The organism is Pseudomonas sp. EMN2 (assembly GCF_009650555.1).
GTDB classification, from domain to species: Bacteria; Pseudomonadota; Gammaproteobacteria; order Pseudomonadales; family Pseudomonadaceae; genus Aquipseudomonas; species Aquipseudomonas sichuanensis.
Map to the genome: position 1 here is coordinate 108,023 of NZ_VZZR01000009.1, position 52,122 is coordinate 160,144.

The window sequence follows — 52,122 nt, forward strand, 5'->3', positions numbered from 1 at the left end:
ATTGCATTGCACGAGAACAGGCGCCACTAGCGAGAAGTGTCCGCCCTTGACCTGAGCGCAGATGGTCGGGATCGACGCATCAGCTGGCATGACGCGCTGCCGAGACCCGTTGGCGTGCTCGGTGAGGAATGGCGCCAGCACCGGGCTGGCCATCATCAACTCGCCGCGCTGGGCCGCAGTAATCGTCGGGAACTGGCCGTCAACGCTGTAGATGCGGGTATCGCCGGCATGAGTAGCAGGCACCATGAACGGCTGGGCTTTCTCAACCACCTCGCGCACAACGCCTTTTGCCAGACGCTGCAGGGTTTTTCGTACCAGGGGTTTCTTGCGCTCGAATATCGAGGTGCCCAGGTCGCTGAAGTCCAGGCACTCGGCCGCGGTGCGGTGTGGCTTCTGGCCTTTTGCCGGTTTGGCCGCGTGGGTTTTCTCCGGTAGCACTGGTTCCATGCCGTCGGCGGTGGCCACCATGTACAGACGTTCGCGGGTCGTTGGATCGCCGTAGTCGCAGTTGCGCTCCACCCAGTAGTTGACGTTGTAACCGAGGTGACGCAGCGCGGACACGAAGTGGAGCCAAGTGCGGCCCTTTCGCTTGGGGTCGGGTACAAGGAACTGATCCTGGCGCGGCACGCGTTCGCCTACGGCCGCCACGGTACCATCCAGTTTGATCACCCGCCCGCTGATCTTGTCGCGCTTGGCGATCAGCGGGCCCCATTGCTGGATCTGCTTCACGTTCTCCAAGCTCACTACCCATGGCCCCTGGTTAAGCTTTCGCAGCTTGCCAGCGTATTTGATCACCACCCAGCTGAGGTCGCGAATCTCCTCCTTTCGAGCTTGCCCACCCTTGGCCTGGCTGAAGTGACGGCAATCGGGGGATGCGTGAAGCCAGCCGACTACACGCCCAGCTGCTGCCTCTAGTGGGCATACACCCCATACATCGGTCGTGTAGTGCTTAGCATGCGGGTGATTGACCGTGTGCATGCTGATTGCTTTGGGGTTGTGATTGATGGCCACGGCCACCTTGCGCCCAAGGCCGATCTCCAGGCCCGTGCTGGCCCCGCCACCGCCGGCGAACAGATCGATGATGATGGCGTCGTCGTCCTCGTTCAGGGACAAGGCGAACTGAGTGTTGAAGTCGAGCGGTTGTTTTTTCTGGAACGCGGTCATAGCTGGGCCTCGCCAGGGCGGCGTTGATCACTGAAAGCGGGGGATGCGCCCGGCGAACCGGGCGAGAGTTAAGCGGTGAGAAGCGCGGGCACTTCGCGAATAGCGACCTTGACCAGATCGCCGAAATAGCGGGCGGTGTTCCCCTCAGGATCGGCCAGGACAACATCGAGGATGTCCTTGGGTTGAACGCCAGCTTTCTTGGCCATCAAGGACAGAGCCTCCGCGGCTGCGAGGGCGGCGATATGGAGTCGAAGTTCAATGCTCATTGACGGAAAGCCTTGTTTTGTTGGGTTATGCCGCCATTCTAGTTCCGTTAAACGGAACGGTCAACGATATTTCAAATGCATCTTCAATCTACTGCCTTGGAAATCTAAAGCCCTGCTGATATTCTCCCCATCGAAGTCGATAGGGCTGCCCTAGCGGTGCGTGGAAGTACTCTTCCGTTGGCTTCCCCTACATGAAAAAGTCGAGCAGCTGCTCGACTTTTTTTTGCCCTAATTTCAGCTGGATTGCTGATCCATCAACTGCGCAATCGATGGCCCAGGAACGCCCAGATGCAAATCCGCAAACTGTTGCCGCAGGCCGGCGACCTTTGCAGACCACGGGCGGATGAAGTCGCGGCCAGGGTTGAGGCACGAGCCATTGGCCTCAAGTTGAAAGGCCGCCAGCACCTCGTCTATCAGGCCGCCCATGGCCGCCAAGCCGTTGTGCATCTGCTCGGTGTAATCCAGCGCAGCGGCAGCGCCTCCCATCGACAGGGCGTATTCACCTCGTGTGCAGGCATCTGCCAGTTCAGGCTCGGCATTGGGGTTCTCGGGCTTGGCCAACTCAACGACGCGCTTCAGAGAGGCGGCAATCTGCTTGGAGCCAGCATGGGCGACGCCAAGCGACAGCTTCAGGTCCTGCACCTGGGCTCTCGTCGCCTCGAGCTCAGCAAAGATCGCATCTGCCTGGTGCTGGGTGGCCACCGCCTTTTCACATGCCGCGATGAGCGCTTGGGCACCCTCGGTCTTCTGGCAAATGCCCATCATCGAGATGGCACTTCGAAGGTCTTCGTGAAACGCAGGTGCCATCGCCAACTCGCCATGACTGGCGCGCAGAGACATGATGGTTGCCACGCCGGCATCAGTGATTGCAAAGCGATTGGGGCCGCACGCGCGGACTACACCGACACCTGCGAGCGAGGCCAGGCGCTCGTTGGGTACATCGTAGGCCTCCCCATCGTCGCAGGTTTCACAGAAGCGGAGCAGGTCCGCCTGCTGCTGGTCGCTGAGCTGGATGAGGACGTTCACTCGGTTGCTGTTCATGCTGACCGCTCCATGGCGTGCTTTTGGTTGGCGAGATTCCAGTTTGAGCTCAGTGCATCACGGCTGAAGGCCTGCACTGACTTCCCACACTGCTTGCAGGTCAGGCTGAATGCCATGGAATCCCCCCCGCACCGACCGACTTGGAAGTTGTTGACCGCCCCGCAGTTGCAAGGGTTGAGTAGCTGCGGCCCTGGTACGGGCGCCAGCAAGGAAGCCAGCTGATTGCAGACCTTGCCGCGCTCATCAGGGGGCAGAAGTGCTGTTAGCGCCGTGTCGATTAGTTGCCAGGTCACCATGCGGGTGCTCGGCAGCGAGCGCCGGGATTTCCCGTCTCGGTTCGCCGGCGTTGCAACTTCTGGCAGCGCTTCAGCGAACCAGGTGGGGCAGCTCAGGGGGCGTTCACCCTGGGCCATGCGGCGCATGTCGTTTGCGTAGTTGAGGTGCTCGACCACCTTGCTCTCGGCGTGAAGGCGAGCTTCCGTTTCGTCGCTGCCGCGCTCGGCCAGGTCGACCTTCCACGAATCGGAGACCGCATCGTGGTAGCCGGCTGCGGTTGTCAGGCCGTGCCGGTCGGGAACCATGATCGCGAGCAATGCGCGCAGCGCCTGGGCAGCTTTGGTGGGGATGAGCAGCGCCTGAGCCCCGGCTGCCTCCTCGATCTGGGCGGCGAGGTTCTGCACCTCACCGCGAAGCGCGTCCTTGTCGATGTTGTGTTCGTCCACTCTAGTCTTCCTCGGTATGGGTGAGCGGGCCGGCAACGCCAGCGCCGGCCAGTTGATCAGTTGCAGTCGAATGAGATCTCGTCGAGGCTCATGCTGGCGGGGTTGAAAAGGTCGTGCTGGGTCCGCGAGTGATGCACCAGCGCTGCGTCCAGCCGGTCGATGGTTTTCGCAAAGCGCGTCACGCTGGTGCCGTCGAACGAGTTCACACCAGCTGCTGCGCAGATACCGATGCGCTTGGCGCTGTTCACTCGGCCGACATGCAGGTAGCAGTTGCGCCGCCTGGCGAGCTTCGACCAGGCGTCAAGTGAGGACAGCTTGAACACTGTGTCGCCACCAATGAAGAGGCCCGTAGTGGGGGAGAGCAGCTCTCGGACATCATCGGGAATCATGCCGTTCTGCACCGCGACCAACAGGCGAGTCGGGATGCCCTTGAGCCGCTCCAGCCATTTGAGCGAGTACTCCAAGGACTCCATGCCGCCGCAAACGATGTCCGGCACGACGATCCAGTCTGCGCCTTCGCCCAGTTTCTCCACCACGCGGCCGAAGGCCACCTCGTCGAAACGCTCTCCTTGTTGGAAGGCAGTCCATGCCCCATTGTCGATGGCGTACCGCATCCCCTCGGTACGCAGCACGCCCTTGGCTGAAACCAACAGCCGCCACCCAGCTGCACGCATGGCGTCCAGATTTCGCCGGGTGCCGGTTCGGCTGGCGTAGGAGATCATCGGCGGCGGGAGGAGCGGCAGCCGCTCCTCGACGACAGGGTCGAGGTCCGCCGCTCCGTCGACTCCGTAGTAGTCGGCGTAGGCCGCCATTCCCTGCGCGAAGCCAATCTTCTGCCCATCGGTGTAGGGTTTCGCCCAGGCGGGCAGGGTGTAAGTGTCCATTGATGGCGCCTTGAGTTGAGTGGCGTTACCAGCCAAGTTGCAGCTGCTCGAGCTGGGGCTGGCCTGGAAGCTGGATGACTTGTGCAGGGGTCTTTTCCAGCTTGGCCGCCAGCAACTCGTCGTAGCGCTCCAGCACGCTCGCAGCGCTGGTGTAGTTGATCGAGCCCAAGTGAACCGCGTCGGCCACCTCAAGGCGGACCTCGGCGATGATCTGGGCTTCGCTGTAGGTTGGCCGGCGAGTTGGCCATCCTTTCTGGTACTCGAGGCCGGACGGGATTCGCGCCTCGGCGATCTCCCGACGGCGCGCAGCCTCCTTGGCAGCCGCATGGCGCGCCAGCAGCTCGTCACCCAGCACGTGGGGGGCTACATCGCCAAGCCAGTTGTTCGACTGGAAAGCGAATGTGGAGTCGGCCTCCAGCGAGACCATACGGCGGTACACGTCATGGTTCTCTGGGCAGGCCGCGGAGGCGCGCAGGTCGGCAGCCGAGGACATCACGCACATGACGCAACTCACTCGCGAAACACCCCAGCGGGTATATGCCTCATGCAGCTCCAACCCACGACGGGCGATGGATGCTTTCACCTCGTCGATAGTCCACTCGATCACCGAGTTCCAGGTAATCCCGTTCACGCCTTTCCAGCTGAGGCGGGGGTCGAGCTTGGAGACATCAGCTTTGCGTCGGCTGGCGCTCTCCTGGCGGCGAATGCCGGTGACGTTGATGATCTCCTGCCCCTTGAAGCGCTTTTTCAGGTAGCTGGCAATCACGGCGCTTTTGAGTTCGCTGGTGCAGAAGCGAAGGCTTGGGGTGCTCCAGGGCAAGATCAGCTTGACGCACTCCATATCGCTGTAGCGGCGCACGTTTGAGGCCCAACGGCTTTCCCAGCGCTCCATGAGACCACCAGCTGCGCGGCGCACGATAACCAACTCCCAGCCGAGCGCTTTTGCGAGCTCGTCACACTTAGCCTCGCTCTGCCGCCACTCCACCATGCCCAGGTCGCTATGCACGAGAAGGCGAGGGCCGGTATGACCGATGGAATCCAGGTACTCACTGGTGGCGATGGCGCAGGCATCACTGTCCTTGCCGCCGCTCACTCCAATGGCGACTACAGCGTTGCGCGCAAGCATTTCCGAGACTTGGTCGGTGAGCGCGACGCCTGGGGAGGAGGGCGGCAGGGACATGTTGTGTGCTCCGATTCTGCGGCTAGCGCTGTTGAATGTGTATATACAGTATCAAGGGAAATCATCCGACGCAAATATATTCGCACTGCGCGAAAGTATTTGATTGGTATGTAGATATCTGTATACTGAGGCCACACCCAAGGAGTTCGACACATGACCACTAGCACCCCAGACCAAGCAGAGCAGAACCCGAACAACAATGGCGCCGATCAGGCCGGCAGCCTGTCCGTGCTGCACAATCCTGCGATCGCCATCCGCTTCGCCTGCTTCGCTGATGCCGTTCAGGCTCTGCGCTACCGGCTCGCCGCGAAGCCAGGGATGGCCCTAATGCTGGGGCAGGGTGAGGTTGCGCTACTGGTCGAGGGCGAGCTCAAGACTTCGTTCTATGACGAAGGGATCGACCTGGATGCCATGGAGGACTTCGATCTCATCCCATGGGCGCGGTCTGACCTGGATTACACCGAGGTTGAGTGCATCCAGTCGCTCGAATGCGCGATGACCAATGACGAGTGGGTGGGGTTCGACCCCGCTGCCGCAGAAAATTGCCCAGTACTGATCGGGCCAACCATCATGGGGGTGGCACTACCTGACGAAGTGCATGGCCTGGTACTCAACATGCTGAATGACCTGCTGCAGGCCAGCACGGAGGCGAAGGTTCGGGAAAGGCGTGGCCGCCTGTACGGCGTGATGCGAACCCTTGAACGCATGCGTCACCCGTTCAAACCAGGCGAGGTGGAGATGGTCGAGATGTACTTCGACCATGAGACCAACAACCGGCTCGAGCGCATCCGCGGCTGGAGCCAGGTTTAGCCCTGGCGGCCACCACCAGCCCTTCCCCTAATCCGGCAAGCCCAGCTTGCCGGCCTGTACACAATGGCGTTTATAAGATGGCAATCGAACTGGTAACTCCATCCTCCGCGATCGACATGATCGGCCCGTATCTCACCGCGAAGGTGACGTGCCCGTTCTGCAAGCTGGAGAACGTCCTGCTCTATCTGGAGAGTTACAGCAGCGCAGTCAAGCCGCACGAAATCTGCCAGCACCTAGCCGCTCGAGATGTGTTGGATGGCGAAACAGTGTTCGAATTCGACTCCGAGCGCGTCGTTACCACTGGCGCCGCTGGCGAAGGTTAGAATGCGCCGCCTGGCGAGCAGAGCCCGCCAACACGAACGCAAATCGCAACCCCAAGCACACGACCGAGCTCAAGGAAAGATCATGTCCACGCCGATAGAGATGCACTGCCCGCACGCCCAGGCAACGGTCGACTTTCTCCAGACTGCCGGCTTGAAGGTCGAAGCGAAGCCCGGCGCCAGCGGTTTCAGTGACGGCGTTGAGATCGCCAGTGGCGGCCTGCTTGTCGACCCATCCGCGCAAGCCTCGAACATCCTTCACGAGGCAGGCCACTGCGCCATCGTGCCCGAGCAATTCCGCCATCTACTCAATGGCGACCTGATGGAAGGGATGCAACAGATCCACCAGGAGATGGCGGCCTTAGCGCTGCACCCTGATCACCCGCTGGAGCGGGCAGTGGTCCAGGCGAGCGACCCTGAAGCCACCGCGTGGGCATTCGCCGCCGGCAGAGCCATTGGGCTTGCAGATGAGGTCACCATCCGTGATATCGATTATGACGGTGAAGGCGAGTTTATCCGGCAAGGTCTGTCCCTGGGCGCCTACATTGGGATCAACGGTTTGTCTCACGGAGGCTTCTGTCAGCTGCGGCCGCTACCCAACCGCGGGCTCCCCATTTACCCAAATCTGGCATTTTGGCTACAACCACGGATTTCCGTTTAGGGTAATATGCCGCCCATGGACAGTAAGGGAGTGCGGAATTTGACCAGCACCAAAAAAAAACCAGCGCTTGAGCAGGCTGGACCAGGTAAGGCACTTAAGCCGAAGCCGGTGAACACCAGCGCCCAGGCCTCGAGTACCGCGTACTCAGCTTTGGAGCCTGGCCGTGTAGCGCCGGCTCACTTCGACCTGCTGATGAGCTTCACCAACATTCGCCCAGGAAAGCTCGTGGAGGCACTGCGCGGGTTCTTTGTTGACCAGATCCAGCAGAAGGACCTGGTGACAACTCTAGAGGTCAACCAGAGCATGCTTTCGCGCAAGACGAAAGAGGTTCTCGAGCTTGACGGGCGGATCCGCCTGCACCTCTCAACCAGGAAGATCTCCGCCCTGGAGCCGGGCAAAGTCGACGCGACCCACTTCGACTTCCTGGTGAGCTGCACGAATTTCCGTGGGGAAAAGTTGTTGGAGGCTCTGCGCGAGCATTTTGTCGATGGCGCCAAGCAAAAGAACTTGGTGGCAACCCTGGGGGTGCACCAGAGCCTGCTTTCGCGCAAGACGGCAGAGATTCACGAGGTGAACGAGCGGCTCGCTCAGATATCGAAATATTGCCGATAAAGGAAATATTATATTGCTTGGAATTTCCGTAGACGGTAATATTTATCTCATTCCACCCGAGTGAGATTCTTCAGATGTCCCAGCCAGAAACCTACGTTGCCACCCTACACCTCACCGTCAACGATTCGCGCGCTGATCTCGTCGAGCACATGGTCACCGAGTCGCTGGCGCACCTGGTCGAGACGAAGAACAGCTGCGACGAGTGCGTTATCGCGGAGGCGCGGGTTGTTGCTGTCGCGCCAGCGGTGCCAGGCCTCGAGACCAGCGTCATGCCCGTCATCTCGACTGCTCACCTCACGGCAGAGGTCGCGGAACGCCTTGCGCAGGGCGGCACCCACTGGTGTCCGTGCGCCAGCTGGCCGAATGGGTTCTTCTTGTTCCTCGACCTACTCGAGGACGGTGACGAAACAGTACCTCAGTGCCTGTTGGACATTCGTAACTGGCTGCGCGCCCACGAGAACTCGAAGGTGATTGACGAAAGCCGCTGGGTACGCCTTGATGCGGATGGTGCGTATGCTGACGGCCTGCCGATCTACGACTGGTAACCGTTCCATCCCAGTGGCTTTTCAATGGTGTTTCATTGCCACAGGAAAGCCACGTGTTCGACAGCCCGCTTTAGGCGGGACTTTGCGCGGACAGACACAATCACTGCCCAGGGCAACCGGCCCTACAGCGAGGACGCATGACATTCACCGAGCAACTGAAACGCGCAGGCCTGAAACTCTTGGATGGAGAGCGCCGCTTTATCGCGAGGCTGACCATGGGCCAGCCAGTTGAGGCGCGCGATGTCGAAGGCAACCGGTATCAGATCTCGCTCGATCAGGACCGAGTGGTGGTGACGGAGTTACCGCCGGCGCCAGCAGCGATTGACCCAATCGGGGCCGTGCAGCTGGGATCGTTTCTGGTCTCCACCAAAGGCGGTAAGCTCGAGGTAGGGAAAGCACCGGAAGGCCCGCCGCCGGTGCAGGTCGCCCGGATCTTCGACGGGCCCACCCCGTACCGTGGCCAGAGTGTGTTCGACAAGATGTCGACCTTCTCGCTGCGCGCAGGCAGTAAAACCGAGCTGGTCCGGAGCCTGGGGGATGTGCTTCCTGATGCGCGCCAGCTTCGCATGTCCAAGCGCTTGCCCGGCGAGGTGTATGCGGTCGAGTTTGTGAGTGATCTGAAGCTGAACGAACTCAAGGATATCCTGGCGAAGCGATCAACTGACGGCTACTCAGCCGTAACGGTTTTGTCACTGCGTGAGGGCCGCATAGCAGACAACGAAGAAATTCGATAAGGGGCGCATATGCTCAAGCAAAACCAGAAAGACGCCATCAAGAAGCTGGAGCAGGCATTGCTGAGCTGCAAACGCGCCGGAATGGCTATCGTCGGGTGCGATGACAGCCTGCTGATAACCGTTGCTGACGACGACTTGGTTGAGTCGAGTGCGCGGGACTCGACCGTCGAAGCAATTCTTCGCCGAGCTAACTACGAGGACACTGCGTGGAAAGTCAAGAGCTACGGCGTTTACCGTGACAGCGGTGCGACATGAGTGCCGCAAATACGCGACCTCGAGGCAAGCGCAAAGACAAAGGCCTCGCCGATGGCGCCTACGTCGCGACTGCCAAAGAGAAGACCGAGTTGAGAGCGCTGCTAAACGGCCACGGCCAGGTTTGGCCGCAGGCGAAAATGGTGGTGTCCGGCCAGACCGCCCGGTTTTTCAAGAACGGCAAGCAGGTGTGGGAATGCAATGCGGCATATGCCCAGCTCCACTTCGTGACTGCTGCCGCCGAACCTGATCACTGACCAGTGCCAGCCACATCACCCAGCCTACTGATCTATGGAAGGAAGCCGACCCGTGAGTACAACGCCAAATACCCCCCTGCGGAAAAATGAGTTTTATGCGACGCGCATCGACCTGGCACACCGGAAGGGGGATCCGCGGATCTGGCCGCCTGGCGAACTGGTCGTGCTGGCATCCGTCTACAGCGAACTTCTCGAGAAGTACGAGGCGCTGAAGGCCTCCCTGGGCGGTAACACAGCGGCCGGCGGTGAAATCGACAAACCCGGCGCCGCGGCCCCTGAGGCAAGCGTTTCGCCGCAGGGCCAATACGTCCAGCACCTTCACAGAATCGAAGCCTTGCAACGCGAGGCCGCGAAGTGGCGCGCTGATCACCCTGACGCCCAGGAAGGTCTGGTCCGGATCTACGACGGGACAGCCAGGGGCGTGATGAAAAATCTCATCGACCCAATAAGAGTTCGTCCTGGTACGCACGCAGTGGAGCCAGGCGGCCGGGTCCTGCTCGCCCATGGTTTGGATGACTACTCAGGTGCTGAGCGGTGGTCCGAAGTAGTCCCGCCGGCAATCGAGTGGAGCGCGACGATGCCCACTTGGAAGGATGAGGGGCGCCGCATTCTGCTGATGAGCAACGACGGCTCCCAGGTCACTGGCGAGCTGGTCCTGGGGGACGTGATCTCCGATGATGAACTCGATCAACCCGTTTGGGAGGTCCGGTTAGAAAGCGGCGCCACGGTGAGCCTGTTTGAGTACTCGACCTGGGCCCTGAGGTAAGTCGATCGCATCACCATGCCATAAACCCCAGCCCGCTCCCGCGGGCTTTTCCGGTGTAGGGGTGTGCTTTTCACGCTCCATCCAACGCGACGAGGTTCACATGCTCTTGGCCACCAAAGGCGGCACCATCTCGGCTGCAAAGCTGATCAGCGAAACGGCGACTGACTGGAATCTGGAGGTCGAGAGGCGGCCCCTGACGATCAGCAAGACAGACAAGATCGCGCGCGCGTTCGTGAAAATGTCAGACGCCCTCAAGTGGACTGGCGCAGATCGCAAAGGCGAACTGATCGACCACTTCCTGGAAAAGGAAGCCGCCGAAGCTGCTCAAAACGAGGCAGCAGCGCCTGCTTGATCTTTTCGCCGGCGGCGATTGCTCCCCATGGTGCTTGCCAGCCTCTGCGCCGCTGTATGAGCGACGCAAGTGGCAAAGCAAGGACGAGGGCGGAGCGGTCGCCATCGTTGCCAAACGGCTGCGCAGAGAGCTGTTGGCGCGGCATTTACCGGCTAGAGGTTGAGGGTAGGGTCAGCAGGTTGACGAGTTTCTCCCCGCTGATGATCGTCAGGTAGGGATGCTGCTTGTGGAAGTCGCGTGAGAACTCGCCAGTGCGGCCCGTGTGACAGAACAGCCCATGAACCTGCCGGCGATCCAGAATGGCCGCAAAAGCGAGCACATGCTGCTTGCTGATGTGTTTGGAGTAGCGCTTGCACTGCACCAGGTAGGGTCGCCCGCGAACGCTTACCCGGCCGTCGACTCCTCCGTCGCCACTGTAGCTGGCGCTCCTGAAAACCTCGTGCCCACGGCGCTCGAAGGCCTCCAGCACCAGCTCCTCAAATACCAGCGGATCGATCTGGCGCAGGTACACCAGCTTCTGGCCTGGGTGCGGGATGGTGGCCAGCTTTTCGAAAACTCGGCGCGCTGTCATTTGCTTGCGGCGGTGTCGACGCCTTTTCCAGTTCGGGCGCAACAACACGCCAACCCAGCAGGCGATGAGGAAGACGACCGTCAAAGCGCCAGCCCAACCCAGTGCGACTAGTCCCACATTGCTCATCGACGGCCTACTGGTGTTAGGGGTTGGTGGTATTGGTGTCCAAGGGCGCTGCAGCGACGCGGGCCGCTGCCAGCGTATCCGCCGAGATCAGCGATCGGCTTTTCAGCAGATCCAGGCTGTCACTAGGCAGAGCGCTCAGATCGACAACAGGGATGCCAGTAGGAACGACGGGGCGTTCAGGTATCGCTGGCGCCGGCGCCAGCAGGGCGTACAGCATCGAGCCAGCCAGGCTAAGCGCGCACCCGCACAGTGCGAAGTCTCGGGCGATTTCAACTCGTTTCGCGAACTCTTTCAACGTTGGCAAACTCATCTCCTGTCGGTGTCAGGTTTATGCGGCTTCTCGATATGCAGTTCGACGCCACCATCCCACTCTGCCGGCGCAACGCGGCCGCATGCTGAGCAGGTTGCCGTAACCTCTGGTGCTGTCTCCGGCAAGCGCACCTCACCAGCGTGGCCGCAGCCAGAACAGCGGTATGTATAAAGGGCGAGCAGGGGTGTGTTCGTCTGCGTGACCATCGCTCTAATCCTCTGCAGAGTGCTGGGCGTATAGGGTTGCTAGCTGATCGGTCACTGCAGACACGTCCATGCCGCGCACGTCGACGCCATCGAGGTTGACTGCCACGGAATAGGTCGCATCACCCAACTCTGAGCGCGTCTGCGCCTCCGCGGCAAGGAGGTCAGCCAGGCCCTGTGCGACAGCAGGTATGCAGCCATTCAGAGCCCCCAGCGGATAACAAGCAACGCCATACCTAGGCCAGACCTCAATAGCGCTGCGGCTGGCGCGTATCGTATCGCCTGTGATGGAAAGCTCACCGATCACGACGGGGATATGCAGGGGCATGGGATCTACTACCTACCAGAGCTGGTGAGAATGTCGCCGCCCTGCATCATTTCTTCTAAAGCGTCGCGCAGGGTCGAGCCCTTAAAAACCGGCGACATAGGTTCATCGTCCCATGTCACTACGGCCTCATAGCCATCGACCACGTAAAGGAAATCGACCTTCTTGTGCAGGGTGTGATGCCGCTGCAAGTAGTCCAGCATTTCGGCGTCGGTGAATTTTTTCTTTACCATCAACTCACCTTCTTTCAAGGTGGATGACTGGAGGCTCCTAGCCGCATGATGTTCGCTGGAGTTCACGCTATACCTCCTAGATGAATTGGGTCTCTCATGGTGTCTCTTGTGAGTTGGGCGACCCGATCCCGGCGGCTGAGCCTGGTCATTCTCAGCCTTTGCTGACGGGCGACGCTCGATGTCTGGGTGCGCCAACAGCTTCTGCGGTGAGTCGGAGGAGATGAACCAGTTTTTCTGCGTCGACCAGCGCCAGTAGGCTTCCCGTGCGCTCGCGATCTTCACCCACGAGACTCGCTCGCGCCCTGGGCGACGGATGACATGCGTTGCATCTGCTGGCGCCGAGGACCAGTCAGCGGCAGGCTTGGCTGGGGGGCTCACATCGATGGCGAAGACCTCAACGGGATCAGGCCCGAAATGCGGATGGGTGATGGTGGCTAGCTGGAACCCCCGCCAGGGCAGGCGCAGGCGCTTGGATTCGTCGTCACTTCGCGGATATCCGCGCGTTAGCTCGACAACCTGGTACGAGCGACCTTCGAGCCGCTTTTGCCAGTAGGGCGTGATCAGGCGGTACTCCTCGAGCTTCCGGCCGGCCTTGATCTCGTCGAAATATTCGCCTTTGAGGGCCAGGGTCAGTGTGCTCATCGTTGGTTCCCTGCGGCGCCCCTGAATGAGCCCGCTGCGATCCGCCGTACTGGAGGTGAGGGCGGCTAACAAAGAGTTCGATTTTAGTTCTGTTTACCGGAACAAACAAGGTTGCCGGCTACCTGGCCAGCTTGCCGTGGTGCAAGGGATGATGCACCGTATCCCTACCAACTACTTTGTCAGGATGACCCATGCCAAAACTTCCTCGCCCGTTCTACGCCGCCTCTGGTAGCCGCGTCATGATCGGTGGCAAGAGCGCTGAAATGATCGATGCGGATCTCGCAGCGGGCGTAGCCAGGGTGGGTGGCTTCTGGCGCGAGCCAAGCTACGTCGAAAGCTATCTCCATGGCGCCCAGGCCCTGATCGACAAAGGCATTGCCGACACCAACCTGGACGATGTTGGTCTTCCAGTGTTCTACCTTCAGCGCCATGCACTTGAGTTGTTACTCAAGTCAGTGCTGGGCTGGCTGCATGCCATAGAGGACCTGCAACAGCTTGCCAAGGACTTGGAGTTCAAGCCAGATCTCGAGAAACGCGATAGGCAGATTCGAAGGCATAGCCACCGTGTTCTGCTCGACATGTTGGTGGTCGTCGCAAGGGCGGTTGGAGTGCCAGCACCGCCGGCCGATATAGCGCGCCTGGTCAGAAAATTCAGCGTGCTCGAGAAAACGGAGACCTGGGCAAGATACGGCTCGTCGCTTAGCAAAACAGGGGATGGGGTGCGACATATGCAGGATGAAGTCGTTATCCCGCTTGTGGAGTTGCAGCTGGAGCTGGTGGCACTCGCCGAGACAGTTCTCTATCGTGATCTTCACGGAGCGAGTTACGAGAACACGCTTGCTGACCAATGGAGTGAACTCTCAAGCGCCATCGATCACTTGAAAGGTTTGCATGTGCACGGCGAAGATCACTCCTCGGGCATTTTTTAAACCGGTGAACTCGACAAAGGCAGCGGTGTAAACCGCTACGTCTCAACGATATGCTCGCAGAGAGGAGTCCGTTCAGGGCCAGCCCCCTCAATGGTCTCGACCCCGCAATTGCAGGGCCTGGGTAGCGGGCGGGTAATTCACCCTGTTTCTAAGGCCCCAAACCAGGGTATGGCTGGGCCTACAGCATCATTTCCGGGATATGCTGGCTGATCTTGACGGCGGGTCAAACGACCTAGCCTGAACGCAAAGATCGAAGCCCTTGACGAGCGGGGCGCGGACCTTCAGTTGTGAGTCCGGATCACGATCATTGTCGTGCGCGGCCATCGCCTCTCCTATCAGGTCTTGCAGCTCGCTCACGACCCTCAGAAGGTCATTGCGGGAAGGCTTACGTGCTAAGTCCATGGGAGGCTTTCCGGAACTCATTGGCGTTCAGCTAAAGCAGAAGAGAATCCGGACATCCGCCGGGCTTCCCAACTTTGCAAGCTGCTCAAGATGCTCAAAAAACCTTCTCCCCAGGGCGTCCCTGAGAGGCATTGTCTCGGTGGGATCATCCATCGGGGTAATGAGAGCGTCATAGTCAACCGCCAGTAACTCTGCTGCGCCGATCCATGAGAAACCAAAAGAATCGGCGTCATTCCGGTTCGCAACTTTTTGACCAACCGTCTTGAAGTCCTCTTCAGAATGAAGCCAGCTAAAACCAGCACGGTCACCCCAGCCGCCCAAAATATGGTGCAGTGCATCGTCTGAGGCATCATCTGGAAGGCCACGATTCGGAGCGATCGGGTCTATTCCGTGATCTCGTGTACGCACGCCAGCGAACAGCGAAAACATGGTGTAGCTCTGCCAAAAGAACGCGTACTGGGTGAGCTCTGTCGAGTCATGCCCCGGCCAAGTAGGATCGTTCGTAAAGACGGCCGTTGTGCTCTCACGCCAGCCATTCTGGCCTCGTGTCTCTACAACCGTTCTTATGTAGTCGCCCATTTGTCCTTCCTTCTCTAATCCAGAGGGCAGAAACGCCCTGTTCCTACGTACTTAGCCCAGCGCATGGCTGGGCTTGATACTGCAACAATTTCGGTTGTGACGCTGCATCCTATGCGGGGCATCAGGTGGTATTAAGCGGCGGCGTCTTCACACACATCGCTAATCGCCTCGATCTCGTATTGGCTCAGCGCGCCGACCAGGGCAATGCCCAGGCCGGTACACGCGGCCTGAACATCGGTGGCGTCGATCCGGTGGGGCAGCATACCGCGCTCGGCGCACCACTCTCCAACGGCGTGAATCTGCGGGGTGGTCAGGTTGGCCATGCTTCATTTCTCCTTGGGGGAGGTCGACGCATGCCAATACAACGGCGGGTGACCTCGGGATTGATCGATGGGGGCCGGTGGTATCAGTTTCCGGCGCCACCAGCAGCAGTGATGACCTGCTGCCACACCTGCGCTGTGACACATACCAGCGGCTCCTCACGCGACTCGTGGTAGACCCCGATCCAGCTGTCTTCCCAGTCCTCCAGGTCAGGAACATCGCTGCCATCGTGCGATGTGAGCAGCATGTGATAGGTGCCATAATCGCGGCGCATGGCCATGCAACCGCCACCCGTGTGCACCAACTGGAATCCCTCGGTGACTGAGTCTTTGGGAGATCCATCGGCGGACAGAAGTGGGTGACTTGTTGGTATGTTGAAGCCGGCGGCCTGCAGCTCAGCCAGAATCCCAGCCAAATCGTCCTCTGGTTGCGACATCCTGATTCGGTGGAGAACACCATCCACGGTTTTCGCGTCGACGGAGCCATCCTTGGCCAAGGTAACCGACTGCTCTTCGAAGCGGTGGAAGTCAGTCCGCGTTTCGAGGCGGAAGGTGGCGGGATTTGAACCGCATTCGTGAAACCAGTTCTGCACTTTGACGCCGCTCAGAAACAGGTCATTGGCATGGTAGAGGATGTCGAACAAGCTGGAGGGCTGCATTGGGCACTGTCCTATCAGGAGTGGTTAACCTTTCGATAGAGCAATAATAGTTCCGTTAAACGGAACTGTCAAAGTCTTTGTGGCCTTGTTCTCTCAAGTCGATTTTCCGAAATGATGCTCCCCCAGTCTTGAGGATAGGGGAATCACCCAGCGCTCGACCCAGGGCGATCGGGTCACTGATGCCAAACACGATGGACGCAGGCCGTAGCGCTTTGGGGCGACGCCTGATGAGGCGCGCAAGGGATAGAAAATGATTCACGTTGTTCTCCTAGGGGCGCGCGACGCCATTGCGGCGTAAGTGCCGTGGAGTCGGAGGGGTGGCCAATGCTTCATGGATCGAAAGGCCGCCTTCGCTCATGCGGCGCCTAACGGTGCTGGCGCTCACGCCAAAATGTTGGGCGAGCTCTTTGATGTTCCCCCGTAGGGGGCTGCCGCTTGGGCCGAGGACTTCATACTTTGCCTTTTCCCGGCGCTTCGCGATTGCGACTTGAAGGGAGGCCTTCAAAGCAGGCGTGAATACACCGCGTCTTTGTTCAACGCTGCGTTTCCTCGAAAGCGATTGATTGCCAGGGACCCACTCGAGCGGGCCGATCACCTCAAGCATGTCCTTCAGCGTTGACCAACTGATCATCAACACCTCGCATACTTCGGTTCGGGACCACCCTAGCTCTGCGGCTTCCCTTATGAATATCTCGGTTTCACACGCCACGACTTGTACCTCGCAACGACGGGAAAAGCGGCTGTCGGGCAGCCGCTCGGGTCAGCAGGCTTGATTAAGCAATGGAGCCTGGAACGTTGGTACCGCCGAAGGCTGCGAACAGGTTGTCCAGCATTTCCTTGAGGCTCTTGGCTGTGAGGATGACAGAGGCCTCCCACGTCTGCAGCTTGTCCTGGTCATCGCCGGCGTTGTGCTTGATGTCAGCCATCAGGGTGTCGCTCAAGCGGATCTTGTCGATCAGCAGGCGATCGTTGACGCGGAACACCATCTTGTCCGACCAGGCCAGCAGGATGCTGCGTACGAGCAGGCCAGAAGCGAGGTGCATTTGAACTTCGTCGCCGGTCAGGTCCACATCGCTCAGGTTGGCCTTGCCTTCCTCGACGCCGCGCAGGCTTGCTTCGCCCAGTGGGAAGAACGGGGCAGGGAAGGTCTTCTTCTTGAGCCAGTCGGTCATGACCGCCGTAGGCGACTGCTGGACCGTAACGGGGCGGACTGGCAGGCTGCCCAGGACTTCGCGAACAGTGCTCAGCAGGTTCTCTGCATCAGCCGGCCGTGAGGCGCTCACCAGGATCAGGTTGTCAGCCGGCAGGATGAACGCCGTGAGCTGGATCTTCTTCGGGATGACGCGGCCGATCAGCGACATCACCACTTGGTCCTTCATAACCTTGCGTTCAGCCCGACTGACTTTTGTGTCGGTGGTCTGCTCCAGGGCGCTCACGCGCTTATTCAGTTCGGCATCGATCGCCTGTGCTGGTACTTTGCGCAGGCTTTGCTCTGCCTTGATGACCAACACGTCCGAAACCTTGTGGGCGAGGACGGTAGAAACCTGGCCATCAACGACTGGCAGAGGCGTGATGAAGCCGAATGTGCTCAACTCTGTATCAGAGGGATCTCGCGCAGGTTTCTTCTCCAGCGCCGCCTGCAGGGTCGACTGGCTCAGGTCAATACTTGCGTCCGTGAGATGGTAGGCAATGAGTTTCGGGAACAGATTCATGAGGCGTTTGTACTCGTTTCGTCAGGATTGGCTGTCCAGGCCCAGCTGGCCGGAGGTGGAATCTTAACCGAGAAAACACAATTTGCTATGTATAATGATATTGCACGTTGGTATTTCGAAGGTAGAATCCATATAGCCCCCTCCTTTGGGACCACCAGACAAAGTAGACCTCGCATGATTCTCTCCAAATACATCGAACTTCACGCTCCTGACAACGCTTCAGCCCGCAGTTACTTCAAGCGGGTGATTTTGGCGGTGCATGAGCGCAACAGTGCCGGTGGTGAGTTGGTTGTGGACTGGCCGAAGTGGGCCTCATCGGCCAACTACTTTGGCAGCGTGATGCGCATGTTCGGCTCCGTTGAACAGTTGGAGTTATTGCGAGCTCGCTTGAAGGCGGCGGCGTGGCCAAAGAAGAGATCGCCGCACATAACTGCCGTCCTTGACGTGCCCAAGGATGCGAAGATCACCTGGATGTTCAAGCGGCACCGGACACCCTGCCGAAACCGGAATGGGGCCGTGATCGCGCGACTCCAGCGGCGCGCCATCGCCCGCGGCGAAGAGCCCAAGGAATACACTCCTCAAACGATTGAGACGCACACCCTGATGATCGTCTCGCTGAGCACCAATGCAAGGTTCCCATTCGACATCTGCCGTGTCAGGCCGACCCACCTCGACGTCCTGGACAACAAGCCCAGCTCATACGGGCTTGGTGTGCCGGTGCCACGGTTCTGATGGCGCATTTCTGACGCCAACAATTCGGCATCATAGCACTATGCCATTTGCTGGCAGACTGCTAAGATCGTTGCGGCTCATGGCCAGCACGTCCTTGACGCGATTTCCATTAGCCAAAAGTAAGCCGTTTAGTCTCTGCTGAAGGATGGATCTAAGGCTTAGACGCCGCAGAATATGCGGGCGTGACCTACTTTGAATTGATCGCTGAACAAGCGCTCCTGTGAAGCCAGCGGTCCCCGCCAAGCTGGTTTCCAATCTCCACTGAATAAGTGGCTTCACCTCCGGCAGCTATCCATCAGCTGCCGACCTCTCCCGGCACGCTTTGCCCAGCCATCACTGGCGACCTGTAGGCCTGGACGATCATCCCCACAAGCTCTGCACGCATTTCCGGATCCAGGCACTGCTTGGTGAATGCTCGGAAAACCCGGTATCCGTGGAGCACAAACAAATTGGAGCGCAGCCGATCGGCCTTGAAGGCGTCGCGGCTGGAGTGGAAGGTCAATCCGTCCATCTCGACGGTGATGTCTGGCGCAAGAAAAATGTCGGCGCGGTACCTGCGCCCAGGTATTAGGCCGGTACGCTCCCACTCTGGTATTCCGGGCAGTTCCTTGCACAAGGCCTCGTAAAGCAGGCGCTGGGGGATCTCATTGTTCTCGCGCTCCGCAGCTGCCAAGGCTTTGGCAGCCGGGGTGGAGATCTCTGTTCTTTCCGCCTTTGGTGCAGTCGGCAACGCTGGCACCTTCTTGGCTGCAGCAATGCCAGGGTAATGGCCTCGTCCTGCCCGAGTGGCAGCTTGCATGGTTTCCGCGTCGGCGCGGGTGATCAGGTTGCGGCTGAGCGCATCCTCAACAGACATTCGTAGGCTCACGTTCCGGTATCCTGCCGGCAATGGGAAAACTGCTTATCCAGCAGAAGCGCAGAGCACCGTGAAAAGCTCGCGTGAGTCAACCGCCGCTTATGCGGCGGTGACTGGCTGCCTATTCGGCAGAAAGGTATGTCGAAAACTACCAACCCTAAGGCTGATGTTGCGACCCGCCTATACGGCGTAGTGTGCCCACCGATGACGCCGGCGGACCTTAAAGGAGCAGCCCCTTATTCAGGGGCACATCCAGGGGTAACACTAGGAGCTAAGCCCTGCAGCGATTATAGCACCGTTTCGCTTGCGGCAGCTTCAAGCCTTAGACTGGAAAGTTCTCAAAGCATGAATGAAGCAAGCATGTTGTAAACACGCTTGCTTAGAGGCATCTTTGTTGTTCGCGCACAAAAGATCAATTTCTGCAAGACACTCTTTTGTAATGCGCACGTTGATCTTTTTCTTATCTTTTCGATCTCGAACCCAAGTTGTGATCAGGTTCTCGATTTCGTCTTCAGGCTCCTTCTTGAAGTGATCGATGGCGTCGGAAATCCAGTCCGGCCACGCCTTAGACGATAACACCTGAGCTTGCTGGATCACTTCAACCTGGTCATTGGGAAGCCAAAGGGGGTACGAGGTGGTTGGTGCAACGACCTTCTTTTCAGTCGGGGCAGGTTTTCGCATGTCAGTCTGCTTCGTCCAGAGGGTCTAGGGCCGCGGCCAGGGCATCAAATACTTCTTCCATGCACTTGCGGCGGTACTTTTCGGGAGCTCCGCGCCAGCCAGCAATGGCAGTTTCGATGGCGCTGCGAGCCTGGTCGCTTACGCCCTCAATCGTCTTCAGTGCCTGGAAAATACGGATACCGCCTTCGGTACCAGGGAGCCGAGCTTTGGCGGCTGGCGCGGGAGGGGAGGAGGGCGGCGACTTTGGTGAGGGCGCACCGGCCGGTGGCTGGGCTTGGGTCTTCTGCTCCTCATCGCCTCCAGCTGCTCCAGGGGTATCTGGTAGCTCGTACTGCTCTGGATTTTTGTTGCCCTTGCGGGCGCGATGGTATGCGCGAACATGCTCGTCGATGTTTCGGATCCCCGAAATCTCGCCCGAGCAAATCCGAGCCAGTAGGAGCGAGTCATCTGGGAGCTGGCAAACACCGCGCCAGCGGTGGCACCAACTCTTGGAGCGGCCGCCGAACTCGTTCTGGAAGGCTGCCAGGTTGAGTTCTGGATTGTCGGGGCCGCAAGGTTGGCCGGTAAGTTCGGACATGTAGCGGCGAAGCGCGAGTACCCAGCCTTCCCGATCAACGTCAAGACGGTCAAGGTTTTCATGAAGCATCTGGCTGAGGGCCACCAGGTCACTCGCTACAGCGCCGGCATAGGGAATGTTGTCCATCCCAGTGAGACGGCATGCCCAGTAGCGACGTTCGCCAGCGACGATCTCGAAATAGCCGCCGCCACAGGGTCGAACGCGAATGGGCTGAATGAGCCCATCCTTGTGAATGCTGCTCGCCAGCGCCAGCAGGTGACTCCACTGTGACAGGAGCGCTTCAATGCGCTTGAGCTTGCCTCGATACTCCTGAACCTGCTCAGAAGTGGCCTCACCTTGGGCCTCCAAACGCTTGATTTCGGCCGCGTCTGGGGTGCAACGCATGAGCATACGCTCAACCCGCTCGTACCAGCGGCGAGTGTATGCACGCCAAATGGCGTCCAGGTCCTTGTCGGCTGGATCTTCGAAGTTCAGCTTGTGACCGGCGCGGACTTCATTGGCGAGCCAGGCTTTACCAGAATCCGACAGAAGCCAGGTCTTCTTGACCTTCTGCGCCCAGAGGATCGCGCTCGTGCGTGTCAGTTTGTTGATGTGGGTGGAGCTCGCCTTCCGTGCCGATCCCGATTTCGTGACGTGGTTCGGCTGCAGCACGCGGGCTGCGACCAATGCCCGGTAGCGTGGGTTGGTCGGCGTTGTCTTGAACTGTGATGCCCTCAGCTTTGCGGTGGGCTGCATCGCAGTTTCGGGGGTAGCGATCTGCTTTTCGCCGGTCAACAAAGCGTCTGTCGATGCGGAACTGGAAATTACTTTTTTTCGAGTGCTCATGCGAAGCGCTCCCAGGAGTCGCGGTCTTCCATGACCTGCTGCGCGACGGCCTTAACGAACCGGGTAGCCTGAATAGCGGGCGTAGTGCCCTTGGTGGCAAAAACTTGGTCAGGCGTGTTACGCCAGTTATCCGTCTCTGGATACGCAACAGCTTTATCCAGCGGGGTCCTCATCAGATACTTGCTGAGCACTGGCGAGTCTTCGATACGGTTGAGCTGCTGCTGGTGGATCAGTGTTTTCTTCTGCACGATGTTCGGGAGCATGCCGAGGAAGTTGAGATCAAGGTCCTCGGATTCGCGCCGGGCGGCGACCTTGGTCTGGAAGTAGCTGATCATCGACAGCACGCCGTCCACGCTCTGTGGCTCCGGCTGGAACGGAATGTAGATGTGGGTCGCCGCGTGGATAACGATATCCATGATTGCAGTCTTGGTCGGCGGAGTGTCGATAACGACAAAGCTGTACTGTTCCGCGAGTTCTGGTGATCGCAACCACTGGCGCAGAATCTCGGCTGCTTGCTTTGCCTGCTCTGAACCACGCTTAAGGCTTTGGATGTCGACCAGGAGAGCCTCGTCGTTGGGAACGACGTGGATGAAGTCATTCCCGATAGGCTGCATCTCTTCCTTCGGAATCAGATTCATGTCCTCGAGCCTTTGAGCCGAGTCGCTTGGGTATGGGACAGGCTCGAGACTCGAACCACCTTCCAGCAACTCCAGCCAAAGGTCGCAGATCGAGGTGCGTGGGTTCTCTTCTCCGTCCAGTACCAGCTGGGGATGTGGGCGAGGTGACTTGGTGCCGGCTTCGTCGATCACCTCAAGCAGGTTCCAGCGCTTGCTGGTGTTCCCCTGCGGATCGAGGTCGATGTACAGGATCGGCTTGCCGTGGTGATACTCGGGAAAATGCGCGAAGCCCTGTACCAACACTCGGCTGGTGGTGGTCTTGCCAACGCCGCCCTTGTAATTGGCGGCGACGATCACCGCCAATGGCTTCCTGTCAAAATCGAATTTTTTCTTCGGCGCCATCGCGGAGCTCCTGCCTGGAAGAATGGATGTGTGCGGGCGATGATACATGCACGTGGTACATTCTGTGTAGTACAAATCCAGGCGCATGGGTGGAACGACTTCAGGAAGGAAGTGGAACAGTCGCGCTTGAGTATGCGAGCTGTGAACGCGAGGTGGTTATTTCGCGGGGATCGTCCCAGTGAGACAGGAACAGTGAAAGCTCGCCATCTCTGCGGCAGACGGCAAAGGTGCCAGAGCCAACGGGGCGATTTTGCTGATACCCCTAAGGGGTCAGATCATATGAGGTAGCGCTTGCGCTGAGTCGGGATTGGCCTAATTGGAGGAGCCGATCGGAGGCATCACGCTGTAGATGAATGCCGCGCCCTTCAGCGCATCGCTCCAGATCCGAATTGTTTCAACTGAAGCGGGCTTGGCGAGAATCTCGGCGCGACGTTCTTCCAAGCTGCGCTGGACTTCTTCCAGTTGCTGGGCAGGCAACTTTTTCAGATCCCAACTCAGGTAGTACCGAAGAGCGGACTGGCAATCTCCCAGCAAGCTGGTTACCTCGCTGCGGCGCCATTGCGCAACCGTGACGTTGGACCACTGTGGAGGCACTTCTTGCATCTTTCTGCGCAGCTGTAGGTGGTCCGCCATATAGGTTGTTTGCCCCAGCACCACCTGGGCGACGAGGTGCAATTCCAGTATCCGCAATTGCTCGGCTACCGTTTCGGCCGGCAAGGTAAAGTGAGCTTTCACCAGCTGCATGGCCTCTTGCTCCCACTGCTTGCGCTTTTTGGCCGTTGCTTTCTCTGTGCGCTCCTTTCGCTCCTTGGCATGCTCGACGTTGTACTTGATCGAATCCAAAAGCGCCGCTGCGTTGGTCAGCAACTCGCGCTGCTCGAGGGAGAGCATCTCGCCAAGGCGCCCGCGCAGCGTGTTGCGCTGAGTGAAGGCGCGTAGCTCACGGGCGGCGCTGGTAAGCCCCGTCTGCAAGCTGCGCATGTCTTTGGCACTGGAATAAGTGCCAGCCTCCATCACCACGTCAGCGGTAATGCCTGTCGCCTTGGTCAGATCGTCGTGGTCATGGGCCATGGTGTTTCACCTTGCTGTCAGTCCTGCTTAGGGTATCAGAAGCCTGGAGGTGCTCTGACATCAACGTTGGCCCTTGCGCGCAGCATCGAACTCGGGCCATTCGCTCACCTTCACGCCGGCCATCAAGTCCAAGACGGGTTCAGGGAGGGGGGAGAGCATTCCTCGCCGTTCAGTACGATACTCGAAGCGCGCGCTGGGTATGAAGACGCCGTGCTGGGCATCCGGCCCCAGCCACATCCTGGCTCGAAAATCTACAACGTAGCTTGACCCGAGCTCGATCCACCAATGGGTTACACCACAGAGCGGCCCGCAGCTGGCTGCAGGATCGTCGATGCGCTGCAGATCAACCAGGACGCCGCTGGCGACAAAGTGCTCAATGCCATTTGAGCTCAGAAGATGAGACACAAGCCGCGTCATGCCATCGCACTCAACCCGAGCGACATCGGACAAGGGCTCAAGCCAGGCCTGCAGCTTTTGGAAATCGTGCAAGAGGGGCTTCGGGCAATCCTGAGCAAGTGAGTGGTCTTCCATGACTACCTTCCGGCTTAGTAGAACAGGGGCTAAATTGACTGTGGTGGCGATCACGCGGACTGAGTTGGAGCGGGCACGCACTCCAACTCTCGAGGTCCGGCGAGTCGTGCACGATACACAGGCTTAGCGATGCGAGTGAAGTCGTTGTCTTCGGCGCAGTTTTCTGCACCTTCCTTGGTTTTGGCTCGCACGTACATAGTGTGCTGAATCCGCCGGTCATTGGTTGCCCGGCTACGGATCTCGACTGCGAACACCTTTACCTCCTTGTCCTTCCAGTAGGCCTCGGCATCCGCAATGTCCTGGGTGGTTTGTATATAAAATCTGCTCACTGGGTATTCTCCTGTCTGGTGCGCAGGCTCAGTTTTTTCATTCGGCCAAAGCGCCTTTGCAGCGCTTCGATTAGACGATGAGTCAAGGCCAGCTCTGCAACGAACTCGGCCTTGGATTCCTCGCTTTCTGCGTGTGCGATGTCGGCTTCGTAGTGCTCTACCATGTCGCGCCAATTCGCTAGCTCCCACGCCAAGGCGGCGCGCTGGGTGGTGTATATGCCCAGCGGGAGAGGCCGGCCCACGCGGAACGTTTCACGGAAGTCAGCAGAAATGGACGTTTTCCATCCCGCATCCCCCTTCTTCGGCGAAAGCTTCCCCCAGGTCACACAGTTCTTCAGCACCAACTCGACGTACTTGGTCGGCTCCACGCCAGGTGGCAGTGGGCGGTGGCGTGGACGCCGCTCGGCACGGATTGAACGGACAACCCATTCACGGAATCCGGTCTTGATGGATTTGCCATCTTCCTCGGCAAATGCCGAGTACAGGACCGCTCCCACAAATACTTTTGTGGCAGGGTAAGGCTGCGATTTTGGGGTCTTCACCTGGTCAAACCTCTTTGGTGACAGGTTGGTGCTGAGCTGATGAGCCAAAAGGGAATGTGGGCGTACGAATGGGTATTGTATTATTGCATGGTAATACTTCGTCAAGCCTATCTACCACGCGAGTAACGAGAACGGCGAACCTTGACCGTATTATCGCAAGGTAATACAGTGCGCAAGCATAGGTGCTGGGCACCCACAAAAACGGAGTTGAGGCGTGAACGGATCGGATAAGCACCACATGCAGGTCGTGGACACAAACGACGGCGGCTGGCATACCTGTTTGGGCTGCAAAGCGGGCTCGGCGCTCGATCAACGCCCCGAAGGCGAATGCCCATCTCCGTGGCTGGATCGCGAACAGCTGCTGGCCAAGCTGGCGCAGCAAGCAGAGCTGCTTGATGACTGGCTGCAGCTGCACAATGTGAGCGACGATCGCCTGAGCGATCTTGTGAAGGCGACCGCCGAACTGCTTTCATCCGGTGAGCTCACAGCTGAGCGTCGTGCTGAGCTCAGCCTGCAGGCGTTTGAACGCGCCTTTGTCGTGCAGTCGGGCGTCTTTTACTCGCCCCGAGATGGTGAGTACCGATCGGCTAATGGCCGACCTGTCGAGCGGTCTGATGCGATGGACCTGAACCTGCGCCTGCAGGGGTGGAGGGCGAAAGTGTGTGAGCCCCAAGCCAGCACGGACTAGCCCTCTAGGCAGAACCCTACAACGCCCCAGTCGCACCCCGCCCACGCCGCGGGGTTGAGGTCGTGAGAGAGCATGGAGGGCCATGCTCGGCCTCGGGGAGCGAACACTATGCCCACAGATACTTTGCCAGCCACTGGCGCCCAAACGGCCGCTGAAGCATCTGCGCTGGTCGCCCAGCTGCAGGGCAATCATGTCACCGCGATGAAGCTCGTCGAGGGATTGAGCGAGCAGCAGCAGGCTCAGCTGGCGCTGGCATGCCGCAGCATCCTGGCGTACGTTGCGGCCCCCCAGCCATTTTGACTGCAGACCGATTTCTGCCTTTCAGCTTGCTGCTTGATAGCGGCACCACGGAGCTCGTTTATGCCCATTCGCCATTGCATTGTTCACCTGATCGACAAGAAGCCCGACGGCAGCCCCGCTGTGCTGCATGCTCGTGACAACGAACTGGCCGCCTCCGAAGCCATCGAGAACCTGCTGGCCGACCTCAACGATAGCTACAACGCCAAACAGGGCAAGGCCTGGGGCCTCTTCCACGGCGAATCCGGCGCCTATCCGCTCAGCGGCTGGCTCAAACAGTACCTGGACGCCAAGCAGGATTTCACCGCCTTCAGCCGCACCGCCGTCGAGCACCTCCAAAAATTGCTCGAGGAATCCAACCTCTCCACCGGCGGCCACGTCCTATTCGCCCACTACCAGCAAGGCATGACCGAATACCTGGCCATTGCACTGCTGCATCACCGTGAAGGCGTAACGGTGAACGACGATCTGGACGTGAGGCCGTCGCGCCACCTCGACCTCAGCCAGTTGCACCAGGCGGCACGGATCAACCTGTCCGAGTGGAAGAACAACGAAGCCTCTAAGCAGTACATCTCGTTCATCAAGGGAAGAAACGGCAAGAAGATCTCGGACTACTTCCGCGACTTCATCGGCTGCCAAGAAGGCGTCGACGGCCCAAGCGAGACCCGCACCCTGCTCAAGGCCTTCAGTGACTTCGTCGAAAAAGAAGACCTGCCGGAAGAGGCGGCCCGTGAGAAGACCCAGACACTGGTCGACTACGCCGTCACCCAGACCAAGCTGGGCGAGCCAGTAACCCTGGAAGAGCTCTCCAGCCTGATCGACGAGGACCGCCCTCAGGCGTTCTACGACCACATTCGCAACAGCGATTACGGCCTGTCGCCAGAGATCCCTGCCGACAAGCGAGTCATCAATCAATTCTGCCGCTTCACCGGGCGCGCCGAAGGCCTGTCGATCAGCTTCGAGGCGCATCTCCTGGGTGACAAGGTGCAATATGACGAAGCCGCCGGCACTCTTGTCATCAAGGGATTGCCCACGCAACTCGTTCAACAAATGAAGCGCGCTAGCGCACAGCAGTCGAAGTGATGGCAGTCTGGCTCCAATCTATCAGGAGCCCCTATCATTGGGCGCCGTGAACGAGCTTGAGCTGAGGCCCCGCCACGATCACGCCGATCAGGCGCCGACTCTCTGGATTGATCGCCCGCCATGTGCGGGCTTTCTTTTGTCCGCCGCTACCACTGACAGCAACACACAGGAAATGGAAATGCAGCTGAAGGCCAACTTCGAGCAGGACTGGGTCGCCGCAGTGCGCCAGATCATGGAGAGCACCTGGGGGATGAACCTGGCAGATGTCGATCCCAAAGAGATTCCCACGCTGTTTTTTCACGCCGGGCTCAGGCGGATCGAGCCGCGCCCTCGCAAGGTCAGCGAGTCGTCCAGCTTCATGTGCCCCCCAGAGCACGCCGCTGGCTGGGCAAGCCTGAAGGCCAAAATTGAAGCTGGTGACGACCTGTCGCCCCACCTGAGCCTGCTCACGCAGAAACCCACGGCTACCGACTCCCTGCTGTTCGACTGGGGCGTGTACCACCTGCATCTTGGCTTGGCGACTCATGCGAGGAATGCCGACTTTGTGGAGCGCACAGGCCCTGTGCTTTTTGGCCACCCCACAGAGGACACGTTCTACGCCATCGGGATCTATGGCCATGGGGCGTGGAGCGATAGTTCAGTCATCGAAACCATGAGAGCCGAATGGCCAGGGCTGACCAATCCCCTGGTTGTTTCAGGCGTCCACGGGCTGGCCCACCAGCTGAGCGACGCTCAGCGTGCCCAGCTGCGTAAGGCCAACCTCAATACCTTCACCACCACGGCAGACGGTGCTGTGCTGCACTCCCTTGGTGGTGGGTTTGCGTCGAACGGTATCTCAATCAGGGCAGTGATGGCGCGCGACAGGCACCTGGCCGTCGTGAATGAGCTGCAAGCCCGTCTTCCCCAGATAGCGGCGCAGGCAGAAGCTGGCCTGCTGGCGGAGGGGCACGACGGCCAGACCGTGGTAACGGCCAAGCTGGTGATTGGGCAAACTTGGGTGGTTGCTTTTGATGGCTACCAGTATCAGATACCAGTTCGACTGCCGGAGTAGGTGAGGGCGGATGAGATATAGGCGCTGCAAAAATAACTGTAAATCTCGTAAATAAATTGTTGACGGCGTTTACGTGCAGGCTTAATATTCATCTCAAGCAGCAAGTAGCTGCAACTCAAACCAAAACAGGAGCTTCACCATGAAAAACGTTACCCTCAAAGCCGTCTTCGCACTGGTCACCGTCGCTGCAATGGCCGCCTCCACCGGCTGCTCCACCGTCTCCGACATGCACGCCCAGGCCGAAGCCAAGCGCGCCAACCCGACCGAGTCCTTCACTCGCGCCCACGAGTTCGAGAACAAGCTGGACCCGATGGGCTGGGGCGAGAGCAACCAGAACGGCGAGTGACCCTCGCCAGCTGCAAAGTAAAGCCCCGCAAATGCGGGGCTTTTTTGTGCCATTGAAATGGCGTAGATGCGGGTTTGAAATATCAGTGGTATCAGCTGCCGTGGCGGGCATGCCGAGTAAGCTGCTAGCATTCCGCTGCAAGGGCAAGCGTTATCCTACGTGCTACAGCCCCCATTACACTCATACCCACGATAGTAAATTGGAATTGTGGCTGTAGATACTTTTGTTCCATTGTAAGCCCTGAGCGTATAGTTATAGGCACCACCACCGTATCGGGGGGTTTTGAGATAAATATTCGATCCGTAATGTCCAGGGATCTGACTGTTCGATAGCGATACTGTGGTGCTGGTACCTGAGTAGACTATCGTGCCCCACGGATCCACAAGCTCATACCGCGTGGCGCTGATCGCGCTCCAATTAAACACATTCTCGAAATAGTGCGCATCGTCGGCATTCCAGTAGATCGTGTTTGCTGTCCAGTAATATGAAAGGTATCCGATCGCCCGTCCTTGTTCAGAAAAGCTTTTGATCACTGGGGCGGATTGCTTGACCACGATGGTTGCTGTGGCCCCACCGGTCGCTGCGGTGGCTGTCACCCTCGCCTGACCAACGTTAGCCCCTGAAAGGGTGTTCACCGCTTCGCCTGCAGCGTTTGTGTAGGTCTGAGGGGATGTAAGGTTGCCGTTGTCTGCAGCCCACCTGACCGTCACGCCGGCGGGAGCCAGTTTGCCGTTGGACATCCTGACGACAGCGGTCAGCTTGGTCGCACCGCTACTGCTCTCGATTGATGCATTGGCAGGAGTGAGCGATATTACTTTCGCTGTGGTTTTCTGATATTCGATGTCAGAACATCCGCCTTCTGCCGGCGTCCAAACCTCGTACGAAGCTGTGTTACAGCCGCCACCATCTGGATTGATATCGATAGTCATACCTGGAACAGAAATACTTTGATAAATTTCTGCGGTATTCTGCTCAAGCTCAGCTGCTCCTGCCCAGCCGCTAAGGGCAAAGAGCAGCACTGAGGTCTTCACTGTTTTTTTTAAGCTCATCAAATAATCGACCTTTAAATATGTGATGCCGCCGTCCTGGCGGGCATGCTAAGCAAGCCGCTAGCGCCTCACTCGAGGCGCAGCCCTTGGGTGCTTTACTCCCACCGAGGAGTTAATAGGAGGCTTATTACATACCGCATCCATTGCAACCATTATCAAGCACAGTTGCATTCAGTGTTCTGGTTGTTGATTGAGATCCTTTGTATGCAATAAGGTAGTAGAGCCCGCTTGGGGGCCTCATATTCCACCAGCGGGTCATACTGCCAGCAGAAAACGATGTGCCTGAGCCAGAATACATAACCATTCCCTGGTTATCTTGTAGCACATATCGGTCAGCGTTAGTCGCCGACCAGCTGAAGACGTTTGTATCCCAGTAATACCCGTAAACTCCATCAATATAGATAGTATTAGCGATCTGCCTTTTATTGAAATGGGCCACCACGGTAAAGGAGTTGATTACCGGCTTTGAAACTTTAACAGTGACTGTGGCTGTTGCTCCGCCCTGTGCAGCTGTAGCAGTGACAGTAGATGAGCCGGCGGTGGCCCCGCTCAACGTATTTCGAGCTTGACCATTTGAATCAGTTACCCCTTGTGGAACAGCCAGATTTCCGTTTGATGTAAGCCACTTCACAAGTACGCCAGGTGGCGCGACTTTGCCATTCTCCGTGACAACCTGGGCGGTAAAGCTGGTCGAACCAGAGCCCGCCTCAATTGTGGTGAGGCCCGCTGTAACCGAAACGACACGAGCTGTAGTTTTCTGGTATTCAATATCGGAGCACCCGCCTTGACTTGGCTCCCAGACTTCGTGAGCGCCCGTGTTGCAGCCTGCTCCACCGGGATTGATGTCGACCACCATCCCAGGGACCGAGATGCCCTGAACGATGTCGGCGGTGTTTGCCCCACGCGGCGCAGCGTTCACCCCCAGACTCGAACCAAGCATGAATAACGCAAGGCCCAATTTAATTGCGTTGTACATATTCTTCTCCGTTAATACGGCTGCCTACTAATCACTTCTCCCCGCGAAGCTGCAAGCCGCAACATAACATCGTACACTCACTGTGTACGTTGCATCACCAACATTTGCTGAGCCAGCACAAAATGGCGATACGATCAGGCCTTTGGTTTTGGCGCGGACAGCCAGGGACATCGGACACATACCCGATAGCCATAAAAAAACCCGCACAAGGCGGGTCAAAAGGGAAACTGGTGCGTTTTCGGCGGATTGGCGGCACGAGCCAGGTTCAGCAAGCTTTCCCGAACACCTCTGGTTGCTGGAGAACGGTTCCAGCGTCGACCACTGCCGATCCTGGGAACTCAACCAGACCGCTCGCCAGAATCCAGCTTGGCAATGCCGCAACGAACTCTAGGTCGCCGTGTGTTGCCGCCGCAGCTGCGTAAGCACTGAGGGGGTCAACTGCATTTACTTGCACCGGCATGATCTGTGCGTTTGGCCCAATGGCCACAACGGTAAAGCGATGCTCAATGCGCTGGCATTGGCAGTTCATCGGGCCTCCCATGACCTCACCAATTTCATACCCATCAAGACCGTCGTCGTCGGTTGAATTAGTCAGGTCATGCAGCAGCGACTCTACAGCACAGTCTTGCTCGGCTAGGGCCAGGGCATAGGCCTCAAACAAGCTGTCTGCAGCGACCGTCCAGAGGGTAGGAGAGTCGTTGAAGTCGGCCTGGTAGGAGACGTGGTAAAGCTTGCTTCCCTTGCCAACCACTGAGCTACCGCTGATGGGCAGCAGTTTCACAAAATGATCCATTTCGTATCCTTTAGACGGACACATGACATGGATGCCATGTGCCCTTAGCAGAGAGGGGTCAGACGGATTGGAGGGGCTGCCGATCTTGCTCTGGCGCTGGTAAATGCTGGCTCCAAGCAAGGGCTTCACGCACCTGCTCGATGTTCGCGCGGGCGGCACGAATCGGAGCGTAATCCGTTCTATTCCAGTAGTCGAAAGCCGACATGGCGGAAGGGAGGATCACAGAATGCAGGCGCTCACGGAGCAAGCACTCGACCTCAGTACGCGCCCAATAACTGGAGAACTTGCTGTCCCGGTTGTCGATCCAGAATGGAGCCTCCTGAATTTTGAAAAGCATTTCGTACACAGCAAGCACTGCGACAGAAAGCGGATCGTGCTGCTTGGCCAGCTCCGCCATAACTGGACCGAGTTGACGGATAAAACCGAGACGAATCCCGTTCGCCCATTTGACTTGCGCCGGTCGCCCCAGCATTGCGGGCAGGGCCATCTTGTGAAAGCCCTTGTCGGCACACGGCACCACCGCAACGATCTTGGCGCCGCATTCGGCACAAAGAGTGGCCGATGCGAAGAGACGGTCCTGAGTGCGCGTCGTCTTGCCGTGACTGAAGGAGGTCATGCTGCCGTGACCACAGAGAGAGGGGGAGGGGGCGGTAAATGCGTGCTTGATCATGACGGGCTCCTGTCGTCGGTTGCTGAGTTGAGTATACACCCAGCTATATACACGTACAACATATATTCCCGTGGCGCGACTAAATTAGCGCTGTGAGTAATCTGGGGCTTGCCCCAATTTCACTCAACACGCCAAGGCCAGCGGCAAAGCAGAGCTCTTCCCAAATGTGATAGGGAATCTGACTGGCTTGCCGTGATCTGGACTGTGCCAACCAGCTCAAGCCTTCAGGCGAAAGGGCAGTTAAGGCTGATCCTTGCCTTCTCATGCGTGTGCGGATCAAGTCCGTAACCCCGTGTAGATCGGAACTGTCGGGTGGTACCCAGGCGTATGCAGGTGCCAAGCAGGCGCTTCTGACTAGGGGCACTCAGGACCCCCCCCGAATATGCAGGTCCTCAAGCTCGTACTCAGCTGTGAAGGCGGCCTGAAGCGCGAGGATAGGGCTGATGGAGCTGGGTACTTGATTGGACGCCCGAGACTTCGCCGCCGCTGCGCCAGCCTGACTGGCGAGGTACTCAGCGCGGAACTCAATCCGGCTGATGCGAACCTCCTGCAGGTCGCCCAATTCAGATCCTTCAACCTTCCTCATTGATTGCGCTTCGTCGTGCAGGCGCCTCGCCTCAAGGCACAAGGCCAAGGTGCTTTCTCGTGTGGTCATGACTTCCCTTTGGCGGATAGCCGCGCTTCTCAAATTGTTTTTCCCCTGATCGTTCGACAGGGTCGGCTGATCACCAAATGGTCGGGCGATATTGTTCTGCATGCCCTGGGTTGAGCGCTTTATGAGGTGCTGCATTACTAAGCCGAGAACACGTTAACTATGTACAGTGCAATTATATCGCGTTAAATTATGCCTGCGCGGGTGGCTTCGATCTACTCCCGATAGCGCCAAGACGTGACGAAAACGGCGAATCTAGCCGCGTAATTGCGCCTTAACGAGCAGTTTTGCTGGCCGAAGTCGGCGTGATGATCGAGATCGAACAATTTATTTGGCTGCTACCGGACCACGGCTGGTGCCGACGCAGAAAATCATGTGAGAGGTTGGAGCTGGAATGAACCGAAATGTCATTGAAACTGGTAAAGGGGCCTGCAAGTGAGGCGGAGCATTCTCGCCGCCGTCGTTGCGGCTGCAGTGTCATCGACAGCGTACGGTGATTTCTACCTCGACCACGGCGCAATAATGGGCACCGAAAAGGGCGAGATGGGCAAGTTCCAGCCATACCAAGCCGAAGGGCGCGCGAGCTTCAAGCCTTCAACCGGCGGGATGGAGCCAAAACAGGCGCGCTACAAGGACGCGGTCTTGATGGTGGATCTGGCCTACTCACCGCTGAGTCAGCGCGGTGACGTTGAGCGCACCGAGATCCCAGGTTTTGGCGACTCGCTCCCATTCGCTGACGCCATGGCCATGATTCTCCCGCCAGGTTGGCAGTTCTATCGAGACAAGACGCTCGAGGAGAAAGCAGTACCTGATCACATCAGTTTCAGCGGTGGTCGCGCCTGGACCGAAGTCCTGCGGCAGATCGGTGACCGCTACGCATTGCACTTTCATGTCGACGGGTTCGATAAGACTGTCGTCATGAGCAAAGGCCGCCCCAGTGCTGCTAGCCGCGCTCGGCAGGTGGCGGTGATCCCTGAGCCTGTCGCACCTAAGCCTGTTGTGGTCGTTGGCACCGCTGCTGCCGCACCAGGTACTGGTGCTGTTGCATTTGCCGCTGGCGCCAAACCGGTGGCCGTGAATGCCAAGGGCTTCGTGCCGACGCCAGCCCCTGCTGGCGCCGCTGCAGCCGCACCAGGTGCTGCCCCTGCTGTTGCATTTGCCGCTGGTGCCAAGCCAGTGCCGCCCAGTAGCACTAACCCAGCTGGCGCGGGTGTACCGAAGGGCGCATCGGGTACTGCCGCAGTATCTGCAGCTCCTGCTGCTCCGCAGCCCTTGTTGGCCAGTGTGCCGCAAGCGCCCGCTAAGCCACTTCCACCACCTACTCCAATCTGGAAAGTGTCTCCAGCCGACCGCACTATCCGTGAGGCCCTCAAGTCCTGGGCGAAAGCGGCGGGGTGGTCCTTCGAGCCTGAGCACTGGGCCGTCAATGTGGATATTCCGATCACTGCGCAGGCCAACTTCAGTGGCGACTTCAAAAACGCCACCAGGCAGCTCATCGGCACAACAGAGCTGAGCGCAACTCCGTTGCAGCCGTGCTTCTACTCGAACCGCGTGGTGCGCGTGGTACCGATCAACGAGATGTGCGATCGCATGAGCGCGCGCTGAACCGGAACCCTCCATGAAAAACTTCAAATTCATTCCGGCGACACTCGTTGTCGCCGTGAGCCTCGCGTCTGGCTGTTCGACCTACACCGACAAGCGTGAGACCGATAGCCTTTCTGCTGACATGGGCCGCTCAACTCGCGACCAGATTTCACGCAGCGTGAATTCTGTGACGCTCGACGCGAAGCGGGCCGCGCAGGAAGTCAATCGCCCATATATCACAGGCAAAGCGATCCCGCTGGCGCGGGAAGTGACGCTGCCCAGTCCGCTGCGAGCGAACGTCAACACCACGCTGATGTTCCGTGACCCTGGATCGCTACCGGTGATGGCCTCCCGTATCCAGGAAGCTACTGGCATCCCTGTGAAGGTGATGCCAGATGCTCTGCTGCCGGCTGAATACTTCATGCCGCGCCTAGAGAACCAGCAAATGATGGGTGGGGGCGCTGCTGCAATGGCGTTCGCACGTCCTACGGCGGCGCCGATCGTGCTCGATTCGCCGCTGCCAGGCGTTGGCGCACCAGCAGCGACTCCATCGTCGGCGGCAACATCGGCCGCGCCTTCGGCTCCGGCCAGCAAGCGCGACTACGACGAAAGCGTCAAGCGTGAAAGCATGCCGCTGGCCACAAGCCTGGATGCGATCGCCATGCGTGAGGGGGTGTACTGGAAGTATGACGACACCCTGGGTGCCATCGTCTTCTATCGCACAGAAACCCGTACCTTCGAGATCCGCGGTGCCGAGATGAATGCAACCTCGGAAATGACCGTAGATTTGACGGGTGGCATGGACAGCACCAGCTCTAGCGGCCTCGCCAGCAAGTCTAAGTCCGGCTTGGACCTGCCAAAGAACAAAGAAAGCACCATGCAGAGCCTGGTACTGCGGGTCACCCAGTTCACTACAAAGTCAGGCCGAGTCGTTGCTGGCTCTGGCGGCCTGTTGGTCGTGACCGACACCAAGAGCGTACTGGACCAGATCGCTGAGTTCATCCGGCAGGAGAACACGATGCGCAGCCGCATGGTGGACATGGTGCTCGAGCAGATCACTCTGGAAAACACCACGAGTTCCAACGCTGCAGCGAATTGGAACCTGATGTTCAAGAGCGGCGGCCAAGGCAATGGCGTGAACGTCGATGGGTTGAACAGCATCATCGAACAAGAGGGCGCTGCCCTGACCTTGGGCGCAAGCGTTGGTTCGGGGCAGTGGGCCGGCTCGTCGATTGCCCTTCAGGCGTTGAGCAAGGTTGGCAAGGTCGTCGATCAGAAGGTGAACCACTTCGGCTCGGTCAACGGCCAACCAGCAACAGCAGGCCGGCCACAGCGCGAGAAGTACATCGACAAGCTCGAGCAGACCGCGACGAACTCTGACATCAACCGCCCAACGGTAACCGCTACCCAGGCAGAAGAGGTATCGGGGCGGATCATCACGGTCCTGCCAAACGCCTATTCCGACGGCGACATCAACCTGGCCATCAAATACGACGACACCCCAACGCCCGTTTTCACCAAGCAGCAGTTCCCCGACGGCAGCTATGTGCAGTCGCCGAAATCGGAGAGCGATGTCCTGGTTCGCTCCGCCATCGTGCGCAGTGGGCAGCCCTACGTTATCAGCGCTCAGACCGTAGACAACTCCACGTACAACGAGCGCCGCACCGACCGATCAGCTCCGATGTTGCTGGGCGGCTCCGACGTTGCCAACAAAACTGAGCGGATGACCGTACTGGTGCTGACCGCCAGGGTGCGAGAGAAGTAACGATGAGCGAAATCATCATCCACCAACTGAGTCCTGATTCCGCCCTGGTATTCGGGGGAGTGGACTGGCAGTCGCTCATCGGTAGTCAGCTGGCCAAGCAATCCTACAAGCTCGCGAGGAAGCGTCGCGCTACCCACTTCGTATCTGCCGGAAAGCACTCGAATGCCGTGGGCACGCTTCGCCTGACCACTGAGGCCAAACAGCCGCTGAAGCGCAAGCTTTACTCGGCTGGGGCGGCGTTCGCCTTGAGTCACTCCAATGGCGCGGTGATCTCAAAAACTCAGGTAGAAGAGGGTGACCTCTGGTACGTGATCGCCGCGCATGACGGTGTGGTAATCGCTGGTACGGACATCATCTGCGATGCTGCAGAAGCGGAGGTCCTGACTCGGAGCTTTTTCCAGCGTTACGCAAACGGTGTCGAGGTAGAAGGCGATTTTGATACCACGAGCCTGTTGAATGACCGCACTGAACTGGCGCCGGTCAAGACCGCTTGGCAAAAGGTGCCTGTCCAGATCAAGGTGCTGATGGTGGCAGCGGTCGCTCTGATGGCCGCCGACAGCGCATGGACTCATTGGAAGTCCTATGAGCGCCAGAAGGCTCGACAGATGTTCTCGGCCCAGTCGTACGATGCTCACGCTGAATGGGCTCGGGTGCTCGATCAGTGGGCGGCTACGACGGCAGTGGACGGCCGATCCGGAAAGTTAGACCTGCTCACCACGATGGAGGCCATCCCGCCGATCGTCGGACACTGGCGCTTGATAGAGGGCGGATGCTCGGCCACTAGCAGCGGATGGACGTGCAGCGCCCGCTACAACCGGACTGTACTTGCGACCAACGCTTCCTTCAGAGCTGCAGCACCAAAAAACTGGACCGTCACCTGGGACGGGTTGAACAACGCTGTGGGCACTTGGACTGTCGCAGCGAAGCGGCAACCCCTTGACCGAACCAAGTTAGCCACCGCTGCTCATTTCGGTGTGAACTACATCAGCAAGGTGCAAGTCCACCTTCCATCATTCCGTAAAGTTGAAATTCAGTCACCTGTTGAGGTTCAAATTCCTGCACCAAAAGTGTTGCAGCGCGATATGGGTGGCAAAGAAGTCATGGTCGAAGTTCCCTATCCATACAACGCGCCGGATGGGATCGAGCGTCCAAAATCGCAAGCCTTCTTTTTCAATGGCCCGCTGCGCTCGATAATTGCTTTGCCGGTCACGTCTTACACTTCGATCAAGCAAATTCGATTCACAGTCGATGAGCGTCTTGCGGTTCCAAATATCCGCGAAAGTGTATTAACTGCTGAGCTGTCTGGAGAGTCGTATGTCAAGTAAGTCGAATGTGCTGGTCTTCGCAATAGCCCTGGGGCTCTTAACAGCATCCACCGCATTCGCTGCAACTCCGTCGGACGGCTCTGACATGACGGTGCCGCAGACAGTTGGCGAAATGCTCAAGCTGGATGCCGCCCGCGCGCTGGCAACCGAGCAAAGGCTCCACCGTGAAGAAGAGCGTCGCCTGGGCGTCCTAAATCAGATTGTGTTTGCGACTGAGGCTGCAGAGCAAGAAGAGTCGAAGGACGGGAAGCCACAGGTGGTAGTGGAGCCGCCCGCGGCAATTGACGTGTTAGGTATCTTCGGTGTGGAAAACAAGTTGATGGCCGATGTTGAGATCAACGGTACTCGGTATCGCTATTTGAGCGGGCGCTCTTTTCCGTTGGGGGCAAGTGACGGGTTCCGTTTCAAACTGGTGAAAATCCACACTCCCTGCGTATCGTTGCAAGACAGCAAACTCGGTGCTCGAGAAGTCTGTCTTCGTGGCTCGTCTCTGTGAGGGCACCATGACTACTTTCAAGCAGCTGCTCGGCAAACCGGCTCAAGGTTCCCATGAGATTTACCAGATTCAAGCCGAGGCCGACGGCCACACCGTCTACACTTCTAGCGAAGAACTGGATCGAGCGCTCAGTTCTAAAATAGCCAAAATGCACCTCTCCATTGGGGGGGAGCAACATGCTGCAAGAGTGTGCGCAGCAGTTCTTTCTTCTGGCCAATTCATCGTTCTCAGTACGCCAGAATATGCGAGGGGCGATACTGCGGACAAGATTCGCGCTGCATGCAGGCAAAAGAACACCAAGTCGGGTCCGGTAGAAATATACATGGTGACCCCGAACCTCCTGCTGTCACTGCAGAACAGAAAGTCTGGGTCGAATCGAATTTCGAGTGACCGTGAAGACTCGGCTTATAACGAGGCCTTCAGCGAGATCATTGCTTGGGGAGTTCAGAACAACGCGTCTGACGTGAACTTGAACGTCGCAAAGGATGACGTTAAGTCTCAAATCAAGTTCCACATTGACGGACTGTATGTCGCTCCGCCGCGCTGGAGCATTGAAACGGCTCGCCTGGAAGAAATCTTGAACGTTGCGTGGCAGTCTAACCATGGTGGTGTCGGCGCGGTACTAGCACATGACACGGAGTCGCAGTGCCGAGTTGAGACCGTCGTGGACGGGCAGAAGGTCATTGGCCGATGGGCCGGTATGGCAGCGGATCGCGGTCTCTCGGTCACTATTCGTCTTCAGAAAGTAGGCAGTAAGACGCCGATCCGTTCCCTGAACGCGCTGGGTTACCTTCCATCGCAGGTCGAAGCGTTTGACCGCGCTCAGCGAAGCGAGGGCGGCGCGATCGTTTTCTCTGGTGTCGTAGGCTCGGGTAAGACCGAAGGCCTCGGATCGTTGATCACCAGGCTGGGCTATGATCGAAAAATCATTTCGGTAGAAGACCCAGTAGAGCTGGAGCTACCCAACGTCATCCAGAACACCGTGGCCCGCTCGCTGCAGGGTGGTGACGAAGATGCCTTCCTTGCCAAGCAACGTACCCTGAAACGATCAGCCCCGCATGATGTGTACCTGGGCGAGATTCGTGATATTGAAACCGGCCGGACGTTCCAGGACGTGACGAGTTCAGGCACGAACCTATACAGCACAGTCCATGCTCCCTCTGCTGGCCAGGTCCCTGAGCGTCTTTACTCCAACACGATCGGTATCGCCGCTGACTTCTTGTCGTCGCCTGGAGTGCTCAAGCTCCTCGTCCACCAAGCCTTGGCTCCAAAGATCTGCCCGCACTGCGCCATGCCTCTTTTGACGCTCGCCAAAGAGGGCGGGGAAGACTTCATGCAACGCGATCGTAACCCCGGTTATTGGTCCGATTACTGTAAGCGCATCGAGCGTCTCTATGACATCAATATCGACGCGCTGAAAGTTCGAAATCCGTCGGGTTGCTCGAAGTGCCAAAACAAGGAAATCCCACAGCTCAACGGTTACGCTGGCCGAACCTCTATTGTCGAAATGATTGAGCCCCCAGTTCAGCTTGGAATTCTGAAATTTGTCCGTGACCGGGATCCGCTGGGGCTTCAGTTGTACCTCGATAACTTGGAAAGGACAGCGGTTGATCACCCGGACATGACCAACAAGTCCATGATGGAGTGCGCGATGTACAAGGCAACCCAAGGCATGTTTGATGTCCGCGATATCGAGATGAAAACCTCGTCCTTCGACACCGTCGAGTTGATCCAAAAGAACAAGGCGAGTCGGAAATGACTTGGTCCTCTATCCTCGAGAAGAGCAAAAATCTGCTGGGTATAGGCGGGGACCACCGCGGCCTGTCGTTTGAAATACGGCTCAATGCGTTGCTGTTCATCGGCAAGCGCCCAGATTATTACCGATTCCTCGCAGACCTGCTGAAAGGGACTAAAGGAAAGCGCTCGTTGATGGAAATTTTCATGAGCGACGCCGATCGTTATGGCAGCTCAGTTAGAGGCAAACTATCCAGCCACTGGGCGAAGATGTTCGACCAGGGTGGGGGCAGCCTGAAACATACGTTTTCAGGTACATTGCCGCGGCAGGATGTTGAAGCTATGGATGCTTTGCTGAAAGCTGGCGGAGAGAACGCGCTCGAACTCGCCTTGCACGACTTAGCCGATAGCAGCCATGTACAGCGAAAGGCGCTAGATATCATCGTCGCATCGTGCATATCCGCGTTCTTGTCGCTTATTATCTTGGTTGCGTATGTGTTGATGTATCCACTTTACGTTGTACCTCAGATAATTTCAGCATTTTCTATGCTTCCGCTGGATCAATATCCAGAAAGCGCGACGAAGATGATGGAGTATACAGACTTCATCGGGAGCTTCTGGCCAGCCATTCTCTTGTCCATGGTCGCTGCAATACTTGCATGCGCATGGACGCTGCCAAATTTGTCCGGACATGTTCGTATACATCTGGATAAATATTGGATCCTGTGGAGCATTCACCGAGATTTCGAAAGCATTCGTTTTCTTTCGTTCTTGGCCACCATGCTTTCCGGCGCCGGCTCGTCCCATATTGTTTTGCGTGACGCTCTTGAGATGCAGTTACAAGGAGCGTCCCGCTGGAAGCGGCATCATGTGCAGCGCATGATTGCCCAAGTTAAAAGCGGGCAGATAGGACCATGGATATTTTCCACAGGATTTTTAGAGAGGTCAATGGACTATTACTTGGCCGACCTTATTGAGGCAAACGGTCTGGAAAAGGCGTTAAAGCAAGTCAAGGACAGGCTTAGCCAAAGCGTTCTAAAAAGAATCACGGTGCAAAGTATGATCATCTCGTGGGTGATTACTTTGAGCGTGCTGCTGGTTTCAACTGGGTTGATGATCTGGCAGGCACGTGTGGTAGATGAAATGCGACGAGCGTTACAACTGTTTGTATCTTGATTTACAGGAGAATTGAATTGAAAAAGTTTCAGGGCATTAAAAAACAACGCGGCAACGCCATGTTGACGCTTATCGCATCGGTTGTACTGGGCGCAATCATTGCGGCATTCGGTATCCCGAAAATCGACGGCATGTTGACCGAGGCGAAGGTGGAGCCAGTGAGTGCCGACATTCAGCGCTGGGTCACTCGTGTAAAAGTGAGCAACTCGGGCTCCGGCACTCAGCCGTATGACGGTCTGACCCAGGCAAGCTTCGCGCAAACCATGCGTGGCACATCGCTGGAAGTCGGTACCATCGCCGGTCAAGGCACCGGCGATACCGTTGTGCGCCACGGCATGGGCGGCGGCAACGACGGGACTGTCGTTCTCTCGCAAACTGGCGACACCTTCAGTCTGACCTTCAACAACGTCGACCTGGCCGCATGCCCGTCTCTGGCCACCAGCCTCCAGCGCGCATTCCAAGGCATCACCGTCAACGGCCAGGCCGTCAAGGTGACGGCAACAAACGGCACCGTAACCACCGGCTACACCGCGAGCTCCGCGGCCACCCGCTGCAACGATGGTAGCGACAACGTCTTCGTCTTCACTTCGCGATAAGGCGTAGGTAAATCATGACTGCCGCACGAAACAAGTTACGCCGGTTTAGCACCATCCAGAAACAGCAGGGCGCCTATGCTCTGCTTGGGCTGATTGTTGCAGTAGCGGTAAGCAGCATCTTGGCCGTTTACAACTCTGGCAAGCAGAATGCGGCAGTCGAAGATGCAGCAGCCGAAGCAACAGGCCGGTACCTGATCAAGGTCCGTAGCGCGCTGGTGGTTGCCATGTCGAAGCACATGGACACCTTGATGCTCCAGGACACCAGCGCGCTACCCTCCGGCTCTATTCCTGCGCCACCTGCGTGGGCAAAATTTACAGGGACTGAGACCACCATCACGGTCGCTGACCTCAAGACATCCAAGTTTCTGGATGACGGTTTCCCGAGCTTCCCGCCTCGAGGACGTTCAGTACACATCTCGCTAAAGCGCACAGGCACATGCCCAGGCGACGACTGCGAGGTAACAGCGTACGCATACACTTGCTGGCCGATCTCGCGGACCAGCACATCCGGCACAGTGGACCCTGCTACGTGCCCAGCTGCTCCTGCCGGTTGGCAGTACGACATCAACATGGTCGGCAAGGTCATGGAGTCGACGGATGGCTATGGCGCCAACAATAGCTTGGTCCCAGGAACGATGCGCGGGCCTCTGTTCAGCATGCCAGTAACCGACCTGGGCATCCCAAGCAATAGCGCGGGCACCGTAGCGGTGGTCGCATCCCTCAACGACAACCTGTTCCCGCAATTCGTGAGGCAGGGGGACACCCGCCAGATCTACCTGAAAAACACGCTCTCGGTCGCCAAGCAGATCAGCACCGACGAGGGCCTGGTCATGAACACAGCTGTGTCTCCTAATGGGGTCTGTGACACCCAGGGCGCTTATGCGACCACAGTGAACACGGCCCTGGCCATATGCACGGGTGGCCGTTGGTTCGAGATGAGCAGCCACGTGATCACCTCGGCCCAATCCCTTGCGAACGGTGCGGCAGTGAATGCACCGACCTGCCCTGGTGCGAATATGACCCCGTTCTCGTTCGCCTCACTGCAGAACCTTGATGTGACCATGACTGGTTCCGACATCAACGTCAGCGGCACAGTCGATGGCGGCATTACAGGTACTGGTAATGTCAGCTCGAGTGGCAGCGTGTCTGTGAGTGGTAGCTTCAACGGTACGACACAATCCAGCAACGCGAGCTCGATCCGTGTGGCTCAGTCTGTGTCGATCGTCGCTGGCCACGTGGTCATCACGCCTGCCACGGCTAATGCTCGAGCAATGGTCATCCTTGGCTGCCAGATGCTCTGATGAAAGCGCTCTCGACAGTACTTAGGGCTTGGTCGCTTTGCGGCATCATCTGGGGCGCGGTGCTCGCACCGCAAAGTGCCATCGCAGGTGAGAACGTCCAGGTCCATGGTTGCTTGCGCGATGCCGCTGCTTACCACCACGTTGACTTGCAGTTACTGCGCGCCATCGCTCAGGTCGAGTCCGGCTTTAACCCATCGGCGAAGAATCTCAACAAGAACGGCACCGGCGATCATGGCTTGATGCAGGTGAACGACTGGTGGCTGCCCAAGCTGCGCCGTTTCGGTATCTCGACCAGCAACCTGTACGACGCATGCACGTCTGCCTACGTGGGGGCCTGGATCTTGGCCCATTCGTTCAAGCAGTACGGGTACACCTGGCGAGCGATCGGAGCCTACAACTCGCCAAACAGCGACAAGCAGATGATCTACGCGGAGAAGGTGAACAAAGCACTGCAGGCGCTTTCGGCTCCAGCCGCCGAGGGTATCCAGTGGAAGTGATAGCCTCCCAAATTCTTTGGGCCGCCGCCGGCATACCGCTTGGGTACATGGTTGCGTCTGCAACGCGAAACCTTCCAGCTCGCATGCTGCAGGCCTGCGATGTCGACGCCCGCGCGCACCTCGGTATAGTCGGCCCCCCATCTCAGCCTCCTCCAATGCTTGCGCCGATCGGGCGAGGAGGCCGGCGCGATCACGTGATCGCATTGCTGGCGAGTTGCTGCACTGCAGCAGCTGGTTTGCTCGACAATCAGGTGATGCTAGCCGCGGGGCTTGTGCTTGTGCTCGCGCTACTGGCGTTGGCCGTGATCGATTTCGAATCGATGCTACTACCGGACTTCATTGTCCTTCCCCTGCTCTGGGCGGGACTGCTCCTTTGCGCCAGCCAGGTGCCGGCATTGGCCGCTGACCACGTAATGGCCGCTGCTGGTGCCTATCTTCTGCTGCGACTGGCCCCTGGCGTCGCTGAGGGTGATGCAAAGCTTGCCGCTGCTGGCGGTGCCTGGATTGGCCTGCAGGCGCTCCCCATCGTGGGTGTCGTCGCCGGCGCAGCTTGCTGTGTCCAACTACTGCTGCTCTGGCGCAGAGGACAAGACCTTTGTGCCCGGCATCCATTCGGCCCAGCGCTGGCGATCGGAATAGGGTCGGTGTGGCTGGGGCTTCAACTAAACCTGTTGTGACAATCGAGGAACTACCTATGGCCAGCTTGGCTAAGCGTGTGACCGTTTCAATCGTGGCCGGCCTGCTGATCGGTGCGGCTCTCTTCGTCCTGACCCTGTCAGCCTTCTTGAACTCGTCTCTTGAGATTGGCTACCTGGTGAGTGTGTTGCAGAGCTTCGACGCTGAATCCGCTCAGGTTTACCTGGTAATCCTCGGCGCATTGCTGGTCTGCGCGGCATGGGAGTTGGTACGGCACTTCACCCTGCAGGGCGAAGCACAGCGTGCTAGCTGAGGGGTCTCGAACATCCACGCCGCTGGCGCCGGCCGGCGGCTATTCTGTTTTCGGTTTGCACCAGTTCGGCCTGCAGTAGCGCAGCCGCTCCCGAGTCGTATATGCGAAGCCGCTTGCCAGCGGCGTAGCGATCAGCGGTGCAAGCCACCCAAACCCCGAGTTCGCCAGTATCCACAGAGTGGTGAGAACCAGCACTATGCTTAAGGTTCCGACCACAGTACAAAGCGCATAAACCTTCCTGTCGCTGAGCGCTTGCAGCTTGTTCTGCCAAGTAATGCGGACCAGTGCCAATTAGCTTGCCTCCGTCACGCTAGAAGTAACCACGGCGCATCGCTCCTCGCGCGGCCCGAGAAAGGCGGACGGCGCGCGCAGGAGACTTATTGTACCTGCTAGTGCGCGGCATCGCGGCTTGATCGCGAATCGCTACACGAGCTCGTTGAATGGCCAGCAACCCAAGACAATCACGGTATGCTTCCAGCCGGTTCTCCAAGTCCCTGGAAGAGGCGCGAGGAGAGGTGGCGCTCGTGAATGCCGGGAAAAAACGGTAGGCGCGATCTCGCCAGAGTTGGCGCTCGCTTTCATCAACGCACGCGTGCCAGTCGTTTACAAGCCGACGCATATCGGCCGTCAGTTCGCGGAATTCCTTGAGCTTCATGCTGTCATCCATTGCGTTTTGGCTGTTGGAAGTCGACTCCAGACATGCCCTGCTGTGCGCAGGGCATGGGGGCGGCGCTGAACGCCTCGGCGATCAGTACGCCTGGATGGTGTCGTTCAGGAACCGCACCAGATCTTGCCCAAGCTGCCGTTGCAACGCCGCACGTGTAACCGGCGTGTCTTGGGCCTTGTACTCTGCGAAGAAAGGGGCGGTAAGCTTCTCGACGAAAGTGTGGGTCTTGGCACGGCGCTTGTAGTACTTCAACTCAAACACCTCGTCCCCCATCTGGCCAATGGCGAACTCAAACCAGCCTTCCACTGTGTCAGGCTCATCAATCAAACAGTCACCCAAGGTCAACTCCAGCTGGTAGCCGGCGACCTTCAAGGCTTCAACGACCTGCCTCTGCAGGTCAGTGGAGATGTCGACCATGGTCATCCCGCCACTGCCATCATTGCTGACCATGCCCAGCTTCTTGCCGCCAAGGTAGACGTTGCAAGACCACGCAACGCCGCGATTGGTATCGGTTCGGCTATACGATTTGACTTGGACGTTGGCTTTCTTCGCGGCATCAAGATTATCGAATGGTTTCACGGCTGTGTTCTCGGTAGTAGGAGGAGTGGTCGTGACCCAGCGAACCGGGTCTGTGCGTTGTCGGCCTAGAAAAGCTCGCCTTGCCGATCGGCATAGGAGCACCAGCGCTCGAAGCTTTCGTTGCCGCACCAGATGCGAATGTTTTCGATGAAGCCTTCCTTACGTGCTCTCCGGATCAAATCAGAGATGACGTCCTCCGAATCCCCCATCTCGAAGCAATTATCGAATTGGCGTTCGCCCAGCCCCTCATAGCCGCGATCCCAGAGTTCGTAGCTGGTGATTTCGTGCACCAAACTGTACTTGAACGCGAGCACAAGAAACTCTACGCGGGACTTGAAAATATGGAGGCTGGCGGTCAGCGTGTGCAGTTTTTGGTAGACGGTGTACGGGGGCTCGAGCGGCATTTCCTGTTCCTCAACGAATCGCTTCAACAAAACTAATATTACCGTATAGGGAAATATTGTAAAGATAAAAATCACCTTTATCGGAAATATTTATAAGCTGGCGCCGCGTTACCCAGGACGGGGCTTTGCGTAGATTGCCCTTGAACTTTGGCCGCTTGATGCCATGCACCGAGTTGCTACCGGCGAGCGCTCTGGACTGCAGCAAGTGGCCAAACAGGCTGGCCAGCGCCAGCCTGTTTGCGGCGGACGGTGGTGCCGGCCGGTCGCACTTTACGGGACGGCCAGCGTCAGCACATGGGCGCGAGTGACAGCGCGAAACCCGTCGGCTCCACTCAGGTCGATGGAGGCACAGGTTGTCGAGGTTGGCGAACCACTCGGCGGCCGGCACGCTGGCCAACTGCTGGAATTGCGCGACGATCAGCCGGCACCCTGGCTGCGTTTATTCAGCGGGCCCGTGCAGCGTGTCACTAGGAGGTGCTGCAACTGCTGGAGGAGGCGAAGTGGCGGTGCAGCGCTGGCCGGCCGGACTGAGCGTGAGTTTGACGGATAACCGGACGCCGCTGAGGTTGGTGACCCGTAGCAAACCGACAATGCCAACTGCTGGAATTTTACGCTATAGAGTAAAAAATTCTTGTTATTTTTATGGTATAGCGTAAAATTACCCTCGTTGAAATAGACAACTGGGGACGAAGCAATGCTCACAACTTCGGAAAGGGCGCAACTTAAAAGGCTTGCTGAGTACGGTAAGCCAGTTCATCCAACGGCTTGCGGCATTGAGCTTGATCGGGGTGAGTTTTGGGGGCGTCGGGCCGACATGCAGGCGCTGGAAAAGCTAGGGCTAGTGGAAAGTAAACTGGTGATGCATGGCCCTAGGCCTGTACCTCATTACACAGTGTCCGCTGCCGGTCATGTGTACCTTTCGACGCTAGCGAACTGATTGAGGTAAATCCGACCATGGTCGCCATCGACCCGAACCAAACCGCTGACAAGCTAATCGCTCAGCGTGCCTCTGCAAGTGCTGGCTACAAAGGCGCCGCTGTGCGCGTGGCAAACGGCAAAATCGGCCTTTGCACGTCGACGTACAACCACAGCCAGGATGATGCAACCAAGTCCGAAATTGCGCGTCGTGTCGCTGCCCTCTGGAACTTGGCAGTGGGGATCCCAACAGTCGAGTTGGAAGCCCTGGACGCGTCCGGCTTCAAGCTACGCAAGTAACCGGAAAACGAACGATGGCCACCAAAATGCAGCTGCAAGAAAAATACGACAAGCGGGCCGAAAGAGTTTCCTCTCTCGCTGAGGCGGGTCAGATCGAGGCCGCAGATTTGCATGAACTCGACTACCTCGGGCGCTTCAAAGTCGCAAATGAGCACTGGGGCATTTGTGACACTTCTGCTCGGCAAGCGCTGCTCAACGACCAGCACCACTTTGTTCGCTCATGCGCAAGGATTGAAGCATCGAAGCACTAGCCGTCAGCCTCCCCGAACCACCAGCCCGCCAAGTCGCGGGCTTTGGCAGTAGGAGAGGGCGCTTTCAGCCCTCATGATCGAGCAGCAATGCGCCCAGGAGGCAGTGACGATGACGGAGTGGAATGCTTGCGCGGATGGCCGCTATTTGGGCACCGTTAACGCGGCGAACGAGGGCGACGCTCGTTGTGCAGCGCTGTCGAAATTCGATGTGGACGAAGACGCGGTAATCTCGGTTTCTCGCCGATAACCCAGTCCTTCCCGGTTCGTCGGGAGCTTCAAGGAAATCCACTATGCGTAGACAAGTCAAAAGTGTAACGAAGAAAGGTGCGCCAGCATCGTTCGTGTATGAGTTGAGTTGTGGCCATGCGGTGACTGGCGACCTGCGCCGTAAGCTCGGTGGCAAGCGCGCACAACCGAAAACAGCGGTATGCGAAAACTGCCCTAAGTCGGCCCATCCAGCACCGCCAGAAGGTTGAGGAAAACTCGAGGAACCGCCCAAGCCCAGCACCTGCTGGGCAGCGGCAGTAGATGTTGGGCGATTTCCATCCCCAGGATCAAGCAGGGGAAACAGACCATGGACATTCAGGCCATGGGTTAGAGCAGCCTAAGAGTGAAGGAAAAAATAACGACCATGAATCACGCCATGATTACCAGCGAAGCGACGCCCAAGAAGCCGCCTAGGGTCAAGATCGTGAACGCGGTACGTCCGAAGGGATTGGCCTGGTCCACGCAGCTGTGGGACTGCGAGCTTTCTTGTGGTCACCGGCAGCGCGTCAAAGGGCGTGTCAACGACAAGCCGTTGACCACTACCTGCGACACCTGCGCCGGAAAACCCTGGACCAAGCGGCATTAATGGATAATCCGCGGTACCACCCAAGCCCGGCTCCTGCTGGGCCGAGGACGTAGAGAGGTGCGACTTTCGCGCCCATGACATTCAGGAGCGCTTCATGAGCCACCAAGATGAGTTTTGGCAGCTGTGCAAGGCTGGTGAGCTGATAGAGCTTGATCCCAGAAAAGGTCGAGCCCTCAACATTGCGGCCGGCTTCGGCAATGAAGCTGACAGCATCCTCGCCGTCTTCCAAGCAGCCAGCGGCGTAAAACTCAGCGACGTCCAAATTCAAGATGCAAAAGCGACTGGTCTTGAAGTTGCAGCAGCAGGTGAGCATTCGGTGCATTCACTGGTTGAGCGCTGGGCACAGGTAGGTGGCCTGGAGAGCTTCGCCGCAGCGCTTAAAGTTGCGATGATCCCGGCTTAGATCGGTCGAGGAAATGTCGCACCAGGTGCACCACACCCAACTTGCCAAGGCACTTGGTGTGAGCCACAGCCGGGCTGGCCAGATGAACCGCAAGGGCTTATACCTCGCCAACCCGATGGCCTATTGGCATACCGTGTTGAGCAGTCAAACAGCAAATCGGCTAATGAAGAGTGGTTATTCAAGTCGTGAACAGGTCGCAAAGGCGGTAGGCTTGGGCGAAATCACCGATAGACCCTCTTCTAGCCAGCGTGAGCGTTCGTTTCGGAGAGTCAGCAGACAACTGTTCCAGGGCTTGGCAAGGTTGGGGTTGATGAGCTTTTAGCCTGGCTGAAAGATGAATTGATATAGGAAAGTCATTTGATGGACGTTCATAACCTGGCGCCGGGAAAAGTCCCTGCTGAGCAATTCGACCTGTTGCTTGCGGGCACTGACATACGGGGACTGAGGGTGGCCGAGGCGCTGCGCCTTCACCTGGTAGACGGCCTGACGCCAAAAGAAGCGTGCGAGCAAACTCGGGCCAACAGAGGGCAGTTTTCGCTGAGGCTGAAAGCGATCCACGAAGAGAATCAGCGAGTCATTCAACTTATTAAATTTTACTCTATACCGTAAATTTATCTTGTTGTTTTTATGGTATAGCGTAAAATACACCCTCCATAAAGCGAATCCCTGAGGTGGTGGCCATGGCGACCCAGCACATTGCAGTTGAGGCAAAGCATTTCATCGGTTCCGGCGCAAAAGCATGGCTGATCGCCGGGCGCATTCCAGGTGATGATGACGACACTCCCTATTTGGTGTTGGCTGATGATGAGTCTCTGGCTCAAGAGGTCTTCGAAGGCCAGCTTTATGCTGATGGGGATGTCACCAAAGAGGAACAGGCCCATCTGGTAGAGCGTTACAACTCCAGCATCATCATCACTACCAGCCTGCTTTTGAACTAGTCACCGCCAGATCAGGTTCGCCGGGCCTTCAAGGAAAATCCCAGCGATGCCCAGGCATGAAGGAGAGAATCATGGCCAAGACACTCAAGCAGGTCATGCCAAGGGAGTTTTCAGGTGGCGAGTATAGGGATGATCGGGCTCAGCGTTATGCGGATGTCGAGGTTGTTCGTGAGTACGACGGAACGAAGCACGGTGAAGGTTGGCCGGGTAAGCACAAGAATGTTTATTTTTGGGTTGCACTCGCTAATGGGTATGCCGTTGGTTGGAACGAAAACCTCGCCCGTGGATGGTCATTCCCAGTGATTCGCTGGGTTGCACCTGCCAGCAATCAGTAATAACTAGGGCACCGTTAGTGCCGGCCAAGCAGAGACAAGACGATGAGTTTCGATACACAACGCAAATCAGCTTTGCTTCAGAAACAAGATCGCGCTACTACACAGCCGCCTCGGGTGGAAGGTCAGTCAATCGCTCAGTCGGTTCTTGAATATTTTCAGGCGACTGGTTTTGTCGCTGTGCCAGATGGCGAATTTGCAGCGGCGGTAAGCCATCCCAAATCATCCGATCCGGCCGATCCAAGACGTTCTCTGTATCTCATATTTTCCGATGGATCAGATATAGGCCTCCATGGCAGCGAAGTCGGGGGAGCCTCACAGGCGGGTGAAGCAGATGCTGATCGGCGCTGCGAGGCTGCGCTCAAAATCGCCCCAGAACTGGGGCAGAATCTTGCGCTCAACGAGTTGAGTCATCGGCAGGAAGTACGTTGGACTTCACTGCTTGGCTTGATCGAAGTCTCTGATGGCAAAGCCGCTGTGGTTGACGCTGGTGGTCGTGCCGAAGGCTACGCGCTGGGCCTGTTCGATGCGGGTGTCATCACAGAGGCACTACGTGAGCGTTTGGCACGTACGGCTTCAAAGGCCACTGCCGCTAAAGTTGATCGGCTGGAACGTGAAGAAACCAAGTAGAAAATTCTGCTGCATCCTCAGCCCGCCGCCGTGCGGGCTAAGCCAGTGAAAGGACGCCTTTTTCGCGTCCGCGAAAATAGGACTGAGACAATGACGTCGAATGAGACAGCCCCGATGTGGTGCATTGCATTGACCTTCGCCGATGAAGAGAACAACGGTTTCGTAACCCTCGGCGGCGCCGGCTGGGAATCGCAAGCCGAGTGGGAGTCGCAGTGGGCTGCTCTGCCCCTGTCGGCTCTCGGTGATGAAGATCCGGCCAACTTGATTGCTGACAAGCTCGACCTGGCCGGCGAGATAATCGCCGACAAGCGTGTCACTGCCGAAACGGTTGAGCGCCTGCTGGGCCGTCCGCTGGCCGAGCTGATCGAGAAAGGCCGCGCTAATACCCCGTTCATCCTGGGCCAAGCCCTGGAGCGCGACCCTGAGCTGGCCGCGCAGTTTCATGCAGCTGGCCCAACAGCGGCCAATTGATGGATATTCAACTCCACCCCTAAGCCCGCTCGGTCGCGGGCTAACCCCGTAAGAGGCGGGTGCTTCTCACCTCCCAGGACCGCAGGAAAGCCAGAATGATTTCAGTTGTTGACCTTCGCAGCCTGTGGGCAAGTTTTTTGGAGAACCCGGCGCAATTTACCTTGGAGCTGTTGGCAGCCATCGTCGTATTTGCAGTTGCCAACTTGGTGTATCGAAAAACTCCGGTGAAATACCGACCTCCGCTCGCAATTGCGTATGTCGCAGCTTTGCTGCTTTGGATGTACTGGCCAATGATTTGGCTTGATCAAGTTTAGGGGAAGTAATGAGCACTAAACAGTTATATATACTTGCTTTTATTGCTTCAGCTATTGCAATTTTGTGTATGGTACTAGCTGCTATAGGGCGCGACGGTCTTGCGTTTGTTATCGTGGTATTTTGTGGGTTCGTAATTAGTTTGTTTGCCAAGCAGCACGAAGGCGATAATGGATAAACCGGGTAATTCTGTTGAAACGAGGATTTCGCATACCTGATTTTAACCAATCAACGCGGCAATCCAAATACCCAGGAAAAGATCGCCGCAAACCTACGACCGCGGTTGACACAGAATTGGAGTAACGAATGAGTATTCAGGTTTCTGATGTACAGCCCTGCTCAGAGGGCATCACTAGCGTGGTAGTGGCACTTCAATTATGCAAAACCCTGCAACCGCTTGAGCTCAGGATGATGGACTCCGAGCACGAGGAGCTTGTGATCAAGCTTCGCCTTAACGGTGGAAAAGAATCAGCAATCTTTGTTTATGACGCAGATAACGAAGCTGTGAAGCTTTCGGCTGTTTTAACCTTCGAGGACTTCCCTCTTACGCAAATGGAAACTGCTAGGGAGTTAGCGCGGCAGGAAGCATTTGTGGCGGGAATTACGCTGACCTTGACGGTTAGTGATACTGGAAATTTGGAAGCTGAGCATATCATCGAGCCCGGTTTGCCCACTGATACCATGGCTACACGAATTACGTCCTTCGCCGGCGCCGCCAACCGCTTGGATGTCGCTTTTGAAAAGCTCTAGGGGCGCCGTGCTACTGCGCCTCGGCGTGTAGCTGCCGACGCCCGTTACCCGCAACGCCTGAACCCCACCCCCTGATACCGAGGAAAGTTTATGGCACTCACAAAATTCGAGCACGGCGTACTTTATGCAGCCGCCCAGGTAGTGCGCTTGCATGATGAACCCCAGGTAGCCGCCGATGTGCTCAAGCAAGCCGGATTGGCCAGCGCCGACTGCAGCAGTCTGGACGAGTACGACAAGGAATCGCTTCGCGAAGTGAACACGATTCGTGGGATGGGCCTGACTGGCCTCGAAGTTTAGGAGAACCCCTATGGCGACCAATTGCGTCCTGTTCACTGCCGCCGGGGGCTGCAAACAACTGCGCATCGAGCTGAACGGCCGCGTCGATGGCCTGCCGTTCACCCTAGACTGCAGCCGCTTGCTCAACGGCAGTCCGGCATGGCTAGAGCTGCCCCGACGCTACGCCAGTGTCCTAGGCGCCAAGCAGGGGGCTGCGCGACTGATCGGCGGCGGTGTGCAATGGCAAGCCGTCGAGCCCGTAAACACCGATTA

At 57.9% G+C, this 52,122-nt stretch carries 70 protein-coding genes (2 of these 70 only partly in view); 41 read left to right on the forward strand and 29 right to left on the reverse strand.

The features are described from left to right. The 6 genes from F6X61_RS02925 to F6X61_RS02950 form a co-directional block, all read right to left on the reverse strand. A protein-coding gene (locus tag F6X61_RS02925) for a DNA cytosine methyltransferase (protein ID WP_153785310.1) crosses the window boundary here: on the reverse strand, positions 1 to 1,164 show its 5' portion. Its footprint begins 606 nt before the window's first position; 1,164 of the gene's 1,770 nt are visible here — the first part of the coding sequence; its start codon is at positions 1,162 to 1,164; its stop codon lies beyond the left edge, outside the window. Positions 1,165 to 1,232: 68 nt separating this feature from the next. Further along, positions 1,233 to 1,430 carry a hypothetical protein gene (locus tag F6X61_RS02930; RefSeq protein ID WP_153785311.1) on the reverse strand — a complete coding sequence of 66 codons (198 nt, stop codon included), beginning with the start codon at positions 1,428 to 1,430 and terminating at the stop codon, positions 1,233 to 1,235. A 234-nt stretch (positions 1,431 to 1,664) separates the two neighbouring features. Next, the gene (locus tag F6X61_RS02935) at positions 1,665 to 2,471 is read right to left on the reverse strand and encodes a hypothetical protein (RefSeq protein ID WP_153785312.1); all 807 of its coding nucleotides are present in this window, start codon (positions 2,469 to 2,471) and stop codon (positions 1,665 to 1,667) included. Continuing rightward, positions 2,468 to 3,193 (reverse strand): hypothetical protein, encoded by a 726-nt coding sequence (locus F6X61_RS02940; RefSeq protein WP_153785313.1) that lies wholly within the window; start codon positions 3,191 to 3,193, stop codon positions 2,468 to 2,470. The genes F6X61_RS02935 and F6X61_RS02940 overlap by 4 nt, the downstream gene beginning before the upstream one ends. Positions 3,194 to 3,249: 56 nt before the next feature. Beyond that, positions 3,250 to 4,077, reverse strand: a complete 828-nt coding sequence (locus F6X61_RS02945) for a hypothetical protein (protein ID WP_153785314.1) — start codon at positions 4,075 to 4,077, stop codon at positions 3,250 to 3,252. A 25-nt stretch (positions 4,078 to 4,102) separates the two neighbouring features. Then, the gene (locus F6X61_RS02950) at positions 4,103 to 5,257 is read right to left on the reverse strand and encodes a phosphoadenosine phosphosulfate reductase family protein (protein WP_153785315.1); all 1,155 of its coding nucleotides are present in this window, start codon (positions 5,255 to 5,257) and stop codon (positions 4,103 to 4,105) included. Between the two features lie 153 nt (positions 5,258 to 5,410). Between F6X61_RS02950 and F6X61_RS02955 the strand changes: the two genes are divergently transcribed. The 10 genes from F6X61_RS02955 to F6X61_RS03000 all read left to right on the forward strand — a co-directional run bounded on the left by F6X61_RS02955 (position 5,411) and on the right by F6X61_RS03000 (position 10,566). Further along, positions 5,411 to 6,067, forward strand: coding sequence for a hypothetical protein (locus F6X61_RS02955; RefSeq protein ID WP_153785316.1), 657 nt, complete (start codon positions 5,411 to 5,413; stop codon positions 6,065 to 6,067). A 77-nt stretch (positions 6,068 to 6,144) separates the two neighbouring features. Further along, positions 6,145 to 6,390 (forward strand): hypothetical protein, encoded by a 246-nt coding sequence (locus F6X61_RS02960; RefSeq protein WP_153785317.1) that lies wholly within the window; start codon positions 6,145 to 6,147, stop codon positions 6,388 to 6,390. Positions 6,391 to 6,472: 82 nt separating this feature from the next. Next, positions 6,473 to 7,048, forward strand: a complete 576-nt coding sequence (locus tag F6X61_RS02965) for a hypothetical protein (protein WP_256671270.1) — start codon at positions 6,473 to 6,475, stop codon at positions 7,046 to 7,048. Between the two features lie 39 nt (positions 7,049 to 7,087). Beyond that, on the forward strand, positions 7,088 to 7,660 hold the full coding sequence (locus F6X61_RS26920; RefSeq protein ID WP_178125753.1) for a PapB/FocB family fimbrial expression transcriptional regulator: 573 nt from the start codon (positions 7,088 to 7,090) through the stop codon (positions 7,658 to 7,660). Positions 7,661 to 7,734: 74 nt separating this feature from the next. Further along, entirely contained in the window at positions 7,735 to 8,205 is a 471-nt protein-coding gene (locus F6X61_RS02975) for a hypothetical protein (protein WP_153785318.1), read from the forward strand. Positions 8,206 to 8,342: 137 nt separating this feature from the next. After that, positions 8,343 to 8,939 (forward strand): hypothetical protein, encoded by a 597-nt coding sequence (locus F6X61_RS02980; RefSeq protein ID WP_153785319.1) that lies wholly within the window; start codon positions 8,343 to 8,345, stop codon positions 8,937 to 8,939. A gap of 9 nt (positions 8,940 to 8,948) precedes the next feature. Continuing rightward, complete coding sequence (locus F6X61_RS02985) at positions 8,949 to 9,194, forward strand: hypothetical protein (protein WP_153785320.1); 246 nt, start codon at positions 8,949 to 8,951, stop codon at positions 9,192 to 9,194. Next, positions 9,191 to 9,448 carry a hypothetical protein gene (locus F6X61_RS02990; RefSeq protein ID WP_153785321.1) on the forward strand — a complete coding sequence of 86 codons (258 nt, stop codon included), beginning with the start codon at positions 9,191 to 9,193 and terminating at the stop codon, positions 9,446 to 9,448. Before F6X61_RS02985 ends, F6X61_RS02990 begins: the two co-directional genes overlap by 4 nt. Positions 9,449 to 9,500: 52 nt before the next feature. Continuing rightward, on the forward strand, positions 9,501 to 10,214 hold the full coding sequence (locus F6X61_RS02995; RefSeq protein ID WP_153785322.1) for a hypothetical protein: 714 nt from the start codon (positions 9,501 to 9,503) through the stop codon (positions 10,212 to 10,214). A gap of 100 nt (positions 10,215 to 10,314) precedes the next feature. After that, positions 10,315 to 10,566, forward strand: coding sequence for a hypothetical protein (locus tag F6X61_RS03000; protein WP_153785323.1), 252 nt, complete (start codon positions 10,315 to 10,317; stop codon positions 10,564 to 10,566). A 145-nt stretch (positions 10,567 to 10,711) separates the two neighbouring features. Here the strand turns inward: F6X61_RS03000 and F6X61_RS03005 are convergent, their stop codons facing one another. From F6X61_RS03005 to F6X61_RS27465, 4 genes are all read right to left on the reverse strand, one after another. Continuing rightward, the gene (locus tag F6X61_RS03005) at positions 10,712 to 11,263 is read right to left on the reverse strand and encodes a restriction endonuclease (protein ID WP_153785324.1); all 552 of its coding nucleotides are present in this window, start codon (positions 11,261 to 11,263) and stop codon (positions 10,712 to 10,714) included. A 16-nt stretch (positions 11,264 to 11,279) separates the two neighbouring features. Further along, complete coding sequence (locus F6X61_RS03010) at positions 11,280 to 11,567, reverse strand: hypothetical protein (RefSeq protein ID WP_153785325.1); 288 nt, start codon at positions 11,565 to 11,567, stop codon at positions 11,280 to 11,282. Positions 11,568 to 11,783: 216 nt separating this feature from the next. Next, complete coding sequence (locus F6X61_RS03015; RefSeq protein ID WP_153785326.1) at positions 11,784 to 12,104, reverse strand: hypothetical protein; 321 nt, start codon at positions 12,102 to 12,104, stop codon at positions 11,784 to 11,786. Positions 12,105 to 12,112: 8 nt separating this feature from the next. Next, positions 12,113 to 12,976 (reverse strand): hypothetical protein, encoded by an 864-nt coding sequence (locus F6X61_RS27465; protein WP_371923648.1) that lies wholly within the window; start codon positions 12,974 to 12,976, stop codon positions 12,113 to 12,115. 191 nt (positions 12,977 to 13,167) lie between these two features. Here F6X61_RS27465 and F6X61_RS03025 point away from each other — a divergent pair, with 191 nt between their 5' ends. Continuing rightward, positions 13,168 to 13,905, forward strand: coding sequence for a hypothetical protein (locus F6X61_RS03025; protein ID WP_153785327.1), 738 nt, complete (start codon positions 13,168 to 13,170; stop codon positions 13,903 to 13,905). A gap of 429 nt (positions 13,906 to 14,334) precedes the next feature. Here F6X61_RS03025 and F6X61_RS03030 read toward each other — a convergent pair whose 3' ends face one another. The 4 genes from F6X61_RS03030 to F6X61_RS03045 form a co-directional block, all read right to left on the reverse strand. Then, positions 14,335 to 14,886 (reverse strand): hypothetical protein, encoded by a 552-nt coding sequence (locus F6X61_RS03030; protein ID WP_153785328.1) that lies wholly within the window; start codon positions 14,884 to 14,886, stop codon positions 14,335 to 14,337. A gap of 131 nt (positions 14,887 to 15,017) precedes the next feature. Then, on the reverse strand, positions 15,018 to 15,209 hold the full coding sequence (locus F6X61_RS03035) for a hypothetical protein (RefSeq protein WP_153785329.1): 192 nt from the start codon (positions 15,207 to 15,209) through the stop codon (positions 15,018 to 15,020). 83 nt (positions 15,210 to 15,292) lie between these two features. After that, positions 15,293 to 15,865, reverse strand: coding sequence for a hypothetical protein (locus F6X61_RS03040; protein WP_153785330.1), 573 nt, complete (start codon positions 15,863 to 15,865; stop codon positions 15,293 to 15,295). A 773-nt stretch (positions 15,866 to 16,638) separates the two neighbouring features. Continuing rightward, positions 16,639 to 17,577 (reverse strand): recombination-associated protein RdgC, encoded by a 939-nt coding sequence (locus tag F6X61_RS03045; RefSeq protein WP_153785331.1) that lies wholly within the window; start codon positions 17,575 to 17,577, stop codon positions 16,639 to 16,641. Positions 17,578 to 17,751: 174 nt separating this feature from the next. Between F6X61_RS03045 and F6X61_RS03050 the strand changes: the two genes are divergently transcribed. After that, the gene (locus F6X61_RS03050) at positions 17,752 to 18,309 is read left to right on the forward strand and encodes a type I-F CRISPR-associated endoribonuclease Cas6/Csy4 (RefSeq protein ID WP_178125754.1); all 558 of its coding nucleotides are present in this window, start codon (positions 17,752 to 17,754) and stop codon (positions 18,307 to 18,309) included. Positions 18,310 to 18,604: 295 nt separating this feature from the next. Here F6X61_RS03050 and F6X61_RS03055 read toward each other — a convergent pair whose 3' ends face one another. From F6X61_RS03055 to F6X61_RS03085, 7 genes are all read right to left on the reverse strand, one after another. Beyond that, entirely contained in the window at positions 18,605 to 19,177 is a 573-nt protein-coding gene (locus F6X61_RS03055) for a hypothetical protein (RefSeq protein WP_153785333.1), read from the reverse strand. A 303-nt stretch (positions 19,178 to 19,480) separates the two neighbouring features. After that, positions 19,481 to 19,846: a hypothetical protein gene (locus tag F6X61_RS03060; RefSeq protein WP_153785334.1), complete on the reverse strand. Its 366-nt coding sequence runs from the start codon at positions 19,844 to 19,846 to the stop codon at positions 19,481 to 19,483. 1 nt (position 19,847) lies between these two features. Continuing rightward, complete coding sequence (locus F6X61_RS03065) at positions 19,848 to 21,248, reverse strand: ParB N-terminal domain-containing protein (RefSeq protein ID WP_153785335.1); 1,401 nt, start codon at positions 21,246 to 21,248, stop codon at positions 19,848 to 19,850. Further along, the gene (locus F6X61_RS03070) at positions 21,245 to 22,267 is read right to left on the reverse strand and encodes a ParA family protein (RefSeq protein ID WP_178125755.1); all 1,023 of its coding nucleotides are present in this window, start codon (positions 22,265 to 22,267) and stop codon (positions 21,245 to 21,247) included. The genes F6X61_RS03065 and F6X61_RS03070 overlap by 4 nt, the downstream gene beginning before the upstream one ends. Positions 22,268 to 22,579: 312 nt before the next feature. After that, on the reverse strand, positions 22,580 to 23,338 hold the full coding sequence (locus tag F6X61_RS03075) for a hypothetical protein (protein WP_153785337.1): 759 nt from the start codon (positions 23,336 to 23,338) through the stop codon (positions 22,580 to 22,582). Between the two features lie 60 nt (positions 23,339 to 23,398). After that, positions 23,399 to 23,869 carry a hypothetical protein gene (locus F6X61_RS03080; protein ID WP_153785338.1) on the reverse strand — a complete coding sequence of 157 codons (471 nt, stop codon included), beginning with the start codon at positions 23,867 to 23,869 and terminating at the stop codon, positions 23,399 to 23,401. Positions 23,870 to 24,194: 325 nt separating this feature from the next. Beyond that, complete coding sequence (locus F6X61_RS03085; RefSeq protein WP_153785339.1) at positions 24,195 to 24,740, reverse strand: hypothetical protein; 546 nt, start codon at positions 24,738 to 24,740, stop codon at positions 24,195 to 24,197. A gap of 214 nt (positions 24,741 to 24,954) precedes the next feature. Between F6X61_RS03085 and F6X61_RS03090 the strand changes: the two genes are divergently transcribed. The 4 genes from F6X61_RS03090 (at position 24,955) to F6X61_RS03105 (ending at position 28,205) form a co-directional block, all read left to right on the forward strand. After that, complete coding sequence (locus F6X61_RS03090; RefSeq protein WP_153785340.1) at positions 24,955 to 25,428, forward strand: hypothetical protein; 474 nt, start codon at positions 24,955 to 24,957, stop codon at positions 25,426 to 25,428. 360 nt (positions 25,429 to 25,788) lie between these two features. Next, positions 25,789 to 26,808 (forward strand): nucleoid-associated protein YejK, encoded by a 1,020-nt coding sequence (gene yejK, locus F6X61_RS03095; protein ID WP_153785341.1) that lies wholly within the window; start codon positions 25,789 to 25,791, stop codon positions 26,806 to 26,808. 178 nt (positions 26,809 to 26,986) lie between these two features. Then, positions 26,987 to 27,859 (forward strand): hypothetical protein, encoded by an 873-nt coding sequence (locus tag F6X61_RS03100; RefSeq protein WP_153785342.1) that lies wholly within the window; start codon positions 26,987 to 26,989, stop codon positions 27,857 to 27,859. A gap of 139 nt (positions 27,860 to 27,998) precedes the next feature. Further along, positions 27,999 to 28,205 carry a hypothetical protein gene (locus F6X61_RS03105; protein ID WP_153785343.1) on the forward strand — a complete coding sequence of 69 codons (207 nt, stop codon included), beginning with the start codon at positions 27,999 to 28,001 and terminating at the stop codon, positions 28,203 to 28,205. Between the two features lie 155 nt (positions 28,206 to 28,360). On the opposite strand, the gene F6X61_RS03110 is transcribed toward F6X61_RS03105, so the two are convergent. The 5 genes from F6X61_RS03110 to F6X61_RS03130 all read right to left on the reverse strand — a co-directional run bounded on the left by F6X61_RS03110 (position 28,361) and on the right by F6X61_RS03130 (position 32,450). Further along, positions 28,361 to 29,254 (reverse strand): Ig-like domain-containing protein, encoded by an 894-nt coding sequence (locus F6X61_RS03110; protein WP_153785344.1) that lies wholly within the window; start codon positions 29,252 to 29,254, stop codon positions 28,361 to 28,363. A gap of 127 nt (positions 29,255 to 29,381) precedes the next feature. Then, the gene (locus F6X61_RS03115) at positions 29,382 to 30,230 is read right to left on the reverse strand and encodes an Ig-like domain-containing protein (protein WP_153785345.1); all 849 of its coding nucleotides are present in this window, start codon (positions 30,228 to 30,230) and stop codon (positions 29,382 to 29,384) included. Positions 30,231 to 30,495: 265 nt separating this feature from the next. Next, positions 30,496 to 31,023, reverse strand: a complete 528-nt coding sequence (locus F6X61_RS03120; RefSeq protein ID WP_153785346.1) for a hypothetical protein — start codon at positions 31,021 to 31,023, stop codon at positions 30,496 to 30,498. A 58-nt stretch (positions 31,024 to 31,081) separates the two neighbouring features. After that, positions 31,082 to 31,693 (reverse strand): hypothetical protein, encoded by a 612-nt coding sequence (locus F6X61_RS03125; RefSeq protein WP_153785347.1) that lies wholly within the window; start codon positions 31,691 to 31,693, stop codon positions 31,082 to 31,084. Between the two features lie 364 nt (positions 31,694 to 32,057). Beyond that, positions 32,058 to 32,450, reverse strand: a complete 393-nt coding sequence (locus F6X61_RS03130) for a hypothetical protein (protein ID WP_153785348.1) — start codon at positions 32,448 to 32,450, stop codon at positions 32,058 to 32,060. A gap of 417 nt (positions 32,451 to 32,867) precedes the next feature. Here F6X61_RS03130 and F6X61_RS03135 point away from each other — a divergent pair, with 417 nt between their 5' ends. The 11 genes from F6X61_RS03135 (at position 32,868) to F6X61_RS03185 (ending at position 43,768) form a co-directional block, all read left to right on the forward strand. Continuing rightward, entirely contained in the window at positions 32,868 to 33,950 is a 1,083-nt protein-coding gene (locus F6X61_RS03135; protein WP_153785349.1) for a toxin co-regulated pilus biosynthesis Q family protein, read from the forward strand. Between the two features lie 13 nt (positions 33,951 to 33,963). Then, on the forward strand, positions 33,964 to 35,694 hold the full coding sequence (locus tag F6X61_RS03140) for a hypothetical protein (protein WP_153785350.1): 1,731 nt from the start codon (positions 33,964 to 33,966) through the stop codon (positions 35,692 to 35,694). Positions 35,695 to 35,696: 2 nt separating this feature from the next. Continuing rightward, entirely contained in the window at positions 35,697 to 37,019 is a 1,323-nt protein-coding gene (locus tag F6X61_RS03145) for a type 4b pilus protein PilO2 (RefSeq protein WP_153785351.1), read from the forward strand. After that, positions 37,009 to 37,515, forward strand: a complete 507-nt coding sequence (locus tag F6X61_RS03150; RefSeq protein WP_153785352.1) for a hypothetical protein — start codon at positions 37,009 to 37,011, stop codon at positions 37,513 to 37,515. The genes F6X61_RS03145 and F6X61_RS03150 overlap by 11 nt, the downstream gene beginning before the upstream one ends. 7 nt (positions 37,516 to 37,522) lie before the next feature. Continuing rightward, on the forward strand, positions 37,523 to 39,274 hold the full coding sequence (locus tag F6X61_RS03155) for an ATPase, T2SS/T4P/T4SS family (RefSeq protein ID WP_153785353.1): 1,752 nt from the start codon (positions 37,523 to 37,525) through the stop codon (positions 39,272 to 39,274). Then, positions 39,271 to 40,425 (forward strand): hypothetical protein, encoded by a 1,155-nt coding sequence (locus tag F6X61_RS03160; protein ID WP_153785354.1) that lies wholly within the window; start codon positions 39,271 to 39,273, stop codon positions 40,423 to 40,425. The genes F6X61_RS03155 and F6X61_RS03160 overlap by 4 nt, the downstream gene beginning before the upstream one ends. A 17-nt stretch (positions 40,426 to 40,442) precedes the next feature. Beyond that, on the forward strand, positions 40,443 to 41,021 hold the full coding sequence (locus F6X61_RS03165) for a type 4 pilus major pilin (RefSeq protein WP_153785355.1): 579 nt from the start codon (positions 40,443 to 40,445) through the stop codon (positions 41,019 to 41,021). Positions 41,022 to 41,035: 14 nt separating this feature from the next. Beyond that, on the forward strand, positions 41,036 to 42,322 hold the full coding sequence (locus F6X61_RS03170; RefSeq protein WP_153785356.1) for a hypothetical protein: 1,287 nt from the start codon (positions 41,036 to 41,038) through the stop codon (positions 42,320 to 42,322). Then, entirely contained in the window at positions 42,322 to 42,819 is a 498-nt protein-coding gene (locus F6X61_RS03175; RefSeq protein ID WP_153785357.1) for a lytic transglycosylase domain-containing protein, read from the forward strand. The genes F6X61_RS03170 and F6X61_RS03175 overlap by 1 nt, the downstream gene beginning before the upstream one ends. A 194-nt stretch (positions 42,820 to 43,013) precedes the next feature. After that, positions 43,014 to 43,496 carry an A24 family peptidase gene (locus F6X61_RS26925; protein ID WP_178125756.1) on the forward strand — a complete coding sequence of 161 codons (483 nt, stop codon included), beginning with the start codon at positions 43,014 to 43,016 and terminating at the stop codon, positions 43,494 to 43,496. 17 nt (positions 43,497 to 43,513) lie between these two features. Beyond that, positions 43,514 to 43,768 (forward strand): hypothetical protein, encoded by a 255-nt coding sequence (locus F6X61_RS03185; protein ID WP_153785359.1) that lies wholly within the window; start codon positions 43,514 to 43,516, stop codon positions 43,766 to 43,768. Between the two features lie 310 nt (positions 43,769 to 44,078). On the opposite strand, the gene F6X61_RS03190 is transcribed toward F6X61_RS03185, so the two are convergent. From F6X61_RS03190 to F6X61_RS03200, 3 genes are all read right to left on the reverse strand, one after another. Then, positions 44,079 to 44,423, reverse strand: coding sequence for a hypothetical protein (locus F6X61_RS03190; protein WP_153785360.1), 345 nt, complete (start codon positions 44,421 to 44,423; stop codon positions 44,079 to 44,081). Positions 44,424 to 44,516: 93 nt separating this feature from the next. Further along, positions 44,517 to 45,014 carry a hypothetical protein gene (locus F6X61_RS03195; protein ID WP_153785361.1) on the reverse strand — a complete coding sequence of 166 codons (498 nt, stop codon included), beginning with the start codon at positions 45,012 to 45,014 and terminating at the stop codon, positions 44,517 to 44,519. Between the two features lie 65 nt (positions 45,015 to 45,079). After that, positions 45,080 to 45,418 carry a hypothetical protein gene (locus tag F6X61_RS03200; protein ID WP_153785362.1) on the reverse strand — a complete coding sequence of 113 codons (339 nt, stop codon included), beginning with the start codon at positions 45,416 to 45,418 and terminating at the stop codon, positions 45,080 to 45,082. A gap of 954 nt (positions 45,419 to 46,372) precedes the next feature. On the opposite strand from F6X61_RS03200, the gene F6X61_RS03205 reads away from it, so the two are divergent. The 14 genes from F6X61_RS03205 to F6X61_RS03270 form a co-directional block, all read left to right on the forward strand. After that, positions 46,373 to 46,633: a hypothetical protein gene (locus F6X61_RS03205; protein WP_153785363.1), complete on the forward strand. Its 261-nt coding sequence runs from the start codon at positions 46,373 to 46,375 to the stop codon at positions 46,631 to 46,633. A 14-nt stretch (positions 46,634 to 46,647) separates the two neighbouring features. Next, complete coding sequence (locus tag F6X61_RS03210) at positions 46,648 to 46,884, forward strand: hypothetical protein (RefSeq protein ID WP_153785364.1); 237 nt, start codon at positions 46,648 to 46,650, stop codon at positions 46,882 to 46,884. 73 nt (positions 46,885 to 46,957) lie between these two features. Beyond that, a complete protein-coding gene (locus F6X61_RS03215; protein ID WP_153785365.1) occupies positions 46,958 to 47,131 on the forward strand; it encodes a hypothetical protein in 174 nt (57 codons plus the stop codon). A gap of 384 nt (positions 47,132 to 47,515) precedes the next feature. Further along, positions 47,516 to 47,737 carry a hypothetical protein gene (locus F6X61_RS03220; protein WP_153785366.1) on the forward strand — a complete coding sequence of 74 codons (222 nt, stop codon included), beginning with the start codon at positions 47,516 to 47,518 and terminating at the stop codon, positions 47,735 to 47,737. 94 nt (positions 47,738 to 47,831) lie between these two features. Beyond that, the gene (locus tag F6X61_RS03225) at positions 47,832 to 48,140 is read left to right on the forward strand and encodes a hypothetical protein (protein WP_153785367.1); all 309 of its coding nucleotides are present in this window, start codon (positions 47,832 to 47,834) and stop codon (positions 48,138 to 48,140) included. A 360-nt stretch (positions 48,141 to 48,500) separates the two neighbouring features. After that, positions 48,501 to 48,749: a PapB/FocB family fimbrial expression transcriptional regulator gene (locus tag F6X61_RS03230; protein WP_153785368.1), complete on the forward strand. Its 249-nt coding sequence runs from the start codon at positions 48,501 to 48,503 to the stop codon at positions 48,747 to 48,749. A 71-nt stretch (positions 48,750 to 48,820) separates the two neighbouring features. Beyond that, positions 48,821 to 49,078: a hypothetical protein gene (locus tag F6X61_RS03235; protein WP_178125757.1), complete on the forward strand. Its 258-nt coding sequence runs from the start codon at positions 48,821 to 48,823 to the stop codon at positions 49,076 to 49,078. A gap of 71 nt (positions 49,079 to 49,149) precedes the next feature. After that, positions 49,150 to 49,413 (forward strand): hypothetical protein, encoded by a 264-nt coding sequence (locus tag F6X61_RS03240; RefSeq protein ID WP_153785369.1) that lies wholly within the window; start codon positions 49,150 to 49,152, stop codon positions 49,411 to 49,413. Positions 49,414 to 49,455: 42 nt separating this feature from the next. Next, the gene (locus tag F6X61_RS03245) at positions 49,456 to 50,040 is read left to right on the forward strand and encodes a hypothetical protein (protein ID WP_153785370.1); all 585 of its coding nucleotides are present in this window, start codon (positions 49,456 to 49,458) and stop codon (positions 50,038 to 50,040) included. A gap of 90 nt (positions 50,041 to 50,130) precedes the next feature. Beyond that, positions 50,131 to 50,511, forward strand: coding sequence for a hypothetical protein (locus F6X61_RS03250; RefSeq protein ID WP_153785371.1), 381 nt, complete (start codon positions 50,131 to 50,133; stop codon positions 50,509 to 50,511). A 95-nt stretch (positions 50,512 to 50,606) separates the two neighbouring features. Then, a complete protein-coding gene (locus tag F6X61_RS03255; protein WP_153785372.1) occupies positions 50,607 to 50,825 on the forward strand; it encodes a hypothetical protein in 219 nt (72 codons plus the stop codon). 304 nt (positions 50,826 to 51,129) lie between these two features. Then, a complete protein-coding gene (locus F6X61_RS03260; protein ID WP_153785373.1) occupies positions 51,130 to 51,573 on the forward strand; it encodes a hypothetical protein in 444 nt (147 codons plus the stop codon). Positions 51,574 to 51,663: 90 nt separating this feature from the next. Continuing rightward, complete coding sequence (locus F6X61_RS03265) at positions 51,664 to 51,870, forward strand: hypothetical protein (RefSeq protein ID WP_153785374.1); 207 nt, start codon at positions 51,664 to 51,666, stop codon at positions 51,868 to 51,870. Between the two features lie 10 nt (positions 51,871 to 51,880). After that, on the forward strand, positions 51,881 to 52,122 hold the 5' portion of the coding sequence (locus F6X61_RS03270) for a hypothetical protein (protein WP_153785375.1). It continues 1 nt past the right edge of the window; the window shows 242 of its 243 coding nt (coding positions 1-242); it begins with the start codon at positions 51,881 to 51,883; its stop codon straddles the right edge of the window (only 2 of its three bases are visible, at positions 52,121 to 52,122).

Bases quoted from the DNA above. Each gene is read 5' to 3' on its own strand.
- F6X61_RS02945 (WP_153785314.1), bottom strand. From the start codon at position 4,077: ATGGACACTTACACCCTGCCCGCCTGGGCGAAACCCTACACCGATGGG.
- F6X61_RS03040 (WP_153785330.1), bottom strand. From the start codon at position 15,865: ATGCAGCCCTCCAGCTTGTTCGACATCCTCTACCATGCCAATGACCTG.
- F6X61_RS03140 (WP_153785350.1), top strand. From the start codon at position 33,964: ATGAAAAACTTCAAATTCATTCCGGCGACACTCGTTGTCGCCGTGAGC.
- F6X61_RS03135 (WP_153785349.1), top strand. From the start codon at position 32,868: ATGGGCACCGAAAAGGGCGAGATGGGCAAGTTCCAGCCATACCAAGCC.
- F6X61_RS03230 (WP_153785368.1), top strand. From the start codon at position 48,501: ATGGACGTTCATAACCTGGCGCCGGGAAAAGTCCCTGCTGAGCAATTC.
- F6X61_RS02990 (WP_153785321.1), top strand. From the start codon at position 9,191: ATGAGTGCCGCAAATACGCGACCTCGAGGCAAGCGCAAAGACAAAGGC.
- F6X61_RS03145 (WP_153785351.1), top strand. From the start codon at position 35,697: ATGAGCGAAATCATCATCCACCAACTGAGTCCTGATTCCGCCCTGGTA.
- F6X61_RS02985 (WP_153785320.1), top strand. From the start codon at position 8,949: ATGCTCAAGCAAAACCAGAAAGACGCCATCAAGAAGCTGGAGCAGGCA.
- F6X61_RS03005 (WP_153785324.1), bottom strand. From the start codon at position 11,263: ATGAGCAATGTGGGACTAGTCGCACTGGGTTGGGCTGGCGCTTTGACG.
- F6X61_RS03120 (WP_153785346.1), bottom strand. From the start codon at position 31,023: ATGGATCATTTTGTGAAACTGCTGCCCATCAGCGGTAGCTCAGTGGTT.
- F6X61_RS03200 (WP_153785362.1), bottom strand. From the start codon at position 45,418: ATGCCGCTCGAGCCCCCGTACACCGTCTACCAAAAACTGCACACGCTG.
- F6X61_RS02930 (WP_153785311.1), bottom strand. From the start codon at position 1,430: ATGAGCATTGAACTTCGACTCCATATCGCCGCCCTCGCAGCCGCGGAG.
- F6X61_RS03155 (WP_153785353.1), top strand. From the start codon at position 37,523: ATGACTACTTTCAAGCAGCTGCTCGGCAAACCGGCTCAAGGTTCCCAT.
- F6X61_RS03115 (WP_153785345.1), bottom strand. From the start codon at position 30,230: ATGTACAACGCAATTAAATTGGGCCTTGCGTTATTCATGCTTGGTTCG.
- F6X61_RS03160 (WP_153785354.1), top strand. From the start codon at position 39,271: ATGACTTGGTCCTCTATCCTCGAGAAGAGCAAAAATCTGCTGGGTATA.
- F6X61_RS02980 (WP_153785319.1), top strand. From the start codon at position 8,343: ATGACATTCACCGAGCAACTGAAACGCGCAGGCCTGAAACTCTTGGAT.
- F6X61_RS03215 (WP_153785365.1), top strand. From the start codon at position 46,958: ATGATCGAGCAGCAATGCGCCCAGGAGGCAGTGACGATGACGGAGTGG.
- F6X61_RS03220 (WP_153785366.1), top strand. From the start codon at position 47,516: ATGAATCACGCCATGATTACCAGCGAAGCGACGCCCAAGAAGCCGCCT.
- F6X61_RS03235 (WP_178125757.1), top strand. From the start codon at position 48,821: ATGGCGACCCAGCACATTGCAGTTGAGGCAAAGCATTTCATCGGTTCC.
- F6X61_RS03175 (WP_153785357.1), top strand. From the start codon at position 42,322: ATGAAAGCGCTCTCGACAGTACTTAGGGCTTGGTCGCTTTGCGGCATC.
- F6X61_RS03225 (WP_153785367.1), top strand. From the start codon at position 47,832: ATGAGCCACCAAGATGAGTTTTGGCAGCTGTGCAAGGCTGGTGAGCTG.
- F6X61_RS03030 (WP_153785328.1), bottom strand. From the start codon at position 14,886: ATGGGCGACTACATAAGAACGGTTGTAGAGACACGAGGCCAGAATGGC.
- F6X61_RS03000 (WP_153785323.1), top strand. From the start codon at position 10,315: ATGCTCTTGGCCACCAAAGGCGGCACCATCTCGGCTGCAAAGCTGATC.
- F6X61_RS03125 (WP_153785347.1), bottom strand. From the start codon at position 31,693: ATGATCAAGCACGCATTTACCGCCCCCTCCCCCTCTCTCTGTGGTCAC.
- F6X61_RS02935 (WP_153785312.1), bottom strand. From the start codon at position 2,471: ATGAACAGCAACCGAGTGAACGTCCTCATCCAGCTCAGCGACCAGCAG.
- F6X61_RS03265 (WP_153785374.1), top strand. From the start codon at position 51,664: ATGGCACTCACAAAATTCGAGCACGGCGTACTTTATGCAGCCGCCCAG.
- F6X61_RS03250 (WP_153785371.1), top strand. From the start codon at position 50,131: ATGACGTCGAATGAGACAGCCCCGATGTGGTGCATTGCATTGACCTTC.
- F6X61_RS03035 (WP_153785329.1), bottom strand. From the start codon at position 15,209: ATGGCCAACCTGACCACCCCGCAGATTCACGCCGTTGGAGAGTGGTGC.
- F6X61_RS03240 (WP_153785369.1), top strand. From the start codon at position 49,150: ATGGCCAAGACACTCAAGCAGGTCATGCCAAGGGAGTTTTCAGGTGGC.
- F6X61_RS03015 (WP_153785326.1), bottom strand. From the start codon at position 12,104: ATGCCCCTGCATATCCCCGTCGTGATCGGTGAGCTTTCCATCACAGGC.
- F6X61_RS03110 (WP_153785344.1), bottom strand. From the start codon at position 29,254: ATGAGCTTAAAAAAAACAGTGAAGACCTCAGTGCTGCTCTTTGCCCTT.
- F6X61_RS03060 (WP_153785334.1), bottom strand. From the start codon at position 19,846: ATGCGAAAACCTGCCCCGACTGAAAAGAAGGTCGTTGCACCAACCACC.
- F6X61_RS03210 (WP_153785364.1), top strand. From the start codon at position 46,648: ATGGCCACCAAAATGCAGCTGCAAGAAAAATACGACAAGCGGGCCGAA.
- F6X61_RS03045 (WP_153785331.1), bottom strand. From the start codon at position 17,577: ATGAATCTGTTCCCGAAACTCATTGCCTACCATCTCACGGACGCAAGT.
- F6X61_RS03080 (WP_153785338.1), bottom strand. From the start codon at position 23,869: ATGGAAGACCACTCACTTGCTCAGGATTGCCCGAAGCCCCTCTTGCAC.
- F6X61_RS03185 (WP_153785359.1), top strand. From the start codon at position 43,514: ATGGCCAGCTTGGCTAAGCGTGTGACCGTTTCAATCGTGGCCGGCCTG.
- yejK (WP_153785341.1), top strand. From the start codon at position 25,789: ATGCCCATTCGCCATTGCATTGTTCACCTGATCGACAAGAAGCCCGAC.
- F6X61_RS03065 (WP_153785335.1), bottom strand. From the start codon at position 21,248: ATGAGCACTCGAAAAAAAGTAATTTCCAGTTCCGCATCGACAGACGCT.
- F6X61_RS03245 (WP_153785370.1), top strand. From the start codon at position 49,456: ATGAGTTTCGATACACAACGCAAATCAGCTTTGCTTCAGAAACAAGAT.
- F6X61_RS03130 (WP_153785348.1), bottom strand. From the start codon at position 32,450: ATGCAGAACAATATCGCCCGACCATTTGGTGATCAGCCGACCCTGTCG.
- F6X61_RS02955 (WP_153785316.1), top strand. From the start codon at position 5,411: ATGACCACTAGCACCCCAGACCAAGCAGAGCAGAACCCGAACAACAAT.
- F6X61_RS27465 (WP_371923648.1), bottom strand. From the start codon at position 12,976: ATGAGCACACTGACCCTGGCCCTCAAAGGCGAATATTTCGACGAGATC.
- F6X61_RS02950 (WP_153785315.1), bottom strand. From the start codon at position 5,257: ATGTCCCTGCCGCCCTCCTCCCCAGGCGTCGCGCTCACCGACCAAGTC.
- F6X61_RS03105 (WP_153785343.1), top strand. From the start codon at position 27,999: ATGAAAAACGTTACCCTCAAAGCCGTCTTCGCACTGGTCACCGTCGCT.
- F6X61_RS03100 (WP_153785342.1), top strand. From the start codon at position 26,987: ATGCAGCTGAAGGCCAACTTCGAGCAGGACTGGGTCGCCGCAGTGCGC.
- F6X61_RS03070 (WP_178125755.1), bottom strand. From the start codon at position 22,267: ATGGCGCCGAAGAAAAAATTCGATTTTGACAGGAAGCCATTGGCGGTG.
- F6X61_RS03025 (WP_153785327.1), top strand. From the start codon at position 13,168: ATGCCAAAACTTCCTCGCCCGTTCTACGCCGCCTCTGGTAGCCGCGTC.
- F6X61_RS03255 (WP_153785372.1), top strand. From the start codon at position 50,607: ATGATTTCAGTTGTTGACCTTCGCAGCCTGTGGGCAAGTTTTTTGGAG.
- F6X61_RS02965 (WP_256671270.1), top strand. From the start codon at position 6,473: ATGTCCACGCCGATAGAGATGCACTGCCCGCACGCCCAGGCAACGGTC.
- F6X61_RS03150 (WP_153785352.1), top strand. From the start codon at position 37,009: ATGTCAAGTAAGTCGAATGTGCTGGTCTTCGCAATAGCCCTGGGGCTC.
- F6X61_RS02960 (WP_153785317.1), top strand. From the start codon at position 6,145: ATGGCAATCGAACTGGTAACTCCATCCTCCGCGATCGACATGATCGGC.
- F6X61_RS03260 (WP_153785373.1), top strand. From the start codon at position 51,130: ATGAGTATTCAGGTTTCTGATGTACAGCCCTGCTCAGAGGGCATCACT.
- F6X61_RS03205 (WP_153785363.1), top strand. From the start codon at position 46,373: ATGGTCGCCATCGACCCGAACCAAACCGCTGACAAGCTAATCGCTCAG.
- F6X61_RS03075 (WP_153785337.1), bottom strand. From the start codon at position 23,338: ATGGCCCATGACCACGACGATCTGACCAAGGCGACAGGCATTACCGCT.
- F6X61_RS03190 (WP_153785360.1), bottom strand. From the start codon at position 44,423: ATGAAGCTCAAGGAATTCCGCGAACTGACGGCCGATATGCGTCGGCTT.
- F6X61_RS02975 (WP_153785318.1), top strand. From the start codon at position 7,735: ATGTCCCAGCCAGAAACCTACGTTGCCACCCTACACCTCACCGTCAAC.
- F6X61_RS03170 (WP_153785356.1), top strand. From the start codon at position 41,036: ATGACTGCCGCACGAAACAAGTTACGCCGGTTTAGCACCATCCAGAAA.
- F6X61_RS03050 (WP_178125754.1), top strand. From the start codon at position 17,752: ATGATTCTCTCCAAATACATCGAACTTCACGCTCCTGACAACGCTTCA.